Source organism: Catellatospora vulcania (genome assembly GCF_009720385.1).
Classification (GTDB): domain Bacteria; phylum Actinomycetota; class Actinomycetes; order Mycobacteriales; family Micromonosporaceae; genus Catellatospora; species Catellatospora vulcania.
The window spans coordinates 112,526-168,011 of record NZ_WARX01000026.1; the positions used below are offsets into that span (position 1 = coordinate 112,526).

54 protein-coding genes (2 of these 54 cut by a window edge) are annotated in these 55,486 nt (G+C 72.2%); 28 read left to right on the forward strand and 26 right to left on the reverse strand.

The window, feature by feature from the left end:
• Positions 1-1,069, forward strand: partial view of an MFS transporter gene (locus F6W97_RS36040; RefSeq protein ID WP_155375055.1) — the 3' portion only. 200 nt of this gene lie to the left of the window's left edge; the window shows 1,069 of its 1,269 coding nt (coding positions 201-1,269); its start codon lies off the left edge, out of view; the stop codon is at positions 1,067-1,069.
• A gap of 255 nt (positions 1,070-1,324) precedes the next feature.
• A complete protein-coding gene (locus F6W97_RS36045) occupies positions 1,325-2,626 on the forward strand; it encodes a carbohydrate-binding protein (protein ID WP_196279483.1) in 1,302 nt (433 codons plus the stop codon).
• Between the two features lie 62 nt (positions 2,627-2,688).
• On the opposite strand, the gene F6W97_RS36050 is transcribed toward F6W97_RS36045, so the two are convergent.
• The 3 genes from F6W97_RS36050 to F6W97_RS36060 all read right to left on the reverse strand — a co-directional run bounded on the left by F6W97_RS36050 (position 2,689) and on the right by F6W97_RS36060 (position 5,039).
• Positions 2,689-3,105 carry a GNAT family N-acetyltransferase gene (locus F6W97_RS36050; RefSeq protein WP_196279475.1) on the reverse strand — a complete coding sequence of 139 codons (417 nt, stop codon included), beginning with the start codon at positions 3,103-3,105 and terminating at the stop codon, positions 2,689-2,691.
• 96 nt (positions 3,106-3,201) lie between these two features.
• Positions 3,202-3,858: a response regulator gene (locus F6W97_RS36055; RefSeq protein WP_155375058.1), complete on the reverse strand. Its 657-nt coding sequence runs from the start codon at positions 3,856-3,858 to the stop codon at positions 3,202-3,204.
• Complete coding sequence (locus F6W97_RS36060) at positions 3,855-5,039, reverse strand: sensor histidine kinase (RefSeq protein ID WP_230687256.1); 1,185 nt, start codon at positions 5,037-5,039, stop codon at positions 3,855-3,857. The genes F6W97_RS36055 and F6W97_RS36060 overlap by 4 nt, the downstream gene beginning before the upstream one ends.
• Positions 5,040-5,170: 131 nt before the next feature.
• On the opposite strand from F6W97_RS36060, the gene F6W97_RS36065 reads away from it, so the two are divergent.
• The 3 genes from F6W97_RS36065 (at position 5,171) to F6W97_RS36075 (ending at position 7,969) form a co-directional block, all read left to right on the forward strand.
• Entirely contained in the window at positions 5,171-5,746 is a 576-nt protein-coding gene (locus F6W97_RS36065) for a hypothetical protein (RefSeq protein ID WP_155375059.1), read from the forward strand.
• 75 nt (positions 5,747-5,821) lie between these two features.
• Entirely contained in the window at positions 5,822-7,291 is a 1,470-nt protein-coding gene (locus F6W97_RS36070; protein ID WP_155375060.1) for a serine/threonine-protein kinase, read from the forward strand.
• Positions 7,292-7,309: 18 nt separating this feature from the next.
• A complete protein-coding gene (locus tag F6W97_RS36075; RefSeq protein WP_155375061.1) occupies positions 7,310-7,969 on the forward strand; it encodes a hypothetical protein in 660 nt (219 codons plus the stop codon).
• 15 nt (positions 7,970-7,984) lie between these two features.
• Here F6W97_RS36075 and F6W97_RS36080 read toward each other — a convergent pair whose 3' ends face one another.
• Entirely contained in the window at positions 7,985-8,539 is a 555-nt protein-coding gene (locus tag F6W97_RS36080; RefSeq protein WP_230687257.1) for a TetR/AcrR family transcriptional regulator, read from the reverse strand.
• A gap of 107 nt (positions 8,540-8,646) precedes the next feature.
• On the opposite strand from F6W97_RS36080, the gene F6W97_RS36085 reads away from it, so the two are divergent.
• A complete protein-coding gene (locus tag F6W97_RS36085) occupies positions 8,647-9,168 on the forward strand; it encodes a DoxX family protein (protein ID WP_230687258.1) in 522 nt (173 codons plus the stop codon).
• A gap of 28 nt (positions 9,169-9,196) precedes the next feature.
• Here the strand turns inward: F6W97_RS36085 and F6W97_RS36090 are convergent, their stop codons facing one another.
• Positions 9,197-9,736, reverse strand: coding sequence for a V-type ATP synthase subunit I domain-containing protein (locus F6W97_RS36090; protein WP_155375063.1), 540 nt, complete (start codon positions 9,734-9,736; stop codon positions 9,197-9,199).
• Positions 9,737-10,051: 315 nt separating this feature from the next.
• On the opposite strand from F6W97_RS36090, the gene F6W97_RS36095 reads away from it, so the two are divergent.
• Entirely contained in the window at positions 10,052-10,639 is a 588-nt protein-coding gene (locus F6W97_RS36095; RefSeq protein ID WP_155375119.1) for a TMEM165/GDT1 family protein, read from the forward strand.
• Between the two features lie 48 nt (positions 10,640-10,687).
• Here F6W97_RS36095 and F6W97_RS36100 read toward each other — a convergent pair whose 3' ends face one another.
• The 4 genes from F6W97_RS36100 to F6W97_RS36115 all read right to left on the reverse strand — a co-directional run bounded on the left by F6W97_RS36100 (position 10,688) and on the right by F6W97_RS36115 (position 12,614).
• Complete coding sequence (locus F6W97_RS36100) at positions 10,688-11,080, reverse strand: DUF3592 domain-containing protein (RefSeq protein ID WP_155375064.1); 393 nt, start codon at positions 11,078-11,080, stop codon at positions 10,688-10,690.
• 84 nt (positions 11,081-11,164) lie between these two features.
• Positions 11,165-11,647: a MarR family transcriptional regulator gene (locus tag F6W97_RS36105; RefSeq protein WP_155375065.1), complete on the reverse strand. Its 483-nt coding sequence runs from the start codon at positions 11,645-11,647 to the stop codon at positions 11,165-11,167.
• 113 nt (positions 11,648-11,760) lie between these two features.
• Complete coding sequence (locus F6W97_RS36110; RefSeq protein WP_155375066.1) at positions 11,761-12,123, reverse strand: hypothetical protein; 363 nt, start codon at positions 12,121-12,123, stop codon at positions 11,761-11,763.
• Positions 12,123-12,614, reverse strand: a complete 492-nt coding sequence (locus tag F6W97_RS36115; protein ID WP_155375067.1) for an SRPBCC family protein — start codon at positions 12,612-12,614, stop codon at positions 12,123-12,125. Before F6W97_RS36115 ends, F6W97_RS36110 begins: the two co-directional genes overlap by 1 nt.
• Positions 12,615-12,742: 128 nt before the next feature.
• On the opposite strand from F6W97_RS36115, the gene F6W97_RS36120 reads away from it, so the two are divergent.
• Entirely contained in the window at positions 12,743-13,144 is a 402-nt protein-coding gene (locus tag F6W97_RS36120) for a hypothetical protein (protein ID WP_155375068.1), read from the forward strand.
• Positions 13,145-13,441: 297 nt separating this feature from the next.
• On the opposite strand, the gene F6W97_RS36125 is transcribed toward F6W97_RS36120, so the two are convergent.
• Complete coding sequence (locus F6W97_RS36125) at positions 13,442-13,816, reverse strand: winged helix-turn-helix transcriptional regulator (RefSeq protein WP_230687259.1); 375 nt, start codon at positions 13,814-13,816, stop codon at positions 13,442-13,444.
• Positions 13,817-13,896: 80 nt separating this feature from the next.
• On the opposite strand from F6W97_RS36125, the gene F6W97_RS36130 reads away from it, so the two are divergent.
• The gene (locus F6W97_RS36130; protein WP_230687260.1) at positions 13,897-14,310 is read left to right on the forward strand and encodes a DoxX family protein; all 414 of its coding nucleotides are present in this window, start codon (positions 13,897-13,899) and stop codon (positions 14,308-14,310) included.
• 248 nt (positions 14,311-14,558) lie between these two features.
• Here the strand turns inward: F6W97_RS36130 and F6W97_RS36135 are convergent, their stop codons facing one another.
• The 6 genes from F6W97_RS36135 to F6W97_RS36160 all read right to left on the reverse strand — a co-directional run bounded on the left by F6W97_RS36135 (position 14,559) and on the right by F6W97_RS36160 (position 24,514).
• Positions 14,559-16,628: a DUF4185 domain-containing protein gene (locus F6W97_RS36135; RefSeq protein WP_230687261.1), complete on the reverse strand. Its 2,070-nt coding sequence runs from the start codon at positions 16,626-16,628 to the stop codon at positions 14,559-14,561.
• Entirely contained in the window at positions 16,625-18,733 is a 2,109-nt protein-coding gene (locus F6W97_RS36140; RefSeq protein WP_155375069.1) for an N-acetylmuramoyl-L-alanine amidase, read from the reverse strand. The genes F6W97_RS36135 and F6W97_RS36140 overlap by 4 nt, the downstream gene beginning before the upstream one ends.
• A 23-nt stretch (positions 18,734-18,756) precedes the next feature.
• On the reverse strand, positions 18,757-20,205 hold the full coding sequence (locus F6W97_RS36145) for an FG-GAP repeat domain-containing protein (RefSeq protein WP_196279476.1): 1,449 nt from the start codon (positions 20,203-20,205) through the stop codon (positions 18,757-18,759).
• A gap of 220 nt (positions 20,206-20,425) precedes the next feature.
• On the reverse strand, positions 20,426-22,708 hold the full coding sequence (locus tag F6W97_RS36150) for an exo-beta-d-1,3/1,6-glucosidase (RefSeq protein WP_155375071.1): 2,283 nt from the start codon (positions 22,706-22,708) through the stop codon (positions 20,426-20,428).
• A gap of 71 nt (positions 22,709-22,779) precedes the next feature.
• Complete coding sequence (locus F6W97_RS36155; protein ID WP_155375072.1) at positions 22,780-23,841, reverse strand: LacI family DNA-binding transcriptional regulator; 1,062 nt, start codon at positions 23,839-23,841, stop codon at positions 22,780-22,782.
• A 148-nt stretch (positions 23,842-23,989) separates the two neighbouring features.
• Entirely contained in the window at positions 23,990-24,514 is a 525-nt protein-coding gene (locus F6W97_RS36160) for a hypothetical protein (RefSeq protein ID WP_155375073.1), read from the reverse strand.
• A gap of 122 nt (positions 24,515-24,636) precedes the next feature.
• Between F6W97_RS36160 and F6W97_RS36165 the strand changes: the two genes are divergently transcribed.
• The 3 genes from F6W97_RS36165 to F6W97_RS36175 all read left to right on the forward strand — a co-directional run bounded on the left by F6W97_RS36165 (position 24,637) and on the right by F6W97_RS36175 (position 26,189).
• Positions 24,637-25,164 carry a GNAT family N-acetyltransferase gene (locus F6W97_RS36165; RefSeq protein WP_196279477.1) on the forward strand — a complete coding sequence of 176 codons (528 nt, stop codon included), beginning with the start codon at positions 24,637-24,639 and terminating at the stop codon, positions 25,162-25,164.
• 30 nt (positions 25,165-25,194) lie between these two features.
• Positions 25,195-25,539: a GNAT family N-acetyltransferase gene (locus F6W97_RS36170; protein WP_196279478.1), complete on the forward strand. Its 345-nt coding sequence runs from the start codon at positions 25,195-25,197 to the stop codon at positions 25,537-25,539.
• A gap of 122 nt (positions 25,540-25,661) precedes the next feature.
• Entirely contained in the window at positions 25,662-26,189 is a 528-nt protein-coding gene (locus F6W97_RS36175; RefSeq protein WP_155375076.1) for a DinB family protein, read from the forward strand.
• A gap of 85 nt (positions 26,190-26,274) precedes the next feature.
• Here the strand turns inward: F6W97_RS36175 and F6W97_RS36180 are convergent, their stop codons facing one another.
• Complete coding sequence (locus tag F6W97_RS36180; RefSeq protein ID WP_155375077.1) at positions 26,275-26,817, reverse strand: GNAT family N-acetyltransferase; 543 nt, start codon at positions 26,815-26,817, stop codon at positions 26,275-26,277.
• Positions 26,818-26,920: 103 nt separating this feature from the next.
• Positions 26,921-27,550, reverse strand: coding sequence for a TetR/AcrR family transcriptional regulator (locus F6W97_RS36185; RefSeq protein WP_155375078.1), 630 nt, complete (start codon positions 27,548-27,550; stop codon positions 26,921-26,923).
• Positions 27,551-27,699: 149 nt separating this feature from the next.
• Between F6W97_RS36185 and F6W97_RS36190 the strand changes: the two genes are divergently transcribed.
• The 7 genes from F6W97_RS36190 to F6W97_RS36220 all read left to right on the forward strand — a co-directional run bounded on the left by F6W97_RS36190 (position 27,700) and on the right by F6W97_RS36220 (position 34,184).
• Positions 27,700-28,599 carry a C40 family peptidase gene (locus F6W97_RS36190; protein ID WP_155375079.1) on the forward strand — a complete coding sequence of 300 codons (900 nt, stop codon included), beginning with the start codon at positions 27,700-27,702 and terminating at the stop codon, positions 28,597-28,599.
• A gap of 52 nt (positions 28,600-28,651) precedes the next feature.
• Positions 28,652-29,077, forward strand: a complete 426-nt coding sequence (locus F6W97_RS36195; protein ID WP_155375080.1) for a nitroreductase/quinone reductase family protein — start codon at positions 28,652-28,654, stop codon at positions 29,075-29,077.
• A 188-nt stretch (positions 29,078-29,265) separates the two neighbouring features.
• On the forward strand, positions 29,266-30,120 hold the full coding sequence (locus F6W97_RS36200) for a S1C family serine protease (RefSeq protein WP_155375081.1): 855 nt from the start codon (positions 29,266-29,268) through the stop codon (positions 30,118-30,120).
• Positions 30,121-30,172: 52 nt separating this feature from the next.
• The gene (locus F6W97_RS36205; RefSeq protein ID WP_155375082.1) at positions 30,173-31,213 is read left to right on the forward strand and encodes an AAA family ATPase; all 1,041 of its coding nucleotides are present in this window, start codon (positions 30,173-30,175) and stop codon (positions 31,211-31,213) included.
• Between the two features lie 66 nt (positions 31,214-31,279).
• Positions 31,280-32,164: a DUF58 domain-containing protein gene (locus F6W97_RS36210; RefSeq protein ID WP_155375083.1), complete on the forward strand. Its 885-nt coding sequence runs from the start codon at positions 31,280-31,282 to the stop codon at positions 32,162-32,164.
• Positions 32,161-33,138: a VWA domain-containing protein gene (locus tag F6W97_RS36215; protein ID WP_155375084.1), complete on the forward strand. Its 978-nt coding sequence runs from the start codon at positions 32,161-32,163 to the stop codon at positions 33,136-33,138. The genes F6W97_RS36210 and F6W97_RS36215 overlap by 4 nt, the downstream gene beginning before the upstream one ends.
• On the forward strand, positions 33,138-34,184 hold the full coding sequence (locus F6W97_RS36220) for a VWA domain-containing protein (RefSeq protein ID WP_155375085.1): 1,047 nt from the start codon (positions 33,138-33,140) through the stop codon (positions 34,182-34,184). Before F6W97_RS36215 ends, F6W97_RS36220 begins: the two co-directional genes overlap by 1 nt.
• A 74-nt stretch (positions 34,185-34,258) precedes the next feature.
• Here F6W97_RS36220 and F6W97_RS36225 read toward each other — a convergent pair whose 3' ends face one another.
• Positions 34,259-36,268: an RCC1 domain-containing protein gene (locus F6W97_RS36225; protein WP_196279479.1), complete on the reverse strand. Its 2,010-nt coding sequence runs from the start codon at positions 36,266-36,268 to the stop codon at positions 34,259-34,261.
• Positions 36,269-36,531: 263 nt separating this feature from the next.
• On the opposite strand from F6W97_RS36225, the gene F6W97_RS36230 reads away from it, so the two are divergent.
• Both F6W97_RS36230 and F6W97_RS36235 read left to right on the forward strand, forming a co-directional pair.
• Positions 36,532-37,620, forward strand: coding sequence for a winged helix DNA-binding domain-containing protein (locus tag F6W97_RS36230; RefSeq protein ID WP_155375087.1), 1,089 nt, complete (start codon positions 36,532-36,534; stop codon positions 37,618-37,620).
• 84 nt (positions 37,621-37,704) lie between these two features.
• Positions 37,705-38,304, forward strand: a complete 600-nt coding sequence (locus F6W97_RS36235) for a HEAT repeat domain-containing protein (protein WP_155375088.1) — start codon at positions 37,705-37,707, stop codon at positions 38,302-38,304.
• 138 nt (positions 38,305-38,442) lie between these two features.
• Here the strand turns inward: F6W97_RS36235 and F6W97_RS36240 are convergent, their stop codons facing one another.
• Entirely contained in the window at positions 38,443-41,256 is a 2,814-nt protein-coding gene (locus F6W97_RS36240; protein ID WP_155375089.1) for an ATP-binding protein, read from the reverse strand.
• 129 nt (positions 41,257-41,385) lie between these two features.
• Here F6W97_RS36240 and F6W97_RS36245 point away from each other — a divergent pair, with 129 nt between their 5' ends.
• Entirely contained in the window at positions 41,386-42,735 is a 1,350-nt protein-coding gene (locus F6W97_RS36245) for an MFS transporter (protein ID WP_155375090.1), read from the forward strand.
• Between the two features lie 149 nt (positions 42,736-42,884).
• On the forward strand, positions 42,885-43,241 hold the full coding sequence (locus F6W97_RS36250) for a VOC family protein (RefSeq protein WP_155375091.1): 357 nt from the start codon (positions 42,885-42,887) through the stop codon (positions 43,239-43,241).
• Between the two features lie 215 nt (positions 43,242-43,456).
• On the opposite strand, the gene F6W97_RS36255 is transcribed toward F6W97_RS36250, so the two are convergent.
• The gene (locus tag F6W97_RS36255) at positions 43,457-44,608 is read right to left on the reverse strand and encodes an epoxide hydrolase family protein (RefSeq protein ID WP_155375092.1); all 1,152 of its coding nucleotides are present in this window, start codon (positions 44,606-44,608) and stop codon (positions 43,457-43,459) included.
• Positions 44,609-44,671: 63 nt separating this feature from the next.
• On the opposite strand from F6W97_RS36255, the gene F6W97_RS36260 reads away from it, so the two are divergent.
• Positions 44,672-45,631 (forward strand): helix-turn-helix transcriptional regulator, encoded by a 960-nt coding sequence (locus F6W97_RS36260; RefSeq protein WP_155375093.1) that lies wholly within the window; start codon positions 44,672-44,674, stop codon positions 45,629-45,631.
• A 9-nt stretch (positions 45,632-45,640) separates the two neighbouring features.
• Positions 45,641-46,246, forward strand: coding sequence for an HAD family hydrolase (locus tag F6W97_RS36265; protein WP_155375094.1), 606 nt, complete (start codon positions 45,641-45,643; stop codon positions 46,244-46,246).
• Positions 46,247-46,306: 60 nt separating this feature from the next.
• On the opposite strand, the gene F6W97_RS36270 is transcribed toward F6W97_RS36265, so the two are convergent.
• Together F6W97_RS36270 and F6W97_RS36275 are read right to left on the reverse strand one after the other, a co-directional pair.
• On the reverse strand, positions 46,307-49,636 hold the full coding sequence (locus F6W97_RS36270) for a S8 family serine peptidase (protein ID WP_230687262.1): 3,330 nt from the start codon (positions 49,634-49,636) through the stop codon (positions 46,307-46,309).
• A 375-nt stretch (positions 49,637-50,011) separates the two neighbouring features.
• Entirely contained in the window at positions 50,012-50,452 is a 441-nt protein-coding gene (locus F6W97_RS36275; RefSeq protein ID WP_155375095.1) for a MarR family winged helix-turn-helix transcriptional regulator, read from the reverse strand.
• 58 nt (positions 50,453-50,510) lie between these two features.
• Between F6W97_RS36275 and F6W97_RS36280 the strand changes: the two genes are divergently transcribed.
• A complete protein-coding gene (locus F6W97_RS36280; RefSeq protein WP_155375096.1) occupies positions 50,511-51,662 on the forward strand; it encodes an aminoglycoside phosphotransferase in 1,152 nt (383 codons plus the stop codon).
• A gap of 18 nt (positions 51,663-51,680) precedes the next feature.
• Here F6W97_RS36280 and F6W97_RS36285 read toward each other — a convergent pair whose 3' ends face one another.
• The 3 genes from F6W97_RS36285 to F6W97_RS36295 form a co-directional block, all read right to left on the reverse strand.
• Positions 51,681-51,992, reverse strand: a complete 312-nt coding sequence (locus tag F6W97_RS36285) for a MafI family immunity protein (protein WP_155375097.1) — start codon at positions 51,990-51,992, stop codon at positions 51,681-51,683.
• A 133-nt stretch (positions 51,993-52,125) separates the two neighbouring features.
• Complete coding sequence (locus F6W97_RS36290; protein WP_196279480.1) at positions 52,126-52,629, reverse strand: hypothetical protein; 504 nt, start codon at positions 52,627-52,629, stop codon at positions 52,126-52,128.
• Positions 52,630-52,693: 64 nt separating this feature from the next.
• Positions 52,694-52,999 carry a hypothetical protein gene (locus tag F6W97_RS36295; RefSeq protein WP_155375098.1) on the reverse strand — a complete coding sequence of 102 codons (306 nt, stop codon included), beginning with the start codon at positions 52,997-52,999 and terminating at the stop codon, positions 52,694-52,696.
• 228 nt (positions 53,000-53,227) lie between these two features.
• On the opposite strand from F6W97_RS36295, the gene F6W97_RS36300 reads away from it, so the two are divergent.
• Positions 53,228-54,169 carry an alpha/beta hydrolase family protein gene (locus F6W97_RS36300; RefSeq protein ID WP_196279481.1) on the forward strand — a complete coding sequence of 314 codons (942 nt, stop codon included), beginning with the start codon at positions 53,228-53,230 and terminating at the stop codon, positions 54,167-54,169.
• 324 nt (positions 54,170-54,493) lie between these two features.
• Positions 54,494-55,486, forward strand: partial view of a beta-1,3-glucanase family protein gene (locus tag F6W97_RS36305; RefSeq protein ID WP_155375100.1) — the 5' portion only. 669 nt of this gene lie beyond the right edge of the window; 993 of the gene's 1,662 nt are visible here — the first part of the coding sequence; its start codon is at positions 54,494-54,496; its stop codon lies beyond the right edge, outside the window.

Sequence of the window (55,486 nt, forward strand, 5' to 3'; positions counted from 1 at the left end):
GGGCATGGGTATCGCCGCCCTGGTCGGCATGCTTGCCGGGATGCCGGTCGGGCATCTGGCCGACCGGCGCGGGCCCCGCGAGATCTATCTGGCCACCCTGATCGTCCGTGCCGTGTCGATGGCGTCGCTGGTGTTCGTCCACTCGTTCTGGCTGTTCGTGGTGGTGGTGTGCCTGACCCAGCTGGCCAACTCGGCGGGCGGGGCGGCGCGCGGGCCGCTGGTGCGGGGATTCGGCGGCACGAACCTGACCGGGTTCCGCTCCTACCTGCGCTCGGTCGCCAACCTCGCCGGGTGCTGCGGGGCGCTGGCGGCGGGCACGGCCGTGCAGCTGGACACCCGGGCCGCGTACCTGGCGCTGGTGCTGGGCAACGCGCTGAGTTTCGTGGTCTGCGCGGCCGTCATCACCCGGCTGCCGGCTCTGCCTCCGGTCCCGGTGCCCGAAGAGTCGGCCGGTCGCTGGGTCGTCCTGAAGGACACCCCCTATCTGGTGGTGACCGCGCTCGACGCCGTCATGTCGATCCAGGGTCAGGTGCTGGTCTTCGCGCTGCCGTTGTGGATCACGTTGCGCACCGACGCGCCGCGCTGGTTCATCGGGGTGGCCGTGGCCGTCAACACCGCCCTGGTCGCGGCGCTTCAGGTCCGGGCGAGCCGGGGCATCGACACCGGCCCGGCCGCGGGGCGGGCGTTGCGCCGTTGCGGGCTGGCGTTCCTGGTCGGCATGGCGCTGATGGCGGCGACGGCGGGCATACCGGGGTGGCTGGCCGTGGTGCTGCTGACCGTCGGGATCGCCACGCACACCGTCGGCGAGCTGTGGCACGCGGCCGCGTCGCTGGAGCTGCAGTTCCGGCTCGCGCCGGCGCACGCCCAGGGCCAGTACACCGGGGTGTCCGGGTTCGGCACGGGGCTGGCGAACGTGATCGCGCCGTCGGTGCTCGGCCTGCTCTGTGTCACCTGGGGCACGCCCGGCTGGCTGCTGATGGGCGGGGTGTTCGTCGTGGTGGGACTGTCCGCGCCGCACGTCGTGCGATGGGCCGAGCGGACGCGCCTGCAGGCGGCTCCGGCCGTCTGAGCGTCCACGACCGTTTCGGGCGGTCCGGATTGTCCCGGGCCGCCCGGCAGCACCTGACCTCGGTCGCAGGCCGAACGCACGATCCACATCCGACGGAGGTACATATTGGCATCCGTCCACCCATAGACATTGACAGTAAAGCTTCCTAATAATGACGCCATGCCGAACTCCTCACGAACGCTGCGCCGCTCAGCCCGCTGGGCGGTCGCCATCGCCACCAGCGCGGCGGCCACCCTCGCGGTCGCGGTCGTATCCATGCCGAGCGGCCAGGCCGCGCCGACCCCGATCAGCGCCCTCGTCGCCTGCACCGCCCCGGCCTGGGCCGAGGGCAACACCTACACCGTGGGCACCCAGGTCACCTACAACGGCCGGCTGTACCGCGCGCTGGTGACCCACACCGCCCACGTGGGCGCCGGCTGGAACCCCGCGGCGACCCCGTCGCTGTGGACCGACCTGGGCGCGTGCGACGGCACCCCGCCGTCCCCCTCGGCCTCGCCCTCGCGGCCCCCGTCGCCGTCCCCGTCGGCCTCGCCCTCGAAGCCGCCGTCGCCGTCCCCGTCGGTGTCCCCGCCGCCGTCGCCGTCCACCTCGCCCGGCGGCACCACCTGCGCCGTGAAGTCGCGCCCGGCCGGCAAGGTCCTGCACGGCTACTGGGAGAACTGGGACGGCTCGTCCAACGGTGTGCACCCGCCGTTCGGCTGGACGCCGATCACCGACGCCCGCATCCGCCAGCACGGCTACAACGTCATCAACGCGGCGTTCCCGGTCATCCGCTCCGACGGCACGGTGCTGTGGGAGGACGGCATGGACGCGGGTGTGAAGGTCGCCACCCCGGCTGAGATGTGCGCGGCCAAGGCCGCCGGCCTGACCATCCTGATGTCGATCGGCGGGGCCACCGCCGGTATCGACCTCAGCTCGTCCACGGTCGCCGACCGGTTCGTCGCCACCGTCGTGCCGCTGCTGAAGAAGTACAACTTCGACGGCATCGACATCGACATCGAGACCGGCCTCACCGGCAGCGGCAACATCAACACGCTGTCGACCTCGCAGGCCAACCTCATCCGCATCATCGACGGCGTGCTCGCGCAGATGCCGTCCAACTTCGGCCTCACCATGGCCCCGGAGACCGCGTACGTCACCGGCGGCAGCGTCACCTACGGCTCGATCTGGGGCTCCTACCTGCCCATCATCAAGAAGTACGCCGACAACGGCCGGCTGTGGTGGTTGAACATGCAGTACTACAACGGCAGCATGTACGGCTGCGCCGGCGACTCCTACTCGGCCGGCACGGTGCAGGGCTTCGTCGCGCAGACCACCTGCCTCAACACCGGCCTGGTCATCCAGGGCACCACGATCCGGGTGCCCTATGACAAGCAGGTCCCGGGTCTGCCCGCCCAGGTCGGCGCGGGCGGCGGCTACATGGCCCCGTCGCTGGTGTCGCAGTCGTGGAACAGCTTCAACGGCCAGCTCAAGGGCCTGATGACCTGGTCCATCAACTGGGACGGGTCGAAGAACTGGACCTTCGGCGACAACGTCAAGGCGCTCCAGGGCCGCTGACCGGCATTGATCCACGGGCTCCGTCCACGCTGCCGCGCAGCGGTGGGCGGAGCCCGCACCGGTCAGGCCCGGTACGGCCCGACCCGGTACATCCCGGTCATCTCCGGGTCCTTGCGGTAGCCGAACGACTTGTACAGGCGTTTCGTGTCGCCCGCCGCGAACAGGCCGACGAACGAGCGCGGCCCCGCCTGCGTCGCGATCCACCGCTCCAGGGCGGTGACGATGGCCCGGCCGACCCCGCGCCCCTGGTGTTCCGGCAGCACCGCGATGTCGTGCAGGTAGAAGTAGATCGCGCCGTCGCCGAGCACCCGCCCGACGCCGACCACCTCGCCGCCGTGCACCGCGACGACGGCGTGCAGCGACCGGGCCAGCGACACCGGCAGCGCGTCCGCGTCGTACGCAAGCTGCCAGCCGACCGCGCTGGTGACCGCGATGAATTCGTCGAGCGTCGGCAGCCGGTCGATCACGTCATAGGACACGGGCGGCGACTTTAGCTGACATATACGGACACATCCGCTCGCCACTCCGCCACCGTCACCACGGCATCGTGGATGTGGCAGGCCCGGCACGCGGTGTCAGTCCGGCGGGCGCAGGCCGTGCTCGCGGGCCAGGATCGCGGCCTGTACGCGGCTGCGCAGGCCCAGCTTGGCCAGAATCCGGCTGACGTGGGTCTTCACGGTCGCCTCAGCCATCGCCAGCGCCTGCGCGACCTCGCCGTTGGACATGCCCGCGCCGAGGCAGCCGAGCACCTCCTGCTCCCGTCCGGTCAGCGTGGCCAGGTCCGGGGCGGCCGCCGGATCGGTCCACTGCGGCGCGGCCAGGAACCGGTCCAGCAGCCGGCGGGTCGCCGCCGGCGCGATGATCGCGTCACCGCGCGCGACGGTGCGCACCGCGTCGGCCAGCGCCCCGGCCTCGATGTCCTTGAGCAGGAAACCGGCCGCCCCGGCGCGCAGGCCGCCGAACACGTACTCGTCGAGGTCGAACGTCGTCAGGATGAGCACCTGGGCCAGCCGCTGCGCGACGATCTCCCGGGTCGCGGCGATGCCGTCGAGCACCGGCATGCGCACGTCGAGCAGGGCGACGTCGGGGCGCTCGCGGCGGCACAGCTCGACCGCCTGCGCCCCGTCGGCCGCCTCCCCGACGACCTCGATGTCGGCGTGCGTACGCAGGATCAGCACGATGCCCGAGCGCACCGCGGGCTGGTCGTCGGCGACCACCACCCGGATCGTCATGCCCCCGCCTCCTCGGTGTGGCGCACGGGCAGCCAAGCGCGCAGCCGCCACCGGCCGTCCGCGGGCCCGGCGGTCAGCGTGCCGCCGAGCAGCGCCGCCCGCTCCCGCATACCGATCAGCCCGTGCCCGCTGCCCGGCGTGGACCCGCCCGGCCGCAGCTCGTTGTCCGTCTCGATCAGCACCCGGTCGGCGTCGACGTCGACCCGCAGCACCGCCGTGCCCGTGCCGTGCTTCCACGCGTTGACCAGGCTCTCCCGCACGATCCGGTGCGCGGCGAAGTCGACACTGACCGGCAGGGCCCGATCCAGGCCGCCGCTGTGCAGCTCGACGGCCAGCCCGTCGGTGCGCGCCTGCGCGACGAGCTGCGGCAGCGAGGCCAGCCCGGGGCGGGTGGCCGGGTCGGCCGGCCCCGCGTCGCCGTCCTCGCGGAGCAGGCCGATCATCTGCCGCATCTCGGCCAGCCCGGAGACACTGCTCTCCCGGATCTGCTCGACGGCCTGGCGGACCAGCTGCGGGCTCGGGTCGGGCGCGGACAGCACCGCGGTGGCGTGGATGGCGATGGCGCTGAGCTGGTTGGCGACCACGTCGTGCAGCTCGCGAGCCATCCGGGCCCGCTCGTCGGCGACGGCCTGGCGGCGCTCCCAGGCCGCCAGCCGCGCCGTCTCCTCGGCCCGCTGCCGCTGGATACGCGCCTGGTCACGGTACTGCCGCACGCTGATGCCGGTGACCGTCGGCAGCACCGCGACCAGCGCCACCACCAGGCCGAGCACCACGCCGCGCCAGTCGCCGGAAGCGACAACGCCCGCCGCCGCGGCCAGCACCGAGGCGGCGACCCAGCCGAACAGGTTGGCACGCCACAGCCACGGCCTGCCGTAGACGCACGCGTCGTAGACGACCTGCGTGAAGATCAGCGCGGTGCCGAGCGAGCCGCCGAGCAGGGTGTCGGCGGCCAGCGCCACCAGACCGATCGCCTCGCCGGTGCCGGGGGCCAGCCGCCGCAGCAGGCAGCAGGCGGCCATCACCGTCATCGGCACCAGCAGCACCCAGTGCGGGACGTCGGACCACAGGCTCGTGCCGAAGAACATGCGCCAGCCGCCGACCGCGTACAGGACCAGGCCGCCGAGGAACGACACCAGGCTGATGGCCAGGTCGGTGCGCCAGGAAGGCCAGCGTGCGGTCACCTGTCGATCACAGCACACGGCGCGGGCAGGCACGACCGGCCGGTGACCGAGACCGCCTACATCCTTCGGTGTACGCAGGGTTCGTGCCGCACGCCGAGGCGCACCGCCCGGCAGCCGGACATGATCGGATCATGTTGCTGGTCGTCATCGCCGCCTGCGAGGTCGGTTTCTGGGTCATCCTCGCCGCCGGGCTCGCCGCCCGCTACCTGCTGCGCTGGCAGCGGGTGTCGACGGTGCTGCTGGTCGGCGTGCCCGTCACCGATCTCGTCCTGCTCGCCGCCACCGCGCTGGACCTGTCCCGCGGGGCGACGGCCACCTGGGCGCACGGGCTCGCGGCGGCGTACCTGGGCTTCTCGGTGGCGTTCGGGCCGTCGATGGTCCGCTGGGCCGATGTGCGGTTCGCGCACCGGTTCGCGGGCGGGCCGGCCCCGGTGCCCCCGCCGCGGTACGGCGCGGCGCGCACCCGGCACGAGTGGCGCGAGTGGGTCAAGGCGCTGGTCGCGTGGGCGATCTCGGTGGCGCTGCTCGGCGCGGCGATCCTGGTGGTCGGCGATCCCGGGCGGACCGCGGAGCTGCAGGGGTGGATCGGGCGGCTGAGTGTGGTGCTTGGGGTGTGGCTTGTCGGCTGGCCCGTCTACTACACCCTCTTCCCGAAGCGCGCCCCCACTGTGGAAGAAGGAAGGGCACCTTCTCAACGGTTTCCGTAGAGGAAGGGCACCTTCTTAACGCGGGCCGCCGAGCGGGCTGCGGGGGCGGGAAAGTGCTTCGGTTTAATGGCGGGCATGACGACGACCGAGCCTGTCCGGCTCAACGGCCGCTATCGCTTGGACCAGCGCATCGGCGCGGGTGGTATGGGCGAGGTCTGGCGCGCCACCGACGAGCTGCTGGGCCGGACCGTCGCGGTGAAGACGGTGCTGCCCTCGCTCGCCGACGACGCCGACTTCGCCCGCCGCTTCCTCGCCGAGGCGCGGGCGATGGCCGGGGTGCACCACCGCGGCGTCGTCGCCATCCACGACCTCTACAGCGGCCCCGAGGGCGCGTACCTGGTCATGGAGTTCGTCGACGGCGAACCCCTCTCCCAGGTGCTGGCCCGCTACGGCCGGCTCGCCGCGCCGCCGTCGCTGCACCTGGTCGGCCAGGCCGCCGACGCGCTGCACGCGGTGCACGGCCGGGGCATCGTGCACCGCGACGTCAAGCCCGGCAACATGCTGGTGCGGCCCGACGGCACGCTGCTGCTCACCGACTTCGGCATCGCCCGCCGCGACGGCGCGACCGCGCTGACCGCCACCGGCGCGGTCATCGGCACGCTGTCCTATCTGGCCCCGGAGCAGGTGCTCGGCCACCCGGCCACCCCTCGCAGCGACGTGTACGCCCTCGGCGTCGTCGCCTACGAATGCCTGACCGGGCGGCGGCCGTTCACCGCCGAGAACCCGTTCGCGGCCGCCATGATGCGGCTCAACCAGGCTCCCCCGCCGCTCGGCCCGCACGTGCCCGCCCCGGTCGCGGCGCTGGTGGAACGGGCGCTGGCCGTCGAACCGAACGACCGCTGGGCCGACGCGGCCACCTTCGGCACGGCGATCGCCCAGGTCGCCGCAGCCCTGCGCAGCGGCGTCGCACCCACGCCGGTGCCGCACTCCGCCGAGCCGACCGTCGTGCAGCAGCGGAGCCCGCTCTCACCGACGCTGCTGGAACCGGGCCTCGCGGCGACGGCGGTCGCCACCCCGCACTCCGGCACGCCGCACGCTGCCATGCCGGCCGTGCCGCGCACGGGCGGCGGCCTCGCCGCCTCCAACGCCGAAGCCACCGTCCTCACCCCGAGGCCGAACACGGCCCCGCCGTTCACCCCGGGCACCGGGACACCCGGCGGTGTGGTCGTGCCACCGGGGTTCCGGCCCCGCGACGGCTACTACGTGCCGGTCGCGCCGATGTGCTGGGGCGGCCTGGTCATCCCCGGCGGCCTGGGCCGCACCCCGCGGCGGATCGCGCCGGACGAGGAGCACTACTGGGAGACGTTCGCCGCCGCGGAACTGCCCGAGGACGCGGTCTACCTGCGGCAGGAAGAGCTGCTGGGGCACCCGGCCGTGGCCGCGGTGTGCACGGCGCGGGTGCTCGCCGCGAGCAGCCGCGACCCGGCCCGCACCGTCGGCTGGGAGCTGGAGCCGTGGCCGGTGCAGCTCGGCCGGGACCGCTGGATCTTCCACTGTCTGGCCGGGCCCGGCACGGGCGAATGGCTGGGCAGCGAATTCGCCTGAGGCGGCATACTCATCGACATGGGTCCCCTCGCCCGCCGCGGCGCGGTCTTCGCCGGGTTCGCCGCGGCCACCGCGCTCGCCGCGTACGCCCTGCACCATGCCAATCTCGATGCCTGGACGTGGTTCAACCCCGACCCGCAGGGCTTCGACCAGGAGCTGTGGGCCTGGCTGACCGCGGGCGCGTTCGCGGCCACCGCCGGCACCCTGGTCGCGCAACTGGGCGCGCTCCTGTTCGGACGGTATGCCCAGCGTGACGGCGCGGGCCTGCCCACCGCGGTCGCCGCCGGGCTGGGCCTGGCCCTGACGCAGCTCGCGGTGGCGGTGCCGAGGGCCGTCGACCGGCTGAACGGCAAAGGCATGGCGATCGAGATGGCGCGCCACGGCCACCCGTTCGACCCTGCGCTGTGGCGGCAGCCGCTGGTGGTGACGGCCGTCCTGGCGGCCGTGGTGAGCTGCCTGGCCTGGTCGATCATCGGGTACGGCATCGGGCGGCGCGCCGGCAGCGTGGTCCACGCCGTGCTCGGGGTCCTCGCCGTGCTCCTCTACGTCCTGGTGCAGGGCGTGTTCACCGGCGCCGGGCCCTGGTGGGCGCCGGCCGTGCTCGCGCTCGCGCCCTGCCTGGCCGCGGTGCTGCTGTCCCGCAACTCCGCCACCACGCCCGCCGCGGCGGGCACCTGACCCCGGCGGGGCCGCTCAGCGCTCCAGCAGTCGGCGCAGCACCGGCCGGGCCGCCTCCACCGGATCCGCGTCCGGGGGCACGCTCAGCGCTCCGGCCAGCCACAGGCTGGCGAAGCCGTGGGCGATCGACCAGCCGGCCCGAGCCGTGTTCTCGCTGCCCACCGGGGAGGCCTCCGCCGCACGCGCACCCTGGGCCAGCAGCGCCCCGGCCCGCTCGCGGGCGTGCCGCACGGCCGTGTCGTCGGCCCGGTAGAGCTTCGGCTGGAACATCACGCCGAAATGGACCGGATGCGCGGTGGCGAAGCGCACGTACGCGAGCCCGGCCTCCAGGAAGTCCGGCCCCGCGTCCTTGAGCGTGTCGGCGAGCAGGTCGAAGCCCTCCGCGGCCAGCGCCGTCAGCAGCCCGGCCTTGTCACCGAAGTGATGTGCGGGGGCGGCGTGCGAGACCCCGGCCCGGCGGGCCAGTTCACGCAGGCTCCAGCCGTCGAGTCCGGACTCCCCGATGGCGTCGACCGCGGCGTCCAGCACCGTCCGCCGCAGATCTCCGTGGTGGTATCCGATCGTCCTCACGTCCTTCCGCGGTGACCGAGGTCTCCATCTTTCCATTGACAAGTTCTTCACGTCCAGACTACCGTCGGTCCAGAACTTGTCAATGACTAGACCAGGAGAGAACCACCATGACCCTCGCCGTACTGATCATCGGTCTGCTGGTCCTGCGCGGGCTCGGCGCGCTCGGCGTGCGCAGGTTCGCCACCTGGGCCGCGAGCGGCGCGCACGCGCTCGCCGCGATGCTCGTGATGACCGCGACCGCGCATTTCGTCCCGGCCGGCGTGACGGTCATGCCGACCCACGCGGACCTGGTGGCGATGGTGCCGCCGTTCGTGCCCGCCCCCGGCGCCATGGTGTACGCGACCGGCGTGCTGGAACTGCTCGGCGCGATCGGGCTCGTCGTCACCCGCACCCGCCGCGCCGCAGGCCTGTGCCTGGTGGCACTGTTCCTGCTGCTCCTGCCCGCCAACGTGTACGCCGCGGTCGCCGACGTGCCGTTCCACGGCGAGGCGGCCTCGCCGCTGTGGCAGCGCATCCCCGAGCAGGTGCTCTACATCGGCGTCGCGCTCGCCGCGGCACTGTCCGCCCCGGCGTCGCACCACGCCGTCCACACCCGACCCACCGAGGTGACCGCCGCCACGCTCCCGTGAGCGGGGCCGCGAACCGGCCCGCAACCCGTCAGCGGGCCGGTTCGGCCTCCAGCCGGTCCTGCTGCGAGCCGGCCGCGCTGAAGCCGAGCAGGGCGACGCCGCCGAGCACGCCGGTCCACGGCGACGCGGCCTCCGTGACGGTCAGCGCGAGAACGCCCCCGACGATCGCCAGGCCGATCATGACCCAGCCCAGGCGGGCGAAGACAGGCGCCCGGAACGCTCCGGCGAACGGCAGGAAGTGCGCTCCCACCACGAGCACCACCCACGGCACCGTCAGCACGGGCTGGTGCAGCACGTTGTTGATGACACCCGCGCCGACCGGGATGCCCAGCGCCATCGCCGTCACCGAGAAGCCGTAGACGCGGATCGCCTGCCGCGACGGCGGTTCCGCCGGACCCGGCACACCCACCGGCCGGATCACCGCGAACCACACCACCGCGACGAAGGCCAGCACCCCGACGACCCGCACCAGCGTGTCCACCGGCGCGGAAAGCTGCCCCGCGTTGACGAGAATGAAGACCAGGCCGCCGATGGAGCCGATCATCGCTCCGATACGTTCTCCGCGCATCGCCCCATCCAACCATGATCACTCAGGGTGAGCCGTGCCGGTACGAATCAGGCATACGCCGAAGGCGCTGCGCCCCAGCGCCTGTGTCCCCCACCACTAAGGCCACCTCGAACGGTGATCGCTGCGATAACGTCGGCAGCGCGAAGGGGAGTAGTTCCCGAACGTGGTGGTCGACATACTGGCCCGCTCCGGCGGTCCCGGCCACCCGACCTGGCCTCCGGCCAGGTGAGCGAGACCTTCGACTCAGGCAGTCCATGCCGGGTCGAGGTCGTCGCATGCGCCTTCAACCCGGTGAACACGTCCCGGGAGGACACAGTGGAAGGTTTCCTCGCCGCTCTGGCGATCAGTTTCGGCGTCATCTTCGTGGCCGAGCTGGGTGACAAGTCCCAGCTGATGGCGATGACGTTCGCCACCCGCTACCGCACCGGCATCGTGCTGGCCGGCATCACCATCGCCACCGCCGTGGTGCACCTGGTGTCGGTCGGGGTGGGGGTCGGGCTCGGCAGCGCGCTGCCCACCGGCTGGATCGCGCTCGCGGCGGGCCTGGCGTTCCTGGCGTTCGCCGCCTGGACGCTGCGCGGCGACAGCCTCACCGAGGAGGAGAAGACCAAGGCCCAGCGCGGCGGGAAGTCGGCGCTGTGGGCCGTCGGCGGCGCGTTCTTCCTCGCCGAACTCGGCGACAAGACGATGCTGGCGACCATCACCCTGGCCACCCAGCACGGCTGGTTCGGCACCTGGGTCGGCTCGACGGTGGGCATGGTCGCCGCCGACGCGCTGGCCATCCTGGTCGGCCGCTGGCTGGGCCGCAGCCTGCCCGAGCGGGCCGTGCGCTACGGCGCGGCCGCGCTGTTCGTTCTTTTCGGCGTATGGCTGCTGGTGGATGCCGTCGGCCAGCTCACCTGAGTCCGGCTCCCCTGCGGCCCCGCTGCGGCCGCAGGGGACCGCTCGCCGTCACGACGCCAGGGCCATGCTCCACAGCCAGATCGCCATCGCGGTGAGGCCGATGATCGCGAGCGTCTTGAACAGGAGCATGAACACTCCCTCGGAGAGGACTGCCACCTGCGGTTTCGAGGGCAGGTAACGCACCGTGTACTCCTGTCCGACGGTCGTCCGCGGATCGATGTGTCCGCTGACGGTGTGCCTACCGCGCGCCACGGTGTACCGGACGGTGCCGCGGCATCCGTAGTTGCCGAACCGGCTGATGCCGGTCACCTTGCCCACCACCGTCTGACCGGACAGGCGCAGCCGCCACTCCCTCAGCGTTGCAGGGCCTTCGATCGCGGCACTGACGGCCGGCAACGAGGTCAATACGGCAACGAAGAACCATCTCACCACCTCCGGCACCCGCGGTCCCTTCGTCGACGCTGCACGCACGGTAGCGGTCAGCGGCAAGGCGCGGTGTCCGCCGGCCGATCCTCGCGCCGACCCTCAGGCGCCGGCCAGGTCCTCGGTGGCGGCCCGGCCGGCTTCGATCGCGCGGTCGAGGAATCCGGCGATGACGTCCAGTTCCGCGTAGCTGTAGCCGGCGCAGATGTCTTCCACCGCATTGTTCATGCCTGCCAGCAGGCCGTGCACCTCGCCCGCGCGGTCGGGCAGGGCGCGCACGCTCACCCCGCGGCGGTCGGCCGGGTCGGGTTCGCGGGTCACCCAGCCGGCGTGTTCGAGCCGGTCGAGGATGCCGGTCATGGTTGCCGGGTGCACCCCGGCCCGCCGCGCGACAGCGCCGGGATTCAGCGGCCCGTGCCGGCTGATCAGTTCGAGACAGTCCAGGTCGACATCCTTGAGTTCCAGCCGTGCTCCCACCTGCCGGTTGAGCATGGCGAGCTGGTCGCGCAACTCGCGCAGGCCGTCTTTGATCTCGTGGGTGCGCTGCCGCCGCGCACGGGCGTCGCCAGGTGCCACGGAACTCATGCGCACGACCCCAAGGCCCGGATTAATACGATTCTCATATCGTACGGAATCCGGTTCGGTCCGTCCGGTGTTTGGAAGTGCTGACGGCGACGTGGAGCAGCCACGGCGACGTGCTACGCGAGATCCCGGACAAGCTTCACGGTGTATTCGGTGTCGTTGTGGTGGCCCTCGAAATCCGAGAACTCGCCGGCCGCGAAAGACCAGCCGCCTTCGGCGATGACCGCGCGGAGCATGTCCAGCGGAAGCTCCACCGCCGCCGCAGGCATCTCCCACTCCCCCACGACGACCTCCACGGCGCGCTGGGCCAGCTCGTCGAACGTCGCGAACTCGTCCGGCTCGTCGTCGTCGACCTCCTGCCACCGCCCCTCGGCCGCCCGGCGCAGCAGCTCGGCCTCCATGGCCTCCGCTCCGTTGATGTCTTCGTCCCACTCGTGCTCGAAGTACGAGAAACGGAGCAGTCGACGCTCGGCGGTCATCAGGATTCCTCCATGGACGTCTCGATCGCTGCCAGCACCACCGGGTCCTGGCAGCCGGCGGCGAAGCCTGCGATGCGGCGGCGGATGTCCCGGCCGAGCAACCACATCCCGACCCGGTCGGCAATCGGGCGGATCACCGCCGGCCGGGTGCGGAAGTGGTAGCGCCACGTGGCGACCGTGTGGCCGGGCTGCTCCGCCGGCGCGAAGCGCCAGCCGCCGGCCATCATCTCGAAGAACCACGGCCCGCGGACCATCTTCATGCCGACGTTGGTGGGCGGGGCGTAGGAGACGTACTCGCTGACCATGGACAGGCCGTGCCGCGACCGGGTGAACGTGCGCACCCCCTTGCCTGGCCGGGCAGCGCCGTCGAGCAGGTGCTGCTCGCGCACGAACGGGTCCCAGCGGTAGCGGGTCTCGCCGGTGGTCTGCGACACCGCGAACGCGACCGCGGGCGGGACGGGGACGATCGTCACGGCCTCCACGACGGGCATCGCGCCATCCTGCCATGCGGCGCCACACCTCGCCCGAAGGTCGCCGCCACCAGCATGGATCATGCCGGCACATCGCCCTGCCGCCGGGGCTCAGCCCAGTGTCGTACCCGCTCTGCATGATCTCGGCCATGGCCGACCGACCCTCCCAGCACTGGCGCGAAAACGTCGCCGCAGAAGCCGCCGAAGTGGCCCGAGGCGTTCTCGGGCCGGATGACGCGTTCGCAGCGCAGCTGTTCCCCGTGTCGTTGCTGGATGCGACCGACGCCGTCCTCAGCAGGTTCGAGGTCGAAGTCGGGCGGGTGACGGAGCCGACCGACGACGACGTCATGGACATGGTGCGGCGAGTCGTGCTCGATCTGAATCGCGTCAACGACGACCACGGCGGAGCCGGCTACGAAACCGGCGAGCGGGAGCAGCTGTGCGATTACATCGATGCCGTTCTGGGCGAGGCCGGCATCGACGTGCCCGCATTGGCTGAGCGACGCGGCATCAACCGCTGGGAGCTGACTGACGACTGGCGCGAGTGGTGACCTGTGGCTTGATTCGCGGCCCGGCAGGCGGCACGGTCGTGCGCTGACGCCAGGCGCCCGTGGGACCAGCCGTCACTCGTTCCCCAGGGCCTCGTAGCCGGCCAGCAGCATGTCGACCGCCTGGGCGAACCGGGTGTCGAAGTCGAGCCCCGCGCGAGTGCGGATGACTTCGGTGAAGTTGGGGAACTCGTGCGGATCGAGGTCGGCGGCGTGCTGGTCGAGATCGGCTCGGACCCCTCGTGCCCCGGCGTCCGGCCGACTTCGGCCAGGGTGTGGCCGGTGTGAGCGGTCGCCCCGTCAGGCGCTCCGTGTCTCGTAGGCAGCCCGGCTGGCCTCGATGTGCGGAACGTGTTCGATGGCCCAGCCGGCCAGCGCCAGCGCGGGCGGAATCAGGCTCTTGCCGGTGACTGTCAGCGCATACTCCACCCGCGGCGGCACCTCCGCGAACACCGACCTGGCCACCAGCCCGTCGCGCTCCAGGTTGCGCAGGGTCAGCGTCAGCATGCGCTGGGAGATGCCCGGTATCTGCTGGTGCAGCTCAGTGAAGCGGAGCGTGCCCCGATCGAGGGTCGCCACGATGAGCAGCGTCCACTTGTTACAGATCTGGTCCAGGATCGCCCGGATCCTCTGACCGCCGTCTCCACGGATCATGCACGTGTGCTCGTAGTCCATGACAACCCCCTGTGCCTCACGCACACACGTGTGCCTTTTGTAAGCCGTTCCACGGTGACGCATCATGTAGCAACTTCCGGATGGTAACCATCCTGGTCACCGTCATGTTCTCGCCCCGAGGGAGCACCATGGAACTCGCCTACTGGATCGTCGCGGGACTGCTCGCGGTGTTCTACCTGTACGCCGGAGGCATGAAGGTCGCCCGGAGTCAGGAACAGCTCCAGCCCATGATGGGCTGGGTCGACCGCGTCCCGATGCCGCTGGTCCGGACCATCGGCGTGCTGGAGATCCTCGGCGCGGCCGGGTTGATCCTGCCGCCGCTGACCGGGATCGCGACCTGGCTCGCCGCCGCCGCCGCGATCGGCCTCTTCCTGATCCAGGTCGGCGGCATCGCGGTCCACCTGTCCCGTGGCGAGGCCCGCCTGATCGGGCTCAACATCGCACTGCTCGTGACTGCCGCCGCGACGATCTGGCTTGGCACGATCTGGCTTTGAGGCGTCCCGACCGCCGCCCGACGGCCACGACCAGCCGAAACAGGCCCTCGACGGTCACCGCCAGGTGATCCGGCCGAGGACGTCAGCCTGCGCTCGCACAGACCGAGGAGCTGCGCGACGCCCTCGCCGCCGTATGACGCCGTCGACCTGGCAGAACGTGTCCGGCTCATCACGTGACGCCGGGACCCGGCTCCCGCGTGAGGCAGACCAGGAGTCGCGCCGCCGCACCACAACCCGCCCCGGCCGGTTCAGTACGCGGTCTCGCCGGTCAGGCCGAAGAAGTCGTGCCACTTCGCGCCGCCGAGGAAGCCGGTGCCGGTGGACAGCCCGACGTACACGTCGTTGAGCGGGTCGCCGGTGAAGACCACGATGTCGTCCTTGCGGTCGCCGTTGACGTCGGCCAGGTAGGGGAACTCTCCCGCGGTGCAGAAGAAGTCGTTCCACTTGACCGTGGTGCCGACGAACGCCGAGCCGTTCGAGACGGCCGCGTACACGTCGGCGTCGGCGTTGCAGGTGAACGTGACGATGTCGGCCTTGCCATCGCCGTTGACGTCACCGACCCGGGGTGACTCGCCGCTGACGGCGAACAGGTCGTGCCACTTGGCGGCCGGGCCGAACCCGGTGCCGGTGGACAGGCTCACGATCACGTCGGCGGCCGTGGCGGGCCCCTGCGTGAACGTGATCAGATCGTCCCTGCCGTCGCCGTTGACGTCGCCGAGCGCCGGGAACTCCCCGGCCGGGGCGAAGAACTCGTGCCACTTGACCGTGGTGCCGCTGAACGACGTCCCGGTGGACAGGGCCACGTACACGTCGGCGGCGGCGTCGTGGGTGAAGGTGACGATGTCGTCCCTGCCGTCGCCGTTCACGTCGCCGACCGCCGGGATCTCGTTGCCGAGGGCGAACCAGTCGTGCCATTTCACGCCTGGTCCGAAGCCGGCGCCGGTGGAGCGGGCCACGTACACGTCGCCGTTGCCGTGTACGAACGTGATCGCGTCGGCGCGGCCGTCGCCGTCGACGTCACCGGTCAGCGGGGTCTCCCCCGCCGGGGCGAAGAAGTCGTGCCACTTGGCGCCGCCGGCGAAGCCGTTTCCGGTGCTGGCGGCGACGTGCACGTCGGCGAGGGTGTTCTGGGTGAACGTCACGATGTCGTCGCGGCCGTCGCCGGTGACGTCGGTCGGCGACCCGGCGAACATGCCGCCGCCGGTGAGCCGGACCCGCATCAGGTACACGTTGTACGGATCCCACTGCGACATGGTGAAGTACAGCCACGGGCTGTTCGACGCGGCCGACCAGGGGTGCAGGAACGCCCCGTAGAGCCCGGGGTAGGCCGCGCCGGTGGCGATGACCTCCTCCGGTCCCCACGGTCCGGTGATCGACGGCGCGGTGCGCAGCACGATCGCGGCCCGCGACTCGTTGAGGTATGCCATGACGTACCGGCCGAGGTACCGGCTGTACTGCACGGACACCTCGCTGACCGGCCCCGGCGCGATCACCGCCGACACCCACTGGTCGGTGACCCAGGTCGCCCCGTTCCAGTAGCGCCACGCAGCGATGTCGAGGACCTGCCCCTCGGGCACCCGGGACAGGTAGGCCGACCCGAAGCGCCCGTTGGGCGTGCCGATCATGTACACGAAGCCCTGCTCGCGGACGAAGGCCCCCATCTGGAACCGGTTGTCCCAGGCCGGGGTGTTGTTCCAGCGCGCGGTGGGATGCTTGACCCAGGTCTGGCCGTTGATGTCGGAGTACGCGATGCCGGAGTAGTTGGTGTACCACCGGCCCGGCTCGCCCCAGTTGCGCACGGACATGTAATGCATGAACTGGCGGTTGCCCACCGAGATGCCCGCGGTCGGGATGACCGTCATCTCGTCGAAGTTGATCTGCTTGCAGGGCAGCAGCGTGCCGGCGTGACCGGCCCGGTCCAGTACCGCGTTGTCGAAGGTCATGCCGTCGGCCAGCTCGCGGTCGGTGCTGCGGACCAGGGTGTTGCAGCGCCAGTCGATGGTCGCGCCGTTGCCGACGCCGCCACCGGGCCCGGTCCACCCGTTGCCGAACGTGTCCCCGAACGCGGTCAGGATCTGCCCGGACCCGTTGTCCCACATGATGCCCAGGTCGGTGGCCTTGAGCTGCCACCTGGTGTCGGTGGCGTTCATCGACGCGGGCCCGGTGAGCTTGGCGATGCGCTGCGCCGGGGACGCGGCCACCGCCGCGGGAGCCGCCGCTGGTGCGGCGGGTGCGGCCGGGGCCGACCCCGCTGCCGGGGCGGCGACGCCGACCGGCAGCAGGATCGCCGCGGCGATCAGGAGGGGCAGACGCCTCACAGCGTCGTCTCTCCGTTGAGGCCGAAGAAGTCGTGCCACTTCGCGCCGCCCAGGAATCCGGTGCCGGTGGACAGGCCCACGTACACGTCGTTGAGCGAGCCCTTGGTGAACACGATGATGTCGTCCTTGCCGTCGCCGTTGAAGTCGCCGAGGAACGGGAACTCCCCCGCGGTGCAGAAGAAGTCGTTCCACTTCACCGTCGTGCCGACGAACACCGAGCCGTTGGACACCGCGGCGTACACGTCGGCGTCGGCGTTGCAGGTGAACGTGACGATGTCGTCCTTGCCGTCGCCGTTGACGTCGCCGACCCGGGGCAGTTCGGCGCCGACCGCGAACAGGTCGTGCCACTTCAGCCCGGGGCCGAACGAGCTGCCGTTGGACAGCCCCACGATCACGTCGGCGGCGGCGGCCGCACCCTGCGTGAACGTGATCAGGTCGTCCTTGCCGTCACCGTTGACGTCGCCGACCGCCGGGTACTCGTTGGCCGGGGAGAAGAACTCGTGCCACTTGATCCCCGCGCCGAACGACGAGCCGTTGGACAGCGCCACGAACACGTCGCCGGCGGCGTCGTGGGTGAAGGTGATGATGTCGTCCTTGCCGTCGCCGTTGACGTCGCCGACGGCCGGGACCTCAGCGCCGGGGGCGAACCAGTCGTGCCACTTCGCGCCGCCCAGGAAGCCGGTGCCGGTGGACAGGGCCACGTAGACGTCGCCCGCCGCGGTGCCCGTGGTGCCGTGCGTGAACGCGACGATGTCGTCCTTGCCGTCGCCGTTGAAGTCGCCGGTCAGCGGGGTCTCGCCGGTCAGCGCGAAGAAGTCGTTCCACTTCACCGAGGTGCCCGCGAAGCCGCTGCCGGTCGACGGCGACACGTACACGTCGGCCAGCGAGCCGTGCGTGAACGTGACGATGTCGTCCTTGCCGTCGCCGCTGAAGTCGGTCGGCGAGCCCGCAAAGTACTTGCCGCCGGTGCCGCCGCCGGAGTTGACCAGCGACATGTAGTAGTTCCAGTTCCAGTGCGGGCCCGGGTCGGTGTGGTCGTTGCCCGGCATCTCGTTGTGGCCCTTGATGTGGGCGCGGTCGCGCGGGATGCCGAACTTGCCGGTCAGGTGCCGGGTCAGCGCCGCCGAGGAGCGGTACATCGCGTCGGTGAACCAGGCCGGGTTGTCGACGAAGCCCTCGTGCTCGATGCCCAGCGCGTACGGGTTGGCCGAGCGGGCGTGGTAGGCGGTGTCGCCGTCGCGCACCATCTGGGTGACCTCGCCGTTGCTGGACTTCACCACGTAGTGGGCGCTGACGCCCGCGGACGGGTTCTGGAACCAGCTCACCGTGCCCGCGTACGAGCCCTGGGTGACGTGGATGACCACGGTGGTGATCGCCGACGAGCGGCCCGCGCCGTAATTGCCCCCTGCGGCGGAGATCCACCGGGCGGGCGGGTACTCGGGCAGCGCGGCCGCCGCGGCGAGCGGGGCAGCGCCGGTCGAGGCAGACGCGCCTGCTCCGGCGGGAGCGACCGTGGCGTAGCGGCCGAGCTGCGGCTTGACCGCCGCGCCCTTGACGGCGATCACCTCGCCGTTCTCGGCGCGGCCGGACAGGCCCGTGCCGAGCAGGTCGTACACGTGGTCGGCGTAGAGGCGCGCGGTCGCGTCCTCGGTCGCGGCGGAGTAGCGGGCGACGACCGGATACCATGCCGCGAGCCGGTTGCGGTCGGCGGCGCGCAGGCCCAGGTCGTCGGCGTACGCGCGCAGCACCGCCGCAGCGCCGTGGATGTTGGCGGCGGTGTCGGCCTTCAGCCGCGCCACGGCCTGCCCGGTGAGCTTGGCGGCCAGGGGAAGGCTGCTGTTGCCGGGGTTGTCGGCCAGGTGCATGACGCCGTAGCCGTTGGCGGCGCTGGGCGCGCCGTCGTGGCCGTCGAGGCGGCTCTCGCCGTATCCGATGGCGACGAGCAGGTCACGGGGCACGCCGGAGGTGGCGGCGGCGTGGTCGAAGGCAGCGGCGATCGGCGGCTGCGGCGCGGGGGCCGCGACGGCGGGGGTGCCCGCGGCGAGCAGCGCGGCGGCGAGCGTCACGCCGAGCAGGGCCGCCCGGTGGGGCGTACGGGATGGCATGGTGGTCCTCTCGGGGGTGGTCATCAGAGGGTGGTCTCGCCGGTCAGGCCGAAGAAGTCGTGCCACTTCGCGCCGCCCAGGAAGCCGGTGCCGGTGGACAGGCCGACGTACACGTCGTTGGTGGCGGCCTTGGTGAAGACGATGATGTCGTCCTTGCCGTCGCCGTTGACGTCGCCGAGGATCGGGAACTCGCCTGCGGTGCAGAAGAAGTCGTTCCACTTGACGGTGGTGCCGGTGAACGCCGAACCGTTGGACACGGCGGCGTAGACGTCGGCGTCGGCGTTGCAGGTGAACGTCACGATGTCGTCCTTGCCGTCGCCGTTGACGTCGCCGACCCGGGGCAGTTCCGCGCCGACCGCGAACAGGTCGTGCCACTTCAGCCCGGGGCCGAAGGAGCTGCCGTTGGACAGTCCGACGATCACGTCGGCGGCGGTCGCCGGGCCCTGGGTGAAGGTGATGATGTCGTCCCTGCCGTCGCCGTTGACGTCGCCGACGGCCGGGTACTCCCCGGCCGGGGCGAAGAACTCGTGCCACTTGACCCCGGCGCCGAACGAGGAGCCGTTGGACAGGGCCACGAACACGTCACCGGCGGGGTTGTGGGTGAACGTGATGATGTCGTCCCTGCCGTCGCCGTTGACGTCGCCGACCGCCGGGACCTCAGCGCCGGGGGCGAACCAGTCGTGCCACTTCGCGCCGCCCAGGAAGCCGGTGCCGGTGGACAGCGCCACGTACACGTCGCCCGCCGCGGTGCCGGTCGAGCCGTGGGTGAACGCGACGATGTCGTCCCTGCCGTCGCCGTTGAAGTCACCGGCCAGCGCGGTCTCGCCGCCGAGGGCGAAGAAGTCGTTCCACTTCACCGAGGTGCCGGCGAAGGCGCTGCCGGTGGAGGGCGCGACGTACACGTCGGCGAGGGCGTTCTGGGTGAACGTCGCGATGTCGTCGCGGCCGTCGCCGTTGACGTCGGTGGACGCGGCGGCGGCTGTCTCGGCGACCCGCCGGGCTTCGGCCATCAGGCTGCGGGCCTTGGCCTCGACCTGGTCGTAGCGGTCGGGGAAGCCGGAGCGCTGCACGCACTGGGCGACCTGCCCGGCGCGGTAGCCGGGGTTGTCGCGGGCGCAGACGACCGCGCGGGTGAAGTACTGGGTCGAGGCGTAGACCACGTCCATGATCTGTTCCGGGGTGCCCCAGCCGTAGTCCCAGCGCTGCTGGAACACGCCCAGCGACGACTTGTCGCCGCAGGGCAGGTTGTTCATGTGGGACTCGACCCAGCCGGCTTCGAAGCCGGACAGCATGACCTTGTCGCTGACGTTCAGGCTGCGGGCGACCCGGTGCACGATGACGATCACCGCGGGGTCGTGGCCGGCCGGTATCGAGGTGCAGGCGGCGTATGCCGCCGCGGGCTGGACCGCGACGACCGCGGCTGCGGCGGCCAGGCCGGACAGGACGAGGCCGGTGAGGGTACGGCGGATCATGGGCATTCCTCCGGGGGTGGTGAGGTCGCCTGTTCAGAAGGGGGACGCCACGGCTTCGGGGCGGCGTGAAATCGATTCCAGCGAAACTTACCGCCGTCCCATATAGGCGTCAAGAAATGAATCTACATAAACGAGATTCGATCAATAGGTTTCCCGCACATGCCCCGGAGACGGCGAACGGCGGCCCCCGAAGGGAACCGCCGATCAGGTCCTACGGACCTCAGACGACCACGGTGAACCCGGCCCGTTGCAGGTCCTCGACCCGTGACGACGGGCCCACCCGCAGCTCGAACTCGCCCGGCTCGACCACCCGCGCGCCCCGCGCGTCCACGATGGAGCAGGCCGACACCGGCACCTCCAGCTCGACCAGGCAGGTCTCCCCCGGCGCCACCGTCACCTGCCGGTAGGCCTTCAGCTCCTGCTCCGCCCAGGTCACCGAGGTCACCGTGTCGCTGACGTACACCTGCACGGTCTCGACCGCCGGCCGCGCGCCGGTGTTGCGCAACTGCACCTGCGCCCGCACCGTGTCACTCGTGCCCACGGTCGGCGTCAGCACCCGCAGGCCCGAGTACTCCACCGTGGTGTAGCTCAGGCCCTGCCCGAACGCGAACGCCGGGGCCTGCGTCAGGTCGGCGTAGCGGTGCCCGTGCTGGCCGCGCACCTGGTTGTAGTACGTCGGCTGCTGCCCGGCGTGCCGGGCGAAGGAGATCGGCAGCCGGCCGGTCGGCTCGATCAGCCCCAGCAGCAGCTCGGCGACCGCACGACCGCCGCGCATGCCGGGGTTGGCGGCGTACACGATGGCGGCCGCGTTCAGCGCCGACGGCGGCAGCACCAGCGGCTTGGAGCTCAGCAGCACCACGATCAGCGGCTTGCCCGTCGCGGCCAGCGCGTCGAGCAGTGCCACCTGACCGCCCACGAGTTCGAGCGTGGCGGTCGAGCGGTACTCGCCGACCAGCTCGATCCGGTCGCCGACCACGGCGACCACGTAGTCGGCCCGGCTCGCGTCGGCCACCGCCGCCGCGATCAGCGCCTCGTCGACCGCGGCGGGCAGAGCGACGTCGGGGCGCGGCTGCCCGTCGGGGAAGAACTCACCTTCGGGGTCCGGCCCGGTGACGACGATGTCCGCGCCGCGGGCGTGGGTGACCGTCCAGCCGTCCGGGGCGATCTCCCGCAAGCCGTCGAGCACGGTCGTGATCATCTCGCGGGGGTGGCCGTCGGGCAGCCACTCGGCCTGGCCGGACGCGCCGGCCCAGTCGCCGAGCTGGGTGTGCGGGTCGTCGGCGTTGGGGCCGACGATCGCGATGGTGCGCGCCGGTCCGTCCGTGGCGGCGCGACCGTCCGGCCCGGCCGTCAGGCCCCCGGCCAGCGGCAGCGTGCCGTCGTTGCGCAGCAGCACCAGCGAGCGCCGGGCGACCTCCAGGTTCACCTCGGCGTGCGCGGCGATGCCGATGACCTCGGCCTGACGGGCGGCGTCGGGGTGGCGCGGGTTCTCGAACAGGCCCAGCTCGAACTTCAGGGTGAGGATGCGGGTGACCGCCGCGTCCAGGTCCGACTCCTCCAGCAGGCCCTTGGCGACGGCGTCCTGGGCTCCGTCGAAGAAGTCGGGCGTGGTCATCACCATGTCGTTGCCCGCCTTCACCGCGGCCGCGGAGGCGGCCGTGAAGTCGGGGAAGATGTGCTGCTCCCAGACCATGCGCCCGACGTTGTCCCAGTCGGTGACCAGGGTGCCCCGGTAGTCCCACTCGCCGCGCAGCACCTCGTTGAGCAGCCAGTCGTTCACGGTGACGGGGACGCCGTCCATCGACTGGTAGCCGAGCATGAAGGTGCGGCAGCCCTCGCGGGCCACCCGCTCGAACGGCGGCAGGAACCACGAGCGCAGCTTGCGCCGCGAGATGTCGGCCTCGCTGGCGTCGCGGCCGCCCTGCGTCTCGGAGTAGCCCGCGAAGTGCTTCGCGCAGGCCAGGATCGCCGTCGGGTCGTCCAGTCCGCCGCCCTGGTAGCCGCGCACCATCGCCGAGGCGAACTCGCCGATGAGGAACGGGTCCTCGCCGAACGTCTCGCTGACCCGGCCCCAGCGCAGGTCCCGGGCGATACACAGCACCGGCGAGAAGGTCCAGTGCACGCCGGTGGCGGCGACCTCGACGGCGGTGATCCGGGCGACCTGCTCGATGAGCGCGGCGTCCCAGGTCGCCGCCATGCCCAGCTGGGTCGGGAAGATCGTCGCGCCGGTCCAGAACGAGTGGCCGTGGATGCAGTCCTCGGCGACCAGCAGCGGGATGCCCAACCGGGTGCGCCCGGCCAGGTCCGCCGCCTCGCGGACCCGCTCGGGCGAGCCGTGCAGGATCGAGCCGACGTGGAACTCCTCGACCAGGTGGCGTACGCCGTCGCGGGCGGTGAGCTGGAGCATCTGCCCGACCTTCTCCGGCAGGGTCATCCGCCCGACGAGGTCGGCGACGCGCTGCTCGGTCGGCAGCGTGGGGTCGAGGTACGGCAGGGACGACACGGGGTTCCTTTCACGGACACCGGCGGTGTCCTGGCTGGCGAGGTGCAGGAAGTCCAACGAACCGGAGGCCGCTACGTGCGGCCGGCGAGCGCGGCCACCGGATGCGGTGAACGGGCGGGTGGGAGTCCGAGCGCGGCGTCGGGCCCCGTGCTGCTGCGCACGACCGCGTCGACGGGGAAGAACCGCCGCCAGTGCGGCGCCGCGGCGCCCTCCAGCAGCGCCCTGGTCGCCGCGGCGGCCATCTGCTCGACCGGCAGGCGCATCGTCGTCAGCGGCGGGCTCACGCAGGCGGCCACGGCGCTGTCGTCGAAGCCGACGACGGCGATGTCGTCGGGGACGCGCCGGCCCGCGTCCGTGATCGCCTGGATCGCTCCGGCGGCCATCATGTCGCAGGCCGCGAAGATCCCGTCGAGGTCCGGGTGCTCGGCCAGCAGCCGGGTGGCGGCCGCGTAGCCGCCCTCGCGCCGGAACCCGCCGTCGACGGCGATGTCGGGCAGTCCCAGCTCACGGATCGCTTCGAGGTGTCCGGCGCGGCGGCCGGCCGCGCAGGTGTTGCAGTCGGGGCCGTGGATCGCGGCGATCCGCCGGCGGCCGATCCGGTGCAGCAGGCTGATCGCTTCGTACGCGGCCCGGCTGTTCTCGGGCTCGACCGCCGGCACCTGGGGCGCGGTCGCGCCCAGTGACACCACCCGCCGGCACCGCGCGTGGAAGCGGGCGGCCAGCGCGGGCGACACGTTGACCAGCACAGCCCCGGCCGTGACCGACTGCGCGACGCGGTCGACCAGCTCCGCCGCCTCGTCCGCGCCGGCCACGTTGACGCGCAGCTGGGTGTCCGTGCCGGCCAGCGCCGACAGCACGCCCGCGATGACCCGGCTGTAGTAGGGCTGCGCACCGAACAGGCTGATGTCGCCGTGACACGCGATGACGACCAGGTCGAGGGCGTCACGGCGGCCCGAGGCGAGGGCGCGCGCGGCCGCGTTCGGCCGGTAGCCGAGATCGGCGACGACCCGGTCGACCCGCGTACGCAGGTCGGCCGAGACGCCCGGCGCGTTGTTGAGCACGCGGGACGCGGTCGCCCGCGACACCCCGGCCTTGTGGGCGACGTCCTCGATGGTCAGCTTCCGGTACGGCATGGGCACTCGCAATCTCGGTGCGGGCCGCGCCCCGTCGCGCGCCCTGTCGGCACCATAGTTTGGAGAGCGCTCTCAACGGAACCCGGTATGACGATGCTCCACCTGCCGGGATCGCGCTCTCCCACCATCGTGGGACCGGGCACACGCCCTAACTGCGGCTCCACCGGGCCAGCGAGTCCCACTTGCCGAAACTGGGCACCGGCTCCCACTGCGTGCTGACGTCCACGCCCGTACGGTCCTCGACGGTGCGCTGCTGGGCCGTGTCGTCGCTGATGACCCGGCGGGCGCCGCCGTCCTCGCGGAACTCGAACCAGGTCACGCACGTCGCCCCGGACAGCGTCGCCGCCTGCGCGTCCGGGTAGTCCCACTGCGTCATCCCGCCGAGGAACAGCAGGTCGCCGCTGCGCCGGAAGGAGTAGTGCAGGCACTGGCGGCCGTAGGCGTCGAAGAACCAGACCCCGGCGTGCCCGTTGTCCCAGGCGATCTCGATGACCACGTCGGGCACGCCGCTGGGCGGGGCGGCCGGGATCACCGCGTAGGGCTCACCGGCCAGGTCCCGCCCCTGGGCCTCGTCCGCGGTGAGCGGCTCGACCGGCTCGTGGCGGCGGAAGTTCCACCGTCTGCAGTAGACCGGCGGTGCAGCCGGATCGTGCCCTGCGATGTGGACGGTCACGCCACTTCCTCCCCCGTGGTAAGGCGTGACTCACGGTAGACCGAGCGGGCCGTGCCGGGCAATCGCGGCGCCCGTGGGAATCCGGGCGACCAATGCGCGCCATGCCGTTAACATCGGCGCCCATGGAAATACGGGCGTACGCGGGACCGGCAGACGACGACCAGCTCGCGCGCGTGCGGCAGGCCGCGCTCGCGGTCGACGGTGCCGTCTGGCTGCCCGGCCCCGACTTCGACATGACACCGGCCGAGACGTTCGTGGTCGCCGAGGAAGCCGGACAGATCATCGGCTTCGGCGGGCTCGACCGCTGGACCGAGGACGACGGCACGGAGCTGTTCCTGGTCACCGGCTGCGTCGACCCGGCACACCGGGGCCGCGGCCACGGCAGCGCGCTGCTGCGCCACCGGGAGGAGTACGCCGCCTCGCTCGGCTCGGGCCTGCCGCACCAGCAGCTCGGCGCCAACGCCGACGACAGCCAGCCAGGCTCCCGGCAACTCCTGCTCGACCACGGCTACCGGCTCGCGTTCACCGTCGTCGAACTGCGCTGCCTCGCCGTCGACGCCAACCCGCCGACCGCGCTGCCGCCCGGCCTGGAGATCCGGCCCGTGCTCGCCGAGCATCAACCGCGGATCCACGCCGCGATCGTCGAGTGATTCACCGGCAGCCGGGCCGGGTTCGTGTCGGTGGACTACGACACCTATCTGGCCGGGGTACGCGACACCGAGCTGTGGGCCGTCGCCTGGGCCGGTGACGAGATCGCCGGGCTGGCGACCGCCGAACGGACCGGCAGCCGGAGCGCCGACTCGCCGTGGGTCGCGGTGCGGCCCGCGTACCGGCGGCAGGGTCTCGCCCTGGCACTGGTCACCCGCAGCCTGGCGGCCATGCGCGAGCACGGCGTCACCTACGCGGCGATCCGGACCGTGGCCGAGAACCCGCACCGGACCGTGGCCCTCTACGAACGGGCCGGCTACGAGGTCGGCCGGCGGATGCCCCGTTACCGCAAACCGCTGACCGCGGTGTCGGCCTGACGGCGGTCGAACCCAGCCGGATGGCGACGGCCTGACGTTCCGCGGCAGGTCGCCGCGACACGCCCGACGCCATTCGGCGGTCCCGGCCGGAAATGGCTTGCCGCGCCCGCGAGGATGTCGCTATGGCATGGATCGCACCCGACGTCGCGCGGGAACCTTATACGGACATGGCCTGCGACGAGCGCGAGATGCTGGACGACTGGCTGCGAAGGCGGCGGATCGCCCTGCTCCGCAAGTGCGCCGGCCTGACCGCGGAGCAGCTCAAGACCGCCGCCGTCGAGCCGTCGAACCTGACCCTGCTGGGCCTGCTGCGGCACATGGCCGACGTCGAGCGGTTCTGGTTCCGGATGAAGTACCTGCAGGAGGATCTGCGCGCCCTGTACTGGACCGACGAGCACCCCGACGGCGACCTGGAACTGGTCGCCGACGCGGATGCCGAGGCCGACTACGCGGGCTTCCTGGCCGAGACCGCCGCCTGCGACGCCGCCGTGGCCGGGCGCGACCTGGACGAGCCCGCTGCCGATCCCAAGGCGCCGACCGGCAAGGTCAACCTGCGCTGGGTCTACATCCACATCCTGGAGGAGTACGCCCAGCACACCGGCCACGCCGACCTCCTCCGCGAACGGATCGACGGGTCCACCGGGCCGTAACCGAGTCATGCACGGCGCGCACAGGTGGGTCGCATGGCGTCCCTGTGCGCCTGCGCCAGGACAGGACACCGGTCATCTGGCTGCTCTACCCGAGGCCGATGGGCAGGCTCGGGCGGAAGTTCTGATAGCCCAGGATGTAGAGCTTCTTGGACGGGTCGAGGTGGTAGGGCACCACCTTGCCGGTATCCGTGAACCCCATTCGCCGGTAGAAGGCCTGTGCCCGGTGATTGTCCTCGTGTACGCCCAGGGTGAGCCATGACGCATCGGTGTTGTCGCGGGTCCACCTGATCCCGGCGTCCATCAGCCGGGCGGCCGGTCCGGTCGCCCGGCCACGATGTGCAGGCGCCACGTAGACACCCTGGATGCAGGCGGTGCCGGGGACTTCGGCCACCGGAGCGCAACCGGCCATCCCCACCCAGCGGCCGTCCTGCGCGGCGGCGACGAACAAGGCCGAGGTCGGGGAAGTCGCGTTCGCCACCGCCTGCTGCCGCCAGACCTCGTCGGCGAGTCCCGCCGCGTCGGCGTACGTGGTTCCGAAGGCGGTCGGTGAATCCGTCAGCGCCTCCAACCGCAGGGCGCGCAGTTGACGCCATTCCCCCGGCTCGATCCTGCGTACGACATAGGTCATGGGTCTGCTCCCCGCGTCGATCGCACCACCACGATCGACAGATCCTAAACGGTGATCAACTGCCGATCGGTCGGACCGGCTCGGGGTGAGACCCGTGAAGCAATCAGCGGGTCGCGTACGCGTGGCCGTCCGGGGCGGCCGCGTGCAGCGCGGTCAGGGCCGCGTCCAGCGCTGCCGACAGCGGCTCGATCGAGCGCAGCGCCTGGGTGAGCAGCAGGCCGCCCTGGACGGAGGCGAAGACCGCCAGCGCCAGGCACTCGGGATCGGCGTCCGGGCGCAGCAGGCCGCCGTCTCGCATGCGGACCAGCCCGTCGCGCAGGTGCCCGCGCCACCGGTTCAGGTGCCCGACCACCGTGGCGGCCGCCGCCGGATCGGTGCCGACGAGCTCGCTGACCAGGGTGCCGATCGGGCAGCCCCAGTGCGGCTGGGCGGCGTAGTGCGCCAGCAGCGCGTCGCGCCAGCCGTCCCAGTCCGCCCAGGTGTCGAGGGTGCGCAGATACGGCTGCTGCGCCTGCAGCACCCGCTGCATCTGCAGCTCGGCGATTGCCAGCACGAGCTCGCTCTTGCCGCCGGGGAAGTAGTGGAACAGCTGGCTCTTGCTCGTCAGCGTGCCGGCGCGGACGTCGTCGAGGCTGGTGCCGCCGACGCCACGGGCCAGCACCAGGTCTGCTGCGGCGGAGACGATGCGGTCCCGGGTCGCGGCGCCCTTCGCGGTGAGTCTGGTGGCCGTCACCTGCCCATCCTAGAACTCTTGGACCGGATGGTCCAATATTGTGGCCGCCTGCCGTTCGGCCAGCTCCCACGGCGTGGGCGGCGGTGCCCCGATGAAGGAAACTTTTGTACGCTCCACCGTGAAGCAGCTATTTCCTACAAGGGGAGCGTATGAACCAGACCATGTCCGTGGCGGTCTCCGCCGCCGCGCTGTGGACCTCCCCCGATGCCGTACGGCCGCTGGACGCACCGGCCCTGGAGTCCCCCGCGCGGCTGCGCGCCTGGGCCGCGGCCCAGGGCCCGGACGAGCGGCGCGACCTGTGGGGCCGGGTCGACAGCCAGCTCCTGCTCGGCGAGACCGTGCTGGTGCGAGAGGTCCGCGACGGCTGGGCCCGCGTCAACGCCCCGGCGCAGCCGACCCGCAAGGACCCCCGCGGTTACCCGGGCTGGCTGCCCCTGGCCCAGCTCGCCGCCCCCGCCGAGGCGACCGGCGAGCACGTCGTGGTCACCGAACAGGTCACCGATCTCAGGGACGCCCCCGGCGGCCGGATCCTGGCCGACGACCTCAGCTACGCCACGGTGCTCCCGGCCCGCCGGCGGCGCGACGCGTTCACCGAGGTCGCCCTGCCCGGCGGGGGCTTCGGCTGGGTGGCGGACAAGCACCTCGACGCCCACCACACCCGTGGCCCGCTGCCGACCGCCGCGCAACTGGTCACCGCCGCACGGATGTTCCTCGGCCTGATGTACCTGGCCGGCGGCACCCACGGGCTGATGCTCGACTGCTCCGGGCTCCCCCATCTCATCTACCGCCGGTTCGGGCACACCATCCCGCGCGACGCCAGCGACCTGGCACTGCTCGGCGAGCACGTGGAGGTGACCGACCTCGCCCCCGGCGACCTCGCGGTCTTCCAGAACGACAAGACCGGCGACGTGTACCACACCGGGGTCTGCACGGGCGGCGAGCAGCAGGTGCTGCACGTCTCCCAGACCGATTGGGCCTGCGTCGACGGCGCGCTCAGCGAGCGCCGCCGCGGCCACCTGGTGTCCGGCCGCCGCCTGCGCCTGCAGTAGGCGACGGATTCCGGCGGTTGGCAGCGCGGCCGGGAGTGCGCACACTGTGCCCATGCCGCGCTCGCGCAAATACCGGGTGATCACCGGACTGGAACGCCTCAACAACCGGATCACCCGGTGGGCACTGCGCCGAGGGCTTGCCCCGAGCGCGTTCGCGCTGCTGGAGACCACCGGCAGGCGGTCCGGGCGGCCCCGGCAGACCCCGGTCGGCAACGGGCTGGCCGGGGACGTGTTCTGGCTCGTCGCCGCGCACGGACGGCAGGCCGACTACGTGCGCAACCTGCTGGCCGACCCGGTGGTGCGGGTGAAGGTCGGCGGGCGCTGGCGCGAGGGCCGGGCCGTCGTGCTGCCCGGCGACGACGTCGCGGCCCGCTCACGGTCGCTGCCGTACCAGTGGGATGCCGCCATCGGCCGGCTGATGGCCACCCGGCCGCTGACCGTACGCATCGACCTCGCCCCCGACGCCGGCGGGGCGTAACCGGGCATCACGTCGGCACGCCGCCACCTGGACGAGGTGGCGTGCCGGACCGAAAGGATCTGGGATTCGGCGGCGCAGCCGCCCGCGAGCCCGACGTCGAGGTCCATCAGTGAGACGGCCTGACCGCATTGCCAGATCTACCGCTCAGCTCTGATGGAACATTCAGCTTTCGGCCCTAGGCTCAAAGGATGCTGAGTCGCGCCGGAAAACTCGACCGCCTCCCGGACGCGCCCCCGCCGGACGCTACGGCGGAAGTCGAGCCCGTCCCGGCACCGCGCCCGTGGTGGCGGCTCGACAGGCGTGCCCTGGTCGCGACGTGTGTCGCGGTGGCGCTGGCGGTCACCGCGGTGGTCGCGTTCCGGTGGGGCGCGGCCGGTTCGTCCGACAACCCCGCCGTCGTGACCCCCTCACCGTCGCCGTCGGACGACGGCGTGCTCACCGTCGCCGAGGTCTACCAGGTGCTCCTTCCGTCGGTGGTGTCGATCCGGTCCACCGGCCCGGGACGCACACCGTCGACAGCGTCGGGCACCGGCGTGCTGGCCAACACCGACGGCACCATCCTCACCGCGTTGCACGTGGTCAAGGGCGCGGCCGCGATCGAGGTCACCTACGCCGACGGAAGCACCTCCGCGGCGACCGTCGCGGCCGCCGACCCGGCCAAGGACATCGCCGCGCTGACCCCCAAGACCCTGCCGCCGGTGCTGGTCCCGGCGGTGCTCGGCGGCGTGCCGGGCATCGGCGAGCAGGTCGTCGCGATCGGCGACCAGCTCGGCCTGACCGGCTCGACCACCACCGGCGTGGTGTCGGGCCTGGAACGTTCGGTCACCGTCGCCGACGTCGGCAAGCTCGACGGGCTCATCCAGTTCGACGCCGCGGTCAACCCGGGCAGCTCCGGCGGCCCGCTGGTGAACATGCGCGGCGAGACGGTCGGCATCGTGGTCGCCCTGGCCAACCCGACCGAAGCGGGCACGTTCATCGGCGTCGGGTTCGCCGTGCCGATCGTGACCGCCGCGGCCGCCGGCGGCCCGCCGCCGCCCCTGTGACGTCCCCCGACCAGCACGTGCCACGAACACTCGATCCGATGAGGACGGACCCATGAACACACCCGCATCCGGCAACGGCCACCGCCAGCCCTCGCGTCCCCTGGCGGGCGGGCCGTCGCCGGCCGCCGGCCAGAGCACCGTGGAGCAGGTGCTCTACGAGGTCAAGAAGGTCATCGTCGGGCAGGATCTGCTGCTGGAGCGCCTGATGGTCGCGCTGCTGGCGCGCGGGCACATCCTCGTCGAGGGTGTGCCGGGCCTGGCCAAGACGCTGGCCGTCAAGTCCCTCGCGGAGGCCGTCGGCGGGCAGTTCCACCGGGTGCAGTTCACGCCGGACCTGGTTCCGGCGGACATCACCGGCACCCGCACCTACCACCAGCACAGCGGCGAGTTCCAGGTGTCGCTCGGGCCGGTGTTCACGAACCTGCTGCTCGCCGACGAGATCAACCGCGCGCCAGCGAAGGTGCAGAGCGCGCTGCTGGAGGTGATGCAGGAGCACCAGGTGACCATCGGCCGGGAGACGCACCGCGTGCCGGAGCCGTTCCTGGTGCTGGCCACGCAGAACCCGATCGAGTCCGACGGCACCTATCCGCTGCCCGAGGCGCAGGTGGACCGGTTCATGATGAAGGTCCTGGTGGACTACCCCAGCGCCACCGAGGAGTTCGTGATCGTCGAGCGGGCGGTCAGCCCCGGTGCGGCGATCCAGCGCATCATCGACCCGGCGCAGCTGATCGCACTGCAGGAGCAGGCCGACCGGGTGTACGTCGACCCGTCGCTGATCGAGTACGCGGTCCGGCTCACCGCGGCGACCCGTGATCCGGCGCTGGTCGGCCAGCAGCAGCTGGCCCGCTACGTCACCTACGGCGCGAGCCCGCGCGCGTCGATCAACCTGGTGCTGGCCGGACGGGCGCTGGCGTTCCTGCGGGGACGGGACTACGCGTTGCCCCAGGACATCACCGACCTGGCCCTGGACGTGCTGCGCCACCGGCTGGTGATGTCGTACGAGGCGCTGGCCGACGAGGTGAGCGCGGACGCGGTGCTGGACCGGATCATGACGTCGCTGCCCGTGCCGGAGCTCGCCATGCAGGGCCGCTGACGTCATGAGCGAGCGGATCAGGTGGCCCGGCATGCATGCCGCCGACGAACGCAGCGAGGAGAAGGCATGACCGCTGCCTCTGACCGGTTGCTGCGCCGCCTGGAGTGGCAGGTGCTGCGCCGCCTCGACGGGCGGCTGCAGGGCGGGCACCGCACGGTGTGGCGCGGCGCCGGGCTCGACTTCAGCGACGTGCGCGCCTACACGCCCGAGGACGACGTACGGCACATCGACTGGAACGTCACCGCGCGGATGGACGAGCCGTTCGTGCGCCAGTACACCGAGGAGCGCGACCTCACGGCGTGGCTGGTGCTGGACCGGTCCGCGTCGATGCGCGGCGGCGGCCGCCACGGCAAGGACACGATGCTCAACGAGCTGGCGGTGAGCCTGGCCCGGCTGCTGACGTACCGCGGCAACCGGGTCGGGGCGATCCTGTTCGACAACCGTCACCAGCGGGTGATCCCGCCGCGCACCGGCCGTGACCAGGTGCTGCGGCTGACCCATGAACTCGGCGTGCCCGCGCCGGCCACCGACGCGGGGACCGTCACGGACCTGTCGGCGATGCTGCGGCTGGCCGCGGCCACCGCACGGCGGCGCAGCCTGGTGCTGGTGCTGTCGGACTTCATCGGCGACCCGGGCTGGGAGCGGTCGCTGGCGCTGCTGTCCCACCGGCACGAGGTCGTCGCCGTACGCATCGTCGATCCTGCCGAACTCGACCTGCCCGACCTGGGCATGATCTTCGTCGAGGACGCCGAGACCGGCGAGCAGTTGCTCGTCGACAGCGGCGACCCGCTGCTGCGCCGCCGGTTCGAAGCCGAGGTGCAGGCGCGGGAGAGCGGGCTGGCGGAGACGATGAACCGGGCCGGGGTGGTGGCCCATCGCGTGACCACCGACACCGACCTCGTCGACGCCCTGGTCGGCATGGTGCGCCGGACGAGGCGGAGATCCCGATGACCGTGCAGTATCCGTTCTTCATCGCCCTGGCCGTGGTGGGCACCGGTGCCGCCGTGCTGGCGTACCTGCGGCTGCAGCGGCGGCGCACCGCCGCGCTGCGCGGCGCGGGGCTCGGCCTGACCGCGGCGGGCGGCCGTGGCGCGGTCCGGCGGCACCTGCCGTACGTGCTGTTCCTGGCGGCGCTGCCGATGCTGCTGACCGGCCTGGCCCGCCCGTCGGCCGAGCTGCCCGTGCCCCGGGTGTCGGGCACGGTCATGCTGGTGTTCGACGTGTCCAACAGCATGGCGGCCACCGATGTGGAACCGTCCCGGCTCGCCGCCGCCCAGGCCGCCGCGACGGGCTTCGTCGACGCGCAGCCGTCCACGGTGGACATCGGGGTCGTCATCTTCGGCCAGGGGGGCCTGCTCACGCAGACCCCGACCCCCGACCGGGGTGCGGTCAAGAACGCCATCACCCGCCTGTCGACCAGCGGCAGCACGTCGCTGCGGCAGGCGATCCTGACCGCGCTGTCGGCGATCGTCGGCGAGCCGGTCGCGCTGCCCGAACAGGAGGACGCCTCCCCGCCCGACCTGGGCTACTGGGGTTCGGCGACGATCATCGTGTTCTCCGACGGGCAGGAGACCGAGAGTCCCGAGCAGGCACAGGCGGCCGCCGCGATGGCCGCCGCGGCCGGGGTGCGCATCGAGACCGTCGGCATCGGCACCCCCGAGGGCGCCACCGTCGAGGTCGAGGGCTTCCAGGTCGCCACCGCGCTCGACGAGCAGCTGCTGACCGAGCTGGCCGCGATCACCGGCGGCGGTTACCACCCGGCGCGCGACGCGGCCGCCCTCGACGACATCGGTGAGTCCATCGACCTGCGCATCACCACCGAGCCCGAGCACATCGAGCTCACCGCGCTGTTCGCGGGCTCCGCGCTGCTGCTGCTGACAATCGGCGGACTGCTGATGATCCGCTGGTACGGAAGGATCGTCTGATGTCGCTGGCCTGGCCGTGGGCGCTGGCCGCCCTGATCGTGGTCCCGCTGCTGCTGCTGGTGCGGTGGTGGCTGAACCGCCGCCGCCGCAAGGTGGCCGTGCGGGTGTCCAGCATCGCGCTGATCCGCGCCGCGCTGCCGGGCCGTTCGCGCTGGCAGCGGCGCATCCCCGCGGCCCTGTTCGGGCTGGGCCTGCTCGCGCTCGGCACGGCCATGGCCCGGCCGCAGGCGTCGCTGGCGGTGCCGCAGGACTCCACGGCGATCCTGCTGGCGATGGACGTGTCGCAGTCGATGTGCTCCACCGACGTGCCGCCGAACCGGCTGGCCGCGGCCAAGGACGCGGCGCGGGAGTTCGTGCTGGCCCAGGACGACGGGACCCGCATCGGGCTGGTCGCCTTCTCCGGCATCTCCGGCCTGCTGGTCGAGCCGACCGACGACAAGCAGGCGCTGCTCGACGCGATCGACAATCTGCGCACCTCCCGCGGCACCGCCATCGGGCAGGCGATCCTGACCTCCATCGACGCGATCGCCGAGATCAACCCGGCGGTCCCGCCGACCGGGGTGGAACTCGGTGCGCCGGACTCCCCCGGCTCCGGCACGTACATCGCGGACACGATCGTGGTGCTGACCGACGGCGCGAACACCCAGGGCGTCGACCCGGTCACCGCCGCGCAGGAGGCCAAGGCGCGTGGGCTGCGGGTCTACACCATCGGGTTCGGCACCACCGATCCCGCGCCGCTGATCTGCAGCGCCGACCAGATGGCGCCGGGCTCGGGCGCGCGGCCCGAGTGGCGCGGTGGTGGGGGCGGCGGGGGACGGCGCGCGCAGCTGATCGACGAGGACACTCTCGGCGAGGTCGCCGAGCTGACCGGCGGGGAGTACTTCCGGGCCCAGGACGCCAAGCAACTCGTCGACGTGCTCACGGACCTGCCCAGCACGATGGTCGTGCAGAAGGAGGACGTCGAGATGACCGTCTGGTTCGTGCTCGCCGGAGCGCTGCTGGCGGGCACGGGCGTCGGGTTGTCGCTGCGCTGGAACCGCTCCTAGGCGACTCCGGGCCCAGATGCCGGCGGTCGACAAGCTCCGGTGCGAGGGCTGATCGACCGCCGGCATGCTCTCGATCACACCGGTGGGAGGACCACGCTCCAGCCGATGGCGCGGGCCGAGGCGACCGTGCTCGTCGCCGTCACCGCGGGCCACGGGCCCGCCGCCACGCCGCCGGTGTCGGCCGCGGCCGCCACGAGGAAGCCGCCGCCGCTGCCGGTGGTCGTGGTCCGGGCGGTGACCGTGCCGGGCACCGACCAGGTCGCGGTGGCGCTGACCTTCTGGACCCAGTAGCTCACCACGGTCGAGCCGGACGCGGGCACGGTGGCCGCGGCCGTCGGGTGGGTGGTCTTGGTGGCGGTGTCCTCGAACGCGGCGGCGGTGACCGGGCCCGCGCCGGAGTACGCCATGACCACGAGGCTGGCCTTGGTGATCGCGTCGAACGTGGTGGTCACCGAAGAGCCCGCCGTGCCGGCGACCGCGGTGCGGGTGAACAGCCACGAAACCATGTCGGTGCCGTCGGTCTTGGTGCTCGCCAGCGTCCATCCGGCCGGGGTGGTGGCCGTCGCGCCGCGGTTGGCGGACACGAACAGCAGCAGCGTGTCGCCCGGCTGCACGGCTGCGGGCACGGTCACGGCGGGCCGGATCACGTTCGCGTCGACGCCCGTGGCGGCCCGGTACGCGACCGTGCCGCCGCTGGGCGCGGAGGTGACGGTGACGGTCCGGGTGAGCGCGTCGGTGGCGCCCTCGTCGTCGGTGACGGTCAGGGTCACCGGGTAGCTGCCCGGGGCGGTGTACGTGTGCGCCGGGTTCGGCCCGCCGGCGGTGTCGCCGTCGCCGAACGTCCACGCGTACCCGGTGACGTCGCCGTCCGGGTCGTCGGAGGCGGACGCGTCGAACGTGCACGCGAGCAGGGTGCACGAGAAGCTGAACGCCGCGACGGGGTCCTGGTTCGCAGGCGGGGTGCCGCCGTTGGGGACGAGCACGACGGAGTACGCCTGGCCGCCGCCCCCGGCCACGGTCACGCCGGAGATCCCCGGCACCGTGATCGCGGTGGGCCGGCTCGTCGTGGTCCCGTCACCGAGCTGCCCGTCGGCGTTGTAGCCCCAGGTCCTCACCGAGCCGTCGGCCATCGCGGCGAGGCCGTGGTCGCGGCCGGACGCGATCGACACCGCGGAGGCGACCCCGGTCACCGACACCGGCCGGGTGCGGTTGGTGCTGGTGCCGTCGCCCAGCTCGTTGCGGTAGTTGCGGCCCCAGGACAGCACCTGGCCGTCGGTGCGCAGCGCGTAGGAGTGGTGCGCGCCGGCGATCACGTCGGCGATGCCGGAGGCGAACAGCTGCACCGGCGTGGTCCGGTTGGTGAGCGTACCGTCGCCGACCTGGCCGTAGGCGTTCCAGCCCCACGCCCACAGCGAGCCGTCGGCCAGCCGGGCCAGGCCGTGGTCGCGCCCGCCCGCGAGCTTCTCCACATTGGTCAGCGTGCCGACCCGGACCGGTGAGGTGCGCCGGGTGGTGGTGCCGTCGCCCAGCTCCCCGTTGCTGTTCTGGCCCCAGCCGTACGCCCAGCCGTTGGCCCGGATCGCGTAGCTCATGTCGCGCCCGGCGGCCAGCGACACCGCGTCGGTCAGGCCGGTGACGGCGACCGGTGAGAGGCGGTTGGTGACCGAGCCGTCGCCGATCTGCCCGGTGGTGTTCAGGCCCCACGTGTACACCGAGCCGGAGGCGGTGCGCGCCAGCGAGTGGTCGTGGCCGGAGGCCACCTCGACGATGCCGGTCAGGCCGGGCACCATCGTCGGGGACAGCCGGGTGCTCGTGTTGCCGATGCCGAGCTGCCCGAAGGCGTTGCCGCCCCAGGTCCACACGCGACCGCCCGCGTCGAGCGCGACGACGTGGTCGCGTCCGCCCGCGATCTGCACGATGTCGGTCAGTCCGGGCACGGCGCCGGGGGTGCGGCGGGCCGTGGTGGTGCCGTTGCCGAGCTGGCCCAACCCGTTGCCACCCCAGGTCCAGGCGGTGTACGTGGGGTCGGCGGCCGCGGTGACGGCCGGTGTCGCCACCACCACCAGCAGGGTCGCCAGTACCACGCCAAGATGTTTCATCGACACGCGCATTCGCGACTCCTGCCACAGTGGTCTGCGCGAACCTAACGTGTGCGCGAACCTTCGCGGCAGGGCCGGTTCAGCCATATTCCGGTCGTGATTCCGACCGGTGACGCCACCGTGCCGTCCGGTCGGACTGCCCGATCCGGCGAAGCCGGAAGACGTCACGGTCGCTTGCGGGACGGCGTTTCGCCAGGCCGGGGCGGGCGATCCGGTGGGTTGTCGGGCGGCGCGGATACGCTGGATCCATGATCGGTCGGAAGCAGGTGCTGAACTTCCGGGCACGTGCCCAGCAGCTCGACCGGGCTGCGGGCAAGCTCGCCGACACCGCCGTGCTCGACCTCGGTGTGCAGGACACCGGCCCCGACGGGGCCGCCTGGGCGCTGGCCGTCCGCGGCGTCGACGCCGCCGCGCTGTCCGATGAGGACACGATCGTGCTGTGGACGGTCCGTGGCGCGCCGCACCTCTACCGGCGGGCCGACGTGGGCCGGATCGCGGCGGCGATCGAGCCGTTCTCCGACGCCGACGCCGGCAAGCGCATCTACGACGCGTCCAAGCCGCTCAAAGCCGCCGGCATCGCCAACCTGGCCGCCCTCGACGAGGTGGCCGCAGAAATGCGGAAGATCGTGCACCGCCCGACGGTCAAAGGCGACGTGTCCGGAGCCCTGGCGAAGGCCCTGCCCGAGCCGTACCTGCGCTTCTGCCGCCCCTGCGACACGGTCCACCTGTACGAGATGCCGTTCCGCCTGGCCGCGCTGCGCGCGGGCCTGGAACTGCAGCCCGGCACCTCTCCCCCGGTCCTGCGGCGCATCGCGGGGTTCCGCAAGGCCGCCGCACCAGGCGAGCAGTTCGACGTCATACGGGCCTACCTGCGGCTGCTCGGCCCGGCCACCCCGAAACACGTCGCCGACTACCTGGACGCACCGGTCAAGGACGTGCAGGCGCGCTGGCCGTCCGACGTCGTCGAGGTCGATGTCGACGGCGGGAGGCGCTGGCTGCTGGCCGCCGACGAGCAGGCGCTGACCTCGGCCAGCCCTGAGGTGACCCGGCTGATCGGCCCGTACGACCTGTTCCTGCAGGCCAAGGACCGCTCGACGCTGGTCGCCGACGAGGCTCGCGCCAAGCAGTTGTGGCCGACGCTGGGCCGGCCGGGGGCGGTGCTGTCCGGTGGGGAACTGGTCGGCGTCTGGCGTCCGCGCAAGTCGGGCAAGAAGTTCACGGTCGCCGTGGAGCCGTGGGGCACGATGCCGGCCCGGGTCCGCAAGGCCGTCACCGAGCAGGCCGAACAGCTCGCCGCGTACCGCGGGGCCGAACTCACCGGCGTCGAGTTCGCCTGACGGTCACGCCGACCAGCCGGTCGCGGGTTGCCGTGGCGGTGGCGCCCACCATGCGGTCGACAAGATCAATGGCATCATGGGCCCATGCACGATGGTCTCGATGCCGTGATCGCCAAGGTTCTCGACTGGGCGCCCGGGGCCGACGAAGCCCTGATCGCTGCCGGGCCCAGCGGAGCGAAACGTGTCTTCGACCTCTACTACGGCAGGGCCGGGGCGAACCTGGTCACCAAGGCCACCGGCCGGGAACTGGTCGACGGCTGGTCGGCCGCCCTGCACATCGCCGCCTCGGTCGCGCCCGAGGAGTTCCTCGCGCGGCTGCCGAGCCGCGTCGGCACCACGGAGATCGTGATCCTCGGCGACATCGACGACCCGCGCGCCACGCACATCCTCTGCGAGCAGGCTCGGCACAAGGACTTCCTGCACCGCGTCAACGCCGTCAAGGCTTTGGCCAAGCACGCCGGCCCGGCGAGCCGGGATGCGGTCGAGCAGGCCCTCGCCGATGAGGATCTCGTGGTACGCAGTGCGGCGATCCGGTGCGTCGCCGACGCGGATCCCCGCCGAGGCACGACCTTGTACGAGGCATTCCTGGAAGAGCCACGCCTCACCCCACTCCTGCGGCAGGAGGCGCGGTGGGCGTTGTCCTACCTGCGTGAAGGCAGTCCTATACCGCTCCACCCGTGGTGAGGCCGGCCGGGTTCAGCCCGGGCCGGTCAGGATCGCGTGTCGGTCGGCCAGGAACGCCAGGAACAGGCCGGCCGCCCGAGAGCCGCATCGCCGGTTGAGCCCGGCTGTCGCTCAGGCCGAGTCCGGAAACCGTTCGCGTCAGCGGTGTGGCAGGCGTGGAGCGGGAGCCATCGGCGCGAAGCCCAGTGCGGCGACGGCGGCCGCGCCGCTGGCGGCGTCGTCGCCTCCGGCCAGCACCAGGGTCCGCGCCGACTGGTAGCGGCACCCGGCGGCGTCGAACGCGGCCGCGGTGGCGAGCAGCCGTTCGCGGTCGCCGTCGAGCAGGGCCTGCGCCCGCTCCACGATCGCCTCGGCGACGGGGTTGCCGGCCACCACGGTCCGCGCTTCGGCCAGCCGGTCCGCGGCGTCAGGGCGGCCCGCGAGCGTGGCGGCCTCGGCGCGCAGCGCCACGTACCAGTGCAGCCAGATCCAGGTGACCCACTTCCACACGTCGGCGGGCTCGGGTGCCATCCGGTCCAGGGCCTGCCGGGCTCGTCCGGTGTGGAGCATGCCGATCGCGTCGAACACGGCCCCGTAGCCGTACGTGTGCTCCGGCGGGGCGCCGAGCTGCTCCATGATCGCGTCCCACTCGTCGCGGGCGTCGTGGTCGCCGCGCAGGCCGTGGGTCATCGCGACGGCGGCCACGGCCGGGCCGAGGACGGAGCGGGCGGGGCTGCCGGCGCGCTGCCACGCTTCGAGGAACCGGCCGCTGACGTTGCGCACCTCTTCGGCGTCGCCCGCGAGCGCGTCGGCGACGAGCAGCCAGCTGGTGGCGCGGTGACCGACCTCGGCCAGCAGCGGGTGGTCGGCGAGCCGGCGGGCCCACCGGCGGGTGTCGGTCAGATCCCCCGCACCCAGGCCGGCTTCGGTGGCCATGCCGAGCGCGTCGATCAGCTCATGGGTCCGGGCCGGGCTGTCCGGCGCGGACGTGAGCAGGTTGATCCTGCGCCGGGCGGTGGCGGCGGACCCGAAGGTGTCACCGGCCCAGCTCCTGGCCCCGGTGAGCGCGTCGAGGGCGGCGGAGCGGGCCAGCGGGTCGCCGGTGCGGTCGGCGAGTTCGACGGCCCGTTCGGCGTACGCGTTGGTCGTCGGGACGTCGTTGTCGGCGGGGCCCTGGGCTGCGCCGTACGCGTCGGTGATCACCCCCGCTTCGGCCAGCGCCACCGCGGCCTGGGCGGCCGGGTCGTCGCCGGCCAGCTCCCGTGCCTGGTCTACGAGCACGATCGTCTCGTCGCGGGTCGGCAGGTGTTCGAACTTGCTCCAGAACCGGTGCGCGTTGGTGGCGGCGGTAGCCAGGTCGACGGCGGCCCCGGCGGAGTCTCCCGCGCGGCGGGCCGCGTCGGCGGCGGCCTGGTGCAGGCGGTACATGTCGTCGCCGCGCATACGGCAGCCGGCCACGGCCGCGGCCTGCCGCAGCATCGCCGCGGCGGCGGCCGGGTCGTCGGCGAGCGCGGCCGCCTGCTCGAATCGCAGCTGGGACTCGCCGACGAAGGTGCGGGTGAAGGTCAGTTCCCCGAGGCTCCTGGCCAGCCGGTATGCCGGTGCCCGCTGCTCGGGCTGGTCGGCTGCCCAGGCCAGGGCGGCCCGCAGGTCGTCGGCGACCACATCGAACCGGGCGCGCCAGTCCGCCTCCACGACTGCCAGGTCCGCGGCCCTGGCCAGGCACCAGGTCAGGTGCCGGGTGCGAGTGTCGGCCAGTTCGCCGGTCTCGGTGAGCTGCTCGGTCCCGTACTGGCGGATCGTCTCCAGGGCGCGGTACTCGGTCCGGCCCGGTGAAGCCTGCACCGCCAGCAGGCTCTGCTCGGCCAGGCGGGACAGCCCGTCGGCGACGACGCCCGGCGCGGAACCGGCCACCTCCGCCGCCGCGTCGGCGGTGAACGGGGACACGAACACCGACACGTGGCGCAGCAGCGCCCGGTCTGCGGGCTCCAGCAGGGCGTGGCTCCAGTCGAGCGCGGCCCGCACCGAGCGGTGCCGGTCGTCGGCGCGGGAGCCGCCGGACAGCAGCCGCAGCTGGTCGGACAGGCCGGCGGTGAGGCCGTCCAGCCCGAGCGTCGGCCACCGGGCGGCGGCCAGCTCGATCGCCAGCGCCACGCCGTCGAGCCGCTCGCAGACCGTGGCGATGTGCTCGCGCATCACCGCGTCGGGCGGCCAGCGCAGCTCCGTGACCCGGTCCAGGAACAGCGCGACGGCGTCGGATTCGCCGTCGCCGGCCAGCGACAGCGGCTCGACCGGATACACCCGTTCGAACGGCACCATCAGCCGGGCGCGGCTGGTGGTCAGCACGGTCAGCCGGGGGCAGGTGGCGAGCAGCCGTTCCAGGAACGGGGCCACCCCGTCGCGGACGTGTTCGCAGTTGTCCAGCACCAGCAGGGCGTGCCGGTCGGCCAGGGCGGCCGACACCGACTCGTCCATGCCGCGGCCGGGCTGCTCACCGAGGCCGAGCGCGCCCGCGACAGCACCGGCGACCGCGGCCGGACCCTGATCGGTGACGGGGACCAGGTCGACGAACCAGACGCCGTCGGCGAACTCGCCGGCCACGTCGGCGGCCACCGTCAGCGCGAGCCGGGTCTTGCCCACTCCGCCCGGACCGACCGCGGACACCTGCCGGTGCGTTTTGATCATCTCGGCCAGCTCAGCCCGTTCCTGCGACCGGCCCACGAACGAGGTCAGCGGCGTCGGCAGGACCGGGGCCGGGTGTGTCCGGTCGGCGCCGGCCGTCTCGGACGCGCGTTTGGCCAGCGCCCGCCGGTCCGGCACCTCCAGCTTGCGCAGCAGCGAGGAGACGTGGCTCTCCACGGTGCGCACCGAGATGTACAGCCGCGCGCCGATCTCGGCGTTGCTGAGATGCTCCCCCAGCAGCGCCAGCACCTCGGCTTCGCGAACCGAGATGTCCACCGTCGTCCCCGTCATGAACGCATTCTCGCGTACCGCTCCGTGGTCGGGTTCCGCGGTGCTTTCCGTGGTCGGCACCGATGCCGTCGCGACGCCGCGCGGCGAGGCTCATCGCAGGCACATCGGACGGCGGAAACGGAGCACGACATGGAGCAACTGCGGGACGGCGCGCGGACCTGGATCGGATCTCTCAGCCGGCTGGGCAGGCACCCGGCACTGCGCTGGCTGCTGCCCGCACAGCTGGTCTCGGCCCTCGGCGACGGCATGAGCATGGTCGCGGTGGCGTGGCTGGCGGTGCAGATCGCACCGGCCGGGCAGGCCGGGGTGTGGACCGGGCTGGCGGTCGCGGCGTACGCGCTGCCCGCCCCGCTCGGCGCGGCCCTGCTCGCCCCGCTGATGCGCCGGCTGCGCGCCGCGCAACTGGTCGCGGCGGACGCCACGGCACGCGCCGTCACGCTGGCCGCGGTCGCGATCCTGGCGGTCACCGGGCAGCTGGACCCGGTCGTCTATGTCGGGCTGCTGGCGGTCTCGTCGCTGCTGCACGCCTGGGGCAGCGCCGGGGTGTACACCCTGGTGGCGGAACTGCTTCCGGAGGAGGACCAGGTCACCGGCAACGCGCTGCTGTCGACGTTCGCGCAGTCGGCGTTCGTGGTCGGCCCGGCGCTGGCCGGCGGCCTGACCGCGCTGGCCGGGCCGGGCTGGGTGATCGGGGTCGACGCGGCGAGCTTCGCCGTCCTGGCGGTCGCCGCCTGGGCGCTCGCCGCGCGGCAGGCCGCCACGGCCGCCACCGGGGCGGACGCGCCGGAGACTCCGGCGACCGGCGGCTGGCGCGCCATCCTCGGCAACCCGCGACTGCTCGGGCTGCTTCTGGTCACCTGCGCGTTCTTCTTCCTGTACGGCCCGGTCGAGGTCGCCCTGCCGGTGCACGTCGCCCAAGGTCTGCACGGCTCACCCGGCCTGCTGGGTCTGTACTGGACCGTCTTCGGGATCGGGGCGACGGTCGGCGCGCTCGGCGCGGTGCTGCTGCGCCACCGCGCACCCTGGCCGGTGGTGGTCGTCATCATCGTCGGCTGGGGAGCCGCCCTGCTGCCCCTGGGGCTGACCGACGCCGTCGCCCCCGGGCTGGTCGGATTCGCGGCCGGAGGGGTGATCTACGGCCCGTTCACCGCCATCTCCACGGCGCTGTTCCAGCGTGGCGCCCCACCGCACCTGCTCAGCCGGGTGCTCGCCGCCCGGTCGGCGCTGACCACCCCCGCCACCGGGCTGGGCACGCTGGTGGGCGGTCCGGTCGTCACCGCGGTCGGCGGCCGGCCCACGCTGCTGATCTCCGCGCTGCTCACCATCGCGCTGGGCGTCGGCGTCGCGGCAGTGCTGCGCCTCACCCGGCGCTCGTCGGACACCGCCACAGCAGCCTCGCGGGCCCCTGGCAGGGCCGTGGCGCGGGACGGCCGCCTGGTCACCGCCGCTGCGGCGCCGGCCTCGCCACACCTGCCGTAGGCGTTCGGCGGACCGCCGATCCGTGGTCGGTTCCGTGGTCGCCACGGATGTGGGCCGACCCTCGCAGGCGAAAAGCTGTCAGCAGTTCCCGCTCGTCACGAAGGAACACCCAACCGGGTCGAGGCGACCCGACAACCTCAGGAGTGATCATGACCGGCTCTTCCACCCATGGCGTCAAGACCGTGCTGCACCCCGTGTCCGACCTCGCGGCGGCGAAGGCCGTGTACGCCGCCCTGCTCGGCGTGCAGCCGCAGACCGACTCGTCGTACTACGTCGGCTTCGAGGCCGCGGGCCAGCAGATCGGCCTGATCCCCGCCGGCGGACCGCAGGGCCTGACCTCGCCGGTAACGTACTGGCACGTGCCGGACATCGCGGCGAAGCTCGCCGAGCTGACCGCCGCGGGCGCGACCGTGCAGCAGGCCGCGCACGACGTCGGCGGCGGCCGGCTGGTGGCCACCGTCACCGACCTCGACGGCAACCTGCTGGGCCTGCTCCAGGACAGCTGACCCGGCCGACGTCCCTCCCAAGAGGCGGCGGTCCGCCGGCCCGGCCCGTCCACGGAGGAGACTTGCCCATGAACCGCAACAAGTGGATCCGGCAGTTCCACCGCTGGATGTCCAGCACCTTCGCTGACCCCGGTGTACGCCGAGCACGACAGTGAGATCGCCGACAGGGCGGCCCGGCCGATCCGGGCCGCCCTGGCTCCGTCCCTGCGCGGTACCTAACGGCCCAGCGGCACGCGCACCTTGGCGAAGAAGGCGCGGATGTCGGCCGCGTGCGCCGAGGGCTGCTCCATCGCCACGAAGTGGTTGCCCGGGTTGCCCTCGGGCCAGTGCACGATGGTGTTGTCGCGTTCCGCCAGCCGCCGCATCAGCGCCGAACCTCCGCCGTACACGCCTGACGGCACCGCACGCTGCCCCTTCGGCCAGGCGAACCCGCCGTCGTCGGCCAACGTCAGCAGGTCGTACATCGGCCACGACGACGAGCCCGATGTGCCGGTGAACCAGTACAGGCTCACGTTGGTGAGCAGCTGGTCGCGACTGATGACCTGGTCCGGGGTATCGGCCATGAAGGCGAACTCCTTGAACTTCTGCATCATCCAGGCCAGCAGCCCGGCCGGGGAGTCGTGCCAGGCGTACGCGAAGGTCTGCGGCGCGGCCCGCAGCAGCGCGTGATGGTCCACGCCGCCGCTCATCCACTGCTGCATCTGCGCCCACTCGGCGCGTTCGGCCTCGTTCATCCCCGGCACGTCGGCCGCGGTCGGGAACCCGAACCCGCCGTCGATGTGCACACCGACCACGTGTTCGGGCGCGACCTTCGCCACCTCGGGGGCGACGTACGCGCCGAGGTCGCCGCCCTGGGCGCCGTAGCGGTCGTAGCCGAGGCGGCGCATCAGTTCGGCCCACATCCGGGCCACCCGGGCGACGGTGAAACCGGTCTGCGGCGGGGCCTGCGAGAACCCGAACCCGGGCACGGACGGCACCACCACGTGGAAAGCCTGCCCGGGGTCCGCGCCGTGGGCGCGCGGGTCGGTCAGCGGCCCGATCAGGTCGGTGAACTCGACGACCGAGTTCGGCCAGCCGTGCGTCAGGATCAGCGGCAGCGCGTCCGGCTCCGGCGAGCGCACGTGCAGCAGGTGCACGTCCAGGCCGTCGATCTCGGTGACGAACTGGGGGAACTCGTTCAACCGCGCTTCGTGCACGCGCCAGTCGTAGCCGCCCGCCCAGTATTCGGCCAGCTCCCGCAGGTAGTCCACGGGCACGCCGCGGCTCCAGCCGTCGCCGGGCGTCTGCCGGGGCCAGCGGGTCCGGGCCAGCCGGTCGCGCAGGTCGTCGAGGTCGGCTTGGGGGATGTCGATCCGAAATGGCGTCATGCCGGCCACGCTATGACCCATGTAGGTCAGTTTCTGTCACACATGACCGGCAGGATGGCATCCATGTCCGACACACCGGCCCGGCTGCTGAACCTGCTGTCGTTGCTGCAGACCCCCCGGGAGTGGCCCGGCAGCGAACTCGCCGCCCGGCTGGAGGTCAGCGTGCGCACCATCCGGCGCGACGTGGACCGGCTGCGCGACCTCGGCTACCCGGTGCAGGCGACGATGGGCGCGGTAGGCGGCTACCGCCTGGTCGCGGGCAAGGCCATGCCGCCGCTGCTGCTCGACGACGAGGAGGCGGTCGCGATCACCGTCGGCCTGCGCACCGCGGCCGTGCACGCGGTCACCGGGATCGACGAGTCCTCGATCCGTGCCCTGGCGAAGCTGGAGCAGGTGCTGCCGTCGCGGCTGCGCCACCGGGTCGGCGTGCTCGGCCGCGCCACCGAGCCGATGACAGGCTGGAGCGGCCCGACGGTCGACCCGGAACAGCTGACCGCGCTGGCCGCCGCCGTCGGCAACCGGGAACGGCTGCGGTTCGGCTACCGGCGGCGCGACGGCACGGGCAGCGAGCGGCTCGCCGAGCCGCACAAGCTGGTGTCCGCGGGCCGCCGGTGGTATCTGGTCGCCTACGACGTCGACCGCGCCGACTGGCGCATCTTCCGGGTGGACCGGATCAGCGCGGTGCGCCCGACCGGGCAGCGCACCCCGGCGCGGGCGCTGCCTGCCGCCGACGCCGCCGCGTACGTGACCGGCAAGCTCAGCGAGCTCGCGCCCGTGTACCAGGCGGTGGCGACCTTGCACGCGCCCCTGGCGCAGGTCGCGGGACGGATCGGCGACTCCCCCGCCGACCTGGTGCCGATCGACGCGACGAGTTGCCGGTTGACCGGCCACACCGAGCCGCTGGAGTGGCTGGCCTGGCGGCTGCTGATGCTCGGCTGCGAGTTCGAGGTGCACGAGCCGCCGGAGCTGGTCGCCTACCTGCGCGAGATAAGCGGGCGGGCGGCCCGCGCGGCGCACGGGTAGCCTGCTGCGGTGAGGCTGCCGCTGCCGCCCGGGGAGTTCCGGGCCTACCTGTTCGACTGCGACGGCACCGTCGCCGACTCGATGCCGTTGCACTACCGCGCCTGGTCGCAGGCGGTCGGCGAGTGGGGCTGCGACTTCCCCGAGGACCTGTTCTACGCGTGGGGCGGCCGGACGGTGCCCGACATCATCGCCGACCTGAACGCCACGCGCGGCCTGGCGATGACGGTCAGCGAGGTCGACGAGCGCCGCGAGGGCCTGTACCGGCAACTGCTGCCGCAGCTGACCGCGGTGCCCGAGGTGCTGGCGCACATCGAGGACGCGCACGGCCGGGTGCCGTTCGCGGTCGTGTCCGGCGGCGCCCGCGCGTCGGTCAGCGCGTCGCTGACCATGCTGGGCCTGCTCGACCGGTTCGACCTGATGGTGTGCGCGGAGGACTACACCCGGGCCAAGCCCGATCCGGAGGCGTTCCTGCTGGCCGCGGCGGGGCTCGGGGTCGCGCCGGAGCACTGCGTGGTGTTCGAGGACACCGAGCTGGGCGTGGCCGCGGCGACCGCGGCGGGCATGGCCTGCGTACGCGTGCCGCCGCCCTGGCAGCGCGGGAGCGCGCCGGCCTGACCGGCACATGGAAAAGCCGGGGTGCGCAGGTTCGCGCACCCCGGCTTCAGTTCACTCCGGTCAGGGCTGCTGACCGGCGGTGCCGGGGCGTTGCACGATCACCGCGGAGCTGACCACGGTGACACCGGGCACGGTGGAGGCGATCATCTCAGTGGTGAGAGCGCCGTTACCGGCCTGGATGCCGCGGACGTCGATCGTGTAGGACACCGAGCCGCCCGGAGCCGGGTCGGTGCTGGTGACGACCAGGTCGGCGGTCGGCAGGGTGCCGACGGGCAGCTGCTCGCCACCGGTGCCGTCCGCGCTCTCCGCGCCCACGATGTACGCCTGACCGCCCGGGTCGGCGGGCAGCGCGGCCGAGTCGTACGCGAACGAGATGTCCTGCGTGCCGTTGACGCCGATCCAGATCTGGAAGTGGCGGTTGGAGTTGGTGCCCCACACGTCCACCTGCCACTCCAGCACCAGCCAGGTGCTGACGCCGTCGGTCAGCGTCGCCACCCGGATGCCCTCGTCGTTGGTGCCGTCGAGGTCGCTCCAGAACGGGGCCAGCACGTTGTTCGGGCGGGCCGTGTCCGGGATCTGGGTCAGGGCGCAGCAGTTGTTGTCCTCGCTGGTGGCGCCGCCGACGACCGCGTAGCCGTTGGAGAGGACACCGATCGAGGTGTACGTGATGCCGTTGTACACGTACGGCGGCACGTTGTAGTTGACGACCGACTCGTCACCGAGCGGGTCCGGCGTGATGCCGAACGCCGCCAGTGGGAGGTAGCCGGCCGGGCCCGCACCGGGCTCGATCGACGGCACACCCGGCTTGGCGCCGGTCAGCGTGACGTCGTTCTTGGTGACCAGCCACGGCGTGTTCAGGGTGGCACCGGTCACGCCGGTGGCCTTGAGCTTGCCGTTGAGCACCGTCTTGAGGTCGGCGTCGGCGTCGGCGAACGTGTTGTTCGTCGCGGTCACCGTGCAGGTGGTGTTGCCCGACAGCGGGATGGTGCCCGCGGCGCAGGTGCTGGTCAGGCTGACGTTGCCCTGCTGCGGCACGAACGCCACCGGCAGGTGCAGGGTCGGCATGCCGGCCCGGGTCGCGTCCAGGTTGATCTGGCCGAAGTACTGCCCGGTGGGCGCGCTCGACTCGATCGTGATCTTCAGCGCCTTGGACTTGCCCGGGTTCAGCGTGAACGTCGCCGGCGCCACGGTGATCTTGCTACCCGCCGGGGAGGACGTGGTGACGTTGTACGTCTGCGCCTTGGTGCTCACGTTGGTCGCGGTGCGGAACGTGGACAGCCGGCCCGGCAGGGTCGGCACGTTGATCGACGGCAGGTTCAGGTGCACGGCCGCGATCGGGTCGTTGCCGAGGGCGAACATCCGCTCGGCGGTCTCGTCGAAGGTGATGCCCGGGTTGGACGCCTTCGTCAGGTCGAGACGGCCCGAACCGGTGTCGAACGGGTCGGCCGGGGTGACCGTGTCCTCCTTGACGACCGAGGTCTTGGCCGTGGTCATCATGGCGGACTTGATCTGGCCGGGCGTCCACGTCGGGTGGGCTGCCTTGAGCAGCACGGCCGCGCCCGCGATGTGCGGGGCGGACATGGACGTGCCGGCGATCGCCTGGAAGTACTCGCCCGCCGGGCCGCCGTCGACGGCGTCCGGGGTGGGCGTGTTACCGGCCAGGATCTGCACACCCGGGGCGGTGATGTCGGGCTTGATGCCCAGCCCGCCCGGACCGCGCGAGGAGAACGCCGCCATCACGTCGCCCTGGCCGTTGTGCTTCTGCCCGGCGGTGAAGGACGCGGTGATGCCGGCGGGGTGCGCCGTCACGAACGCGTTGAACTGCGTGCCGTCGGCCAGGTGCACCGTCGGCAGGTAGTGGTTGTCGGTCTCGATGTCGGCGAGGGTGGCGTTGAACAGGATCATGCCTGCCGCGCCGCCGGCCTTGACGTTGAAGCCCTTCTCCACGCGGGCGTTGACGCCGCGCTGGCAGGCCACGATCTTGCCGGCGACCGAGGCCGGGGCCGCGCTCTGGCACAGCGCGTCGCCGTACGACGACGCGAGCACCACGGGCAGCTCGCCGACGCCGGCGGTGATCGACGCGCCGGTCAGCACGAGGGTGTCCGCACCCGACTTGAGGGTCAGCGTGGAGACGAACTCACGGGTCTGGGTCGACGCCGCGACGGTGGTGACCCACGGGGACACGTGGTCGGTGGTCGCCGAACCCGGGCCGGAGTTGCCGGCCGAGGCCGACACGAACACGCCGGCCGCGTACGCGTCGAGGAACGTGAGCTCCACCGCGTCGGTGAACGGGTTGCTGCCGCCCGAGATCGAGTAGTTGATCACCGACACGCCGTCGAGGATCGCCTGCTGGGCCGCGGCGGCCAGGTCGGAGCTGTAGCCGCCCTGCGGGCCGAGGGCCTTGTAGACCGACAGCCACGCGCCCGGCGCGACACCGTTCAGCGGGCCGCGCTCGACGCCGAACACCGTCGCCGAGGTGAGCTTGTTGCCCGCCGAGGTGGACGCGGTGTGGGTGCCGTGGCCGCCGCTGTCACGCGCCGAGTGGTAGACGTCGTCACCGGTCTGCGCGTCGTAGGTGTCGAGGAACTTGCCGCCGCCGATGAGCTTGTGGTTGCAGACGAACACGTCCGCGGCCGGGGTCAGCGGGTTGTCGCCGAAGTCGCACTCGCGCGGCGTGCCGTCGGCCTTGGCCGGCGGAGCGCCCAGGTTGCCCTGGTCGGCGAAGGACGGGTGCTCCGGCCATGCGCCGGTGTCGATGACACCGATGATGACGCCCTTGCCGGCGTTGGCGGTGCCACCCAGGCCCGGGTAGAGCGAGGTCGCACCGATGAACGGGGCGCTGGCGTCGGTGAGCGTCTGGCGCAGCTCGTCCTTCTGCACCGCGGACACGCCCGGGATCTTCAGCACGTCGGCGATCTTGTTGGCGGGCACGACCGCCGCGACGCCGCCGTAGACGGTGCGCAGGCGCTGCCCGGCCTTGGCGCCCTTGACATTGCCGAGGGCCTTGACGAACGCGTCCTCACGCTGGGCGAGGTAGCCCTCGTAGCGCTTCTCCGCGGCGTTGCCGGACAGCTTCTTGCCGGTTACGCGCGGGCTGGTCGCGGCGTAGCCGTCGATGCCGCCGGCGTAGGTCGCCACGGCATCGACGTCGAGCTTGACCAGCACCGGCAACAGCGCGGTGTCGGTGCGGCCGAGCAGCGACGGGTCGGTCTGCGCGAGCCGGCTGCTGGGGGTCTTGTCCGCCGTGATGTGCGAAGTCGCCGTCACCTTGTTCGCCTTGAAGGGCGAGGGCTGCGGAGCCGCCATTCCGGGAGTGGTCCACGTCGCACCGGCCAGCGGCACGACGAGGACCCCCACGAATGCGGCTCGTAGCCACCTGGGTGATCTCATCCGGAAACCTTTCTGAGGGCATGAGCGGAGTGGCGGCGCGCGGAGCCGCAGAGCGGTCCGGAACAGGAGAGCGCCGCTAGGGGGAATGCGAAGGGATCGTTGCACAAGAAGGCATTCCGGCACCAGGGTCTCAACGGTCAGAACGCCGTCAAACAGTGTCCGAACAGGATCCAAACGATGCGCGCGAAGAACCGAACCGGTGACGTCGGCGCAGGCCCACACGGCGGCGGATCACGCGATCACGCGGGGTGCGACGCGGGCGGCGATTCCGGTGGTGTATTTGGATGTGTGGACTCAACCGCCGGAATCGGCGCGAGCCCGCCTCCGGCTATTTCCGGACATTCCTTCTTCGCCCATTCATCGGGTCACCGCGTCTCAGCCCGCGGCGTTTCCCGCGGCGATGTGCCGCAGCACGCGGTGGAAGGCCGCCCACTCGCGCGCGCCGACCTCGTCGCGCCAGCGGCGCTCGGTCTCGGCGAGGATCTCCAGGATGCGGGCCTGCAGGCGCAGCCCTTTGGCGGTGGGGCGCACGATGCGGGCGCGCCGGTCCGCCGGGTCCGGGTCGACGTGCAGGAAGCCGGCCTGCTGCATGGTGGCGACGAACTCGCCGAGGGACTGCTTGGTCATGCCGACACGGGCGGCGAGGTCGGTGGGGCGCAAGCCCTCGGCCGGGGTCATCGACAGCAGCCGCAGGTGGGAGCCGCGCAGGTGGTGCGGTTCGGTGGCGACCTCGGCCTCCATGCCGCGCCGGGCTACGGCGAGGGCCTGTCCTAGCAGGTCGAACACGTGCGAGTTACCACCGTTGACCGAACTCATCAGGCTACCTTACTATCTCACCAGGTCGTCAGGTAGCCTTACTATCTCGGAGCCGGTGATGGAACTGTCCGCAACGGAAGTGGCCGAGGTCGCCGAGCTGGTGCTCGGCCCGGACGCCGGGCCCGGCGCCTGGCACGTCGAGCCGATCGCCTACCAGTCCGGCTCCCCCGCCACCGGCGGCCTGGCCCGCGTACGCGGGGACAGCGAAGGCCGCACGTGGAGCGTCTTCGTCAAGCTGGTGCAGAACCCGCGGCACTGGCCATTACTGCACCTGGTGCCGGAGGTGTTCCGCGACGAGTTGTGCAGGACCCTGCCGTGGCGGCAGGAGCTGGCGATGTGGGAGGAGCCGTTCGCCGCACACCTGCCGGACGGGCTGCGGGTCCCCGTCCTGTACCGGATCACCGAGCTGGACACCGAACGGCTGCTGCTGTGGATGGAGGACGTCGACGCCATCGCCGACCGCGACTGGACGCTCGACCACTACCGCCGCGCCGCCGTCGCGCTCGGCGGGCTGGCCGCGCGCCGCAGCACCCCGGACATCCTCGCCGCCGCCGGCGAGCCGGGCTGGGCACTGCGTTTGCTCGTCGGCAGCCGCGTCATGCGCGGCGCGGCACCCGCCCTCGAAGACGACCGCCTGTGGGCCCACCCGCTGGTCGTATCCGCCGTCGACGCGGAACTGCGCGACGACCTGCGCAGGATCGCCGAGGCCGTGCCCGCGATCCTGGACCGGCTCGACACGCTGCCCCAGACGCTGGCGCACGGCGACGCCAGCCCGCAGAACCTGCTGGTGCCGCGCGGCGAGCCGGATACCTTCGTCGCGATCGACGTGGCGTTCCAGTGCCCGCTCGCGATCGGCTTCGACCTGGGCCAATTGCTCGTCGGCCTCGCCCACGCCGGACACGTGGAGGCGGCGGCCCTACCGGCCATCCATGACATCCTGGTGCCCGCCTACGTCGAGGGCATGCGCGCCTACGGCGTCGATCCCGACCCTGACGCGGTGACCTGCGGTTACGTCGGCGGTCTCGTCGCCCGCGCGGCCCTCACCTCGCTGCCGTACGAGACGCTCGACTCCCCGCATACCGAACAGCTCGCCACCCTGTGGCAGCAGCGTGCCGCCTTGACCCGCTTCATCGCCGACCTGGGTTTCGACCTGGTCCGATCGACCGCCATCCCGCCCAGGTCCTGTCCCCTGCCGGTCATGCAAGCTTGACCACATACCACTGTGCGGTCAAATGGGCGGCTCATCGCGGACCACAAGCCTGCCGAGTCCGTCGAGCACGCGACTGTCGACAGCCCAACGCGCGGCGAGGCCCGCGATTATCGCGTACTCCTCACGCGTCAGCTGCACATCGTAATCAGACAGATTCACACAGACGGTATCCAGAGCGAGTTGCTCCTCGCCCGCCAGCACGTCAACCACCGCGTCCGCCAACCGCGCATCTAACGGCGCACCCATCGCCGCCTCGGCGTCGACATCCGCACGCCCCGAGAGCCCTTCGACCAGCCGCTTGAACCGCAGCCGATCTTCAGTCCAATACATAACCTGAGCATTTCACGGACAACGTCCCGACACATGACGCGGCAGCTGGTCGAGTGCCAGGTTGCCGTGTTGCCGAGGCGGCGACACCGTCGAGCCGTGCCATAAGTTCATGTTCAACGCGGAAGGGGACGCGTCAGCGGGCGTCGCGGCCACCCTGGCGGCGGGCTCCGGCCGCTCGGGACGAGGCCTGCCGTTTGCGAAGCCCCGGCGAGTCCGGTGAGCGGTCGACCGCTTGGCGGCCCGGCCGCGCCTTCGCGGGCGGGCGCGAGGGACGCGGCGGGTCGGTGTTGCGGCTGTCCTTGGCCATCTGCAGCCGTTCGGCTTTGAGCTGCTGCGCGCTGGCTTTCGCGGCGACGGCGACGGCCCGGCTCACCCGGGCGAGCGCGTCCTCGAAGACTTCTGCCTTCTGACGGTCGCGGGTGCCCTTGGGGTTGGCCTTGCCGCGGCCGCCGGACTCGGTGACCCGCAGGCCGGACTGGCGGCGGTAGAGCTTGACGTACTTGTTGCGCGCCCGCCGGATGCGGTCGTGCAGTTCGAGCAGACCGTCCTCGTCGAGACCGGCGAGCTGGTCGCGCTCGGTGTCGCGGACCAGCATCATCTCGTCCTCGGTGAGCGTGTTCATGATGGCCGTCGTCATGGCTCCCCCGACCTCGCACCGCGGCATGCCGCAGCGATCCGTTCACGCACTGTCGCAGGTCATGCTATGTCTGCGGCGGACGGCGACGGGCGGGAACGGGCCATCGAACCGGTGCGGCGTTCGACGCGGCGACCGGCGCGAGCCGCTGCGTGTCGAGCAGGCCGGGGCGTTCGGCGGTGAAGCGGCTGACCGCCTCAAGCGCCTTGAGGTCGTCCTTGCCCTTCTCCCGTGCCGCGTCGTCGTCGGCACGGGCCCCGAGCAGGTGTCCGGCCATCTCCCAGCGGGGGTTGCCGGCCAGGCGTCCGACGGTGTGCACGGTGCGCGCCACGAACCGGCGCGACAGATTGGCGAATTTTTCGTCGATGCCCATGATGGCGCCCCTCTCAGCCCGGTCCACCTGTGGAAACGGTCGGTGTGCCTGTCTCGATGATGCAGGTGCGGCAGGCCGGTCGGCGAGCACTGCTCCACCTTTGCGTCGGTTTGCGCATCGATCACGCGGGGCGGGTCAAGCCGCAGCGCATTGACGTACGTCGCGAGAGTCTCCAATATGTCTCTCTATACGAAACACTGTTTCGCCTACAGAAACGGGAGCATCGTCTTGAGGACATCGACCCACCGTTTACGGCGCACCGCCCTCGCCGCGATCGCCGCCACCCTCGCCGCCGTGACCGCGGCACTGGCCGCCCCCGCACCCGCCAACGCCGCCTACTCCTCGGTCGCCGTGTACGCGAGCACCGTCAACGGCGACGCCGCCGACGTCTACCACCCGGTCACCGGCTCGCCCCACGACCCGTGGCCGGTGGTGCTGCTGCTGCAGGGCGCCAACGTGGACAAGGCCCAGTACTCCGGTTACGCCGCCAAGGTCGCCTCGTACGGCTTCGCGGTCGTCGTGCCCAATCACTTCCAGGTCCTGTTCGGCCAACCCGGCCTGTACGCCACCGGCGCGCAGGCCGGCTGGACCGTGACGTGGGCCCAGGCGGAGAACGCCCGCACCGGCTCGCCGCTGCTCGGCGCGCTCGACCCGAGCCGGCTGCTGCTGCTCGGGCACTCGTTCGGCGGGGCTGCGGCGCTCAACCTGACCACCGGGCTGTGCACGCCGCCGTTCTGCACCGTGCCGTCGCCCGCCCCGCCGCAGCTCAAGGCAGTCGCGCTGTACGGGACCAACAACACCCAGCCGGGCACCGGCGCCACCCCGCCGGTGGCCAACGCGGTGCCGGTCGCCCTCATCCAGGGCAGCGCCGACGGCATCGGCAGCCCGACCAACGGATACGCCACCTACCAGGTGGTCACCTCGCCGCCGAAGCTGTATGCGAGCGTGCTCGGCGCCAACCACTACGGCATCACCGACGCGCAGAACCCTGCGGGCGCGCGGCCCGACCTGTCCCCGCAGACCCTCACCCAGGCGCAGAGCGTGGAGACCGCGGCCCGGTGGAGCGCCTACTGGCTGCGCGCGCAGCTGGGCGACCCGGTCGGCCAGGCCTGGGTCTACGGCTTCGGCGACGCCGTCGACGCGAACGTGACCACGCAGTTCGTGCACTGATCGCCGGGCGGGCGAACACCCGCCGCCCCGCCGTTGCGAGCCGGGCCGCGCACGCGTGCGGCCCGGCTCGCCGCGTCATCGTTCACCGTCTATTGACCGGATATTTGCGCGCATCGTATCGTGAGAGCGCTCTCTCAATCACCCGGAAGCCTGCGCCACCCCGATGTAGCCCTTGCATCCCGGTCGCGTCGGTGACAGCCCTGACCCGACCCGGACTTGGAGAGCGCTCTCGCAGTCGCCCGCTGCGGGATCCGCCCACCGCCCGGGGCGCTTCGACCGGGCGCGTCACCCGTCCACCTCATCAGAATGTGAGGTTCCGCGACCATGCTTACCAGACGAAAAGTCCTCGGCGTGCTCGCCGCGACCGCGCTGGCCGTCCCGCTGGCCGTCGCCGCGACCGCCTCGCCCGCCCAGGCGATCGGACCCGACCCGCTCCCCGTCACCGTCACCAACAACACCGGCCGCGGCGACGCGGTCTACCTGTACGTCATCGGCGTCCAGCTCAGCACCGGGCGTCTCGGCTACGTCAACAGCGGCGGCGGTTTCACGCCGTGGACCGGCGGGCAGCTGCCGCCCTCGCCCGCGCCCGACGTGTCGATCGCCGGCCCCGGCAACGGCGGCAGCACCACCATCCGGTTCCCGCGCGGCTTCTCCGGCCGGGCCTACTTCTCCTTCGGCGAGAAGCTCAAGTTCTTCCTCACCCCCGACGGCCTGGTCCAGCCCGCGCCCTGGGCGTCGGGCGACGCCAACTACAACATCCTGTTCGACTGGAGCGAGTTCACCTACAACGACGCGGGGCTGTGGATCAACAGCTCGCAGGTCGACATGTTCTCGGTGCCGCACGCGGTGACCGTGACCGGCGCGTCCGGGGCGACCAAGCGCACCGGCGACGTGGTCAACGACGGCCGCAACAACGTCATCAACCAGATCCGGGCACAGTCGGGCTGGGCGAACACCGTCTACACCCGCCCCTCCGACGGCACCGTGCTGCGCGTGCTCGCCCCGGGCAAGGCGGCCGGGGCCGGGCTGTTCAGCGCCACCTACCTGGACGGGTACATCAACTCGGCGTGGAACGCCTACGCCTCCAAGACGCTGACCGTGGTGCCGTTCACCGACCAGCCCAACACCAAGTACTTCGGGCGTACCAGCGGCAACGTCATGAACTTCACCAACTCCGCGGGCCAGCAGGTCGCCTCGTTCAACAAGCCGACCAGCGCCCACGTGTGGGGCTGCGACGGCAACCTGGGGGCGCCCAACGACCTGGTCGTCGGGCCGATCGCCCGCACGCTGTGCGCCGCGCTCAACCGCGGCACGCTG

Excerpts from the sequence above, each read along its gene's own strand:
- F6W97_RS36130 (WP_230687260.1), top strand. The coding sequence starts at position 13,897 with ATGGTAACCATCCTGGTCACCGTCATGTTCTCGCCCCGAGGGAGCACC.
- F6W97_RS36245 (WP_155375090.1), top strand. The coding sequence starts at position 41,386 with ATGGAGCAACTGCGGGACGGCGCGCGGACCTGGATCGGATCTCTCAGC.
- F6W97_RS36200 (WP_155375081.1), top strand. The coding sequence starts at position 29,266 with ATGCTGAGTCGCGCCGGAAAACTCGACCGCCTCCCGGACGCGCCCCCG.
- F6W97_RS36255 (WP_155375092.1), bottom strand. The coding sequence starts at position 44,608 with ATGACGCCATTTCGGATCGACATCCCCCAAGCCGACCTCGACGACCTG.
- F6W97_RS36065 (WP_155375059.1), top strand. The coding sequence starts at position 5,171 with ATGTTGCTGGTCGTCATCGCCGCCTGCGAGGTCGGTTTCTGGGTCATC.
- F6W97_RS36220 (WP_155375085.1), top strand. The coding sequence starts at position 33,138 with ATGTCGCTGGCCTGGCCGTGGGCGCTGGCCGCCCTGATCGTGGTCCCG.
- F6W97_RS36110 (WP_155375066.1), bottom strand. The coding sequence starts at position 12,123 with ATGACCGCCGAGCGTCGACTGCTCCGTTTCTCGTACTTCGAGCACGAG.
- F6W97_RS36275 (WP_155375095.1), bottom strand. The coding sequence starts at position 50,452 with ATGAGTTCGGTCAACGGTGGTAACTCGCACGTGTTCGACCTGCTAGGA.
- F6W97_RS36270 (WP_230687262.1), bottom strand. The coding sequence starts at position 49,636 with ATGAGATCACCCAGGTGGCTACGAGCCGCATTCGTGGGGGTCCTCGTC.
- F6W97_RS36295 (WP_155375098.1), bottom strand. The coding sequence starts at position 52,999 with ATGGGCATCGACGAAAAATTCGCCAATCTGTCGCGCCGGTTCGTGGCG.
- F6W97_RS36280 (WP_155375096.1), top strand. The coding sequence starts at position 50,511 with ATGGAACTGTCCGCAACGGAAGTGGCCGAGGTCGCCGAGCTGGTGCTC.
- F6W97_RS36115 (WP_155375067.1), bottom strand. The coding sequence starts at position 12,614 with ATGCCCGTCGTGGAGGCCGTGACGATCGTCCCCGTCCCGCCCGCGGTC.
- F6W97_RS36290 (WP_196279480.1), bottom strand. The coding sequence starts at position 52,629 with ATGACGACGGCCATCATGAACACGCTCACCGAGGACGAGATGATGCTG.
- F6W97_RS36210 (WP_155375083.1), top strand. The coding sequence starts at position 31,280 with ATGACCGCTGCCTCTGACCGGTTGCTGCGCCGCCTGGAGTGGCAGGTG.
- F6W97_RS36140 (WP_155375069.1), bottom strand. The coding sequence starts at position 18,733 with ATGCCATCCCGTACGCCCCACCGGGCGGCCCTGCTCGGCGTGACGCTC.
- F6W97_RS36175 (WP_155375076.1), top strand. The coding sequence starts at position 25,662 with ATGGCATGGATCGCACCCGACGTCGCGCGGGAACCTTATACGGACATG.
- F6W97_RS36120 (WP_155375068.1), top strand. The coding sequence starts at position 12,743 with ATGGCCGACCGACCCTCCCAGCACTGGCGCGAAAACGTCGCCGCAGAA.
- F6W97_RS36235 (WP_155375088.1), top strand. The coding sequence starts at position 37,705 with ATGCACGATGGTCTCGATGCCGTGATCGCCAAGGTTCTCGACTGGGCG.
- F6W97_RS36260 (WP_155375093.1), top strand. The coding sequence starts at position 44,672 with ATGTCCGACACACCGGCCCGGCTGCTGAACCTGCTGTCGTTGCTGCAG.
- F6W97_RS36085 (WP_230687258.1), top strand. The coding sequence starts at position 8,647 with ATGACCCTCGCCGTACTGATCATCGGTCTGCTGGTCCTGCGCGGGCTC.
- F6W97_RS36195 (WP_155375080.1), top strand. The coding sequence starts at position 28,652 with ATGCCGCGCTCGCGCAAATACCGGGTGATCACCGGACTGGAACGCCTC.
- F6W97_RS36145 (WP_196279476.1), bottom strand. The coding sequence starts at position 20,205 with ATGATCCGCCGTACCCTCACCGGCCTCGTCCTGTCCGGCCTGGCCGCC.
- F6W97_RS36285 (WP_155375097.1), bottom strand. The coding sequence starts at position 51,992 with ATGTATTGGACTGAAGATCGGCTGCGGTTCAAGCGGCTGGTCGAAGGG.
- F6W97_RS36045 (WP_196279483.1), top strand. The coding sequence starts at position 1,325 with ATGCCGAGCGGCCAGGCCGCGCCGACCCCGATCAGCGCCCTCGTCGCC.
- F6W97_RS36250 (WP_155375091.1), top strand. The coding sequence starts at position 42,885 with ATGACCGGCTCTTCCACCCATGGCGTCAAGACCGTGCTGCACCCCGTG.
- F6W97_RS36180 (WP_155375077.1), bottom strand. The coding sequence starts at position 26,817 with ATGACCTATGTCGTACGCAGGATCGAGCCGGGGGAATGGCGTCAACTG.
- F6W97_RS36155 (WP_155375072.1), bottom strand. The coding sequence starts at position 23,841 with ATGCCGTACCGGAAGCTGACCATCGAGGACGTCGCCCACAAGGCCGGG.
- F6W97_RS36055 (WP_155375058.1), bottom strand. The coding sequence starts at position 3,858 with ATGACGATCCGGGTGGTGGTCGCCGACGACCAGCCCGCGGTGCGCTCG.
- F6W97_RS36070 (WP_155375060.1), top strand. The coding sequence starts at position 5,822 with ATGACGACGACCGAGCCTGTCCGGCTCAACGGCCGCTATCGCTTGGAC.
- F6W97_RS36125 (WP_230687259.1), bottom strand. The coding sequence starts at position 13,816 with ATGGACTACGAGCACACGTGCATGATCCGTGGAGACGGCGGTCAGAGG.
- F6W97_RS36230 (WP_155375087.1), top strand. The coding sequence starts at position 36,532 with ATGATCGGTCGGAAGCAGGTGCTGAACTTCCGGGCACGTGCCCAGCAG.
- F6W97_RS36190 (WP_155375079.1), top strand. The coding sequence starts at position 27,700 with ATGAACCAGACCATGTCCGTGGCGGTCTCCGCCGCCGCGCTGTGGACC.
- F6W97_RS36205 (WP_155375082.1), top strand. The coding sequence starts at position 30,173 with ATGAACACACCCGCATCCGGCAACGGCCACCGCCAGCCCTCGCGTCCC.
- F6W97_RS36165 (WP_196279477.1), top strand. The coding sequence starts at position 24,637 with ATGGAAATACGGGCGTACGCGGGACCGGCAGACGACGACCAGCTCGCG.
- F6W97_RS36240 (WP_155375089.1), bottom strand. The coding sequence starts at position 41,256 with ATGACGGGGACGACGGTGGACATCTCGGTTCGCGAAGCCGAGGTGCTG.
- F6W97_RS36090 (WP_155375063.1), bottom strand. The coding sequence starts at position 9,736 with ATGCGCGGAGAACGTATCGGAGCGATGATCGGCTCCATCGGCGGCCTG.
- F6W97_RS36215 (WP_155375084.1), top strand. The coding sequence starts at position 32,161 with ATGACCGTGCAGTATCCGTTCTTCATCGCCCTGGCCGTGGTGGGCACC.
- F6W97_RS36075 (WP_155375061.1), top strand. The coding sequence starts at position 7,310 with ATGGGTCCCCTCGCCCGCCGCGGCGCGGTCTTCGCCGGGTTCGCCGCG.
- F6W97_RS36105 (WP_155375065.1), bottom strand. The coding sequence starts at position 11,647 with ATGAGTTCCGTGGCACCTGGCGACGCCCGTGCGCGGCGGCAGCGCACC.